Origin of the sequence: Paraburkholderia dipogonis (assembly GCF_046027395.1) — a bacterium.
In the GTDB taxonomy this organism is placed as follows: domain Bacteria; phylum Pseudomonadota; class Gammaproteobacteria; order Burkholderiales; family Burkholderiaceae; genus Paraburkholderia; species Paraburkholderia dipogonis_A.
This window is the reverse complement of the sequence record NZ_JAQQEG010000001.1, coordinates 173014-230363: the sequence shown is the minus strand read 5'-3', so window position 1 is coordinate 230363 and position 57350 is coordinate 173014. Positions and strand designations below refer to the sequence as shown.

Below are 57350 nucleotides of genomic sequence, written 5' to 3'. Positions count from 1 at the left end.
ATCGGTGGCAACGCGGCGGTGCTGATGGCGCAGCTGCATCAGTGGTTCGACGGACTCTGGCACGGTACGGCGCTCGCTTATACGGTGGCCGTGCTGGGTGCCGTGATCGCGGGTGCCTGCTTCTTAGTCGGTTATTTCTTCGCTGACGAATAACCACAACGCGAAAAGCTCCCCGTCGCCCTTCGCGTAAACCAGCGCTTACGTGGCCTCTTTCACGTGCCGGTCGGGCTTCTCCACCCCGGCGGTGCGCAGCGCCTCGTGCAAAGTGTTGAAAATGCAAGTTTCCTCGACGATCGGCGTGATGCCGTGCCGGTCCATATCCGAACGCAAATAGCGGTTCACGCGCGCGAAGAGCACCTCGATGCCTTCGCTTTTCAACGTCTGGATCAACTCGCCGATCGAGCGCGAAGCCGAATAATCGATGTCGGTGATCGCGCTCGCGTCGATCACGAAGCAGCGCACCTTGCTGGGGGCGAGGTCGATCAGGTGGCGAGCGTCGTCGACGAAAAAGTGGTCGTTCGCGTAAAACAGGTCGGCGCCGAAGCGGTAGACGATCAGGCCCGGCGCGGTCTGAATGCCGGGCACGGCGGGCACCGGAACCCAGACGCCGTCGTCGCCGGGCGCGAGAATCATCGTGTGCGGACGGTAGCTGTGGCGCACGTGCCGCAGCAGCGACAACGCCACCGCCACCAGAATGCCGTGCTCGACGCCGATCAGCACCACCGCCGCCGCGGTGAACACGGCCAGCGCGAATTCACCGGGACTTTCGCGGCGAATCGCAAACAAGGTCTTCAGATTGATCAGCCCGATGGCGATCGTGAACACGATGCTGGCGAGAATGCAGTGCGGCAGATACTGCAAAAAGCGGCTGAAAAACAGCAGCACCGCAACCACCACCGCCGCGAAGACCAGTTGCGCGAACTGGCTGCGCGTGCCCGCGAGATCGGCCATGGCGGTTTGCGTCGGGCTGCCGTTCACCACGAAGGCGCCTGAAAACGCCGCCGCCGCGTTGGCCGCGGCGATGCCCAGCAGGTCGGCGTTGGTATCGACAGGTTCGTGATGACGTTCGGCGAACACGCGGCTCGCGGCGGCGCTTTGCGCGACGATCATCACGAAGCAGGAAGCGGCCACGGGCAGCAAATCGAGCATCTGCTGCCATGTCACCGATGGCATGGAGAGCGGCGGCAAGCCGCCCGCCACCGGACCGAGCACGGCTATACCGTGGGCTGGGAAATGGTACAGATCGCTCGCGGCGATACCCGCGACGACCGCGATCAACGGCACCGGCACGCGAGGCAGAAAGCGTTTGCACGTCAGAATGGCGACGACCACCAGCAGCGAAATGGCGAACGTCGGCCGATTGATCTGTGTGGCTTCGCGCACCACCAGCACGAGCTGATCGACACTGCGCGCGGCTTGCCCGGGCAAGCCGAACATGTCGCCGAGCATCGCAATGCCGACCTGCACGCCGACCCCGGCGAGAAAGCCGACCAGCACGGTGCGCGACAGAAAGTCGGCGAGAAAGCCCAGTTTGAAAATCCGCGCGATGAACAGCAAGGCTGCGGTCAGCAAGGCGACCATTCCGGCGAGCGCGGCATATTCAGCGCTCGACGCCGGCGCCATGGTGGAGAGCCGGCTTGCGAAGATCGTCGCGGTCGCGGAGTCGGCGGCCACGACGAGGTGGCGCGAGGCGCCGAAAAACGCAAAAGCGATGAGTGGCAGAAAGACCGTGTACAGACCCGTGACGGCCGGCATGCCGGCAATACGCGCGTAGCCCAGCACCTGCGGAATATCCATCGACGCAAGCTGTACACCGGCCAGCGCATCGCGCGCCGCCGCGGCACGGTTCAGAGGAAGGATGCCTTTCAGCACGCCGGCGCGCGCCGTGATATTCGCCAGAAAATCTCGCATACGCGATACTGCCCTAATCCAGGTTATCGCGCATCGTGCCGCGCCTCGGCACTCAAAGGCAAGGCTTGTAGCGAAATCGGCTAAATAAGAGAACAACCCGGCACGCGCCCGAATGGCGCTGCGGAAAACACCCAGCCGACGGACTCAACGCTTGAACTGTCCCGTCACCGGATCCACGTGCCGCGCGAAACCAACCAACGCGGCGATGCAGATCGGACAGGCAATGAAGAACACGGCCAACATCTCGCACCCCGTAACATATTGTTACGCCCAAGTTTAAGCGATCGGCATGCGAATTGAATGCGGGAAAACAGCAAATCACTGTGTCGGTGGCTACAACAATCTCGCTTAAGTCCGCGATCGTCCGCGTCGAGATATCAGCGGAAAAGGCGGCATAAACCGTAGCGGAGCGTACGTTCCACGGCACATGCGAAACGCAGACGGTTGCGAGCTCATTCAGCCATCACGATCGAAAATCGGCGTTCCTTTTCACCGTCCAGCAATTAGACGAACGCTTCTAGCGGTTCGAGTGCGGGTTGAAATCATCAGGCGAGAAGCGATCGAGTTCACGGCCCAGGTTATGGCTGTTTCCATGGTGCACGCGGTCTCCCCGTATAATCCCGCATGACCCGAATTCCGCATCACCTGCCCTCGCAACCGGCCGCTTATCGCCGCCGCGCCGCCCACCGCCCTTCGGCGGTCGCATGAAAACCCCGAAACGTCTGCTCCCGCTGGTCGAAGAAGGCCTGATCGACGAAGTCATCTGCCAGTTGATGAGCGGCAAGGAAGCCACCGTCTATGTAGTGCGCAGCGGCGACGCCACGCGCTGCGCGAAAGTCTACAAGGACGCGAAGCAGCGCAGCTTCCGCCAGGCCGCGTCCTACCGCGAAGGCCGCAAGGTCAAGAACAGCCGCCAGCAACGCGCGATGGAAAAAGGCAGCCGCTATGGCCGCGAAGTGCAGGAACAGGCCTGGCAGAACGCCGAAGTCGACGCGCTGTTCCAGCTCGCCAACGCGGGCGTACGCGTGCCGCAGCCTTTCATCTGCACCGACGGCGTATTGCTGATGGAGTTGGTGACCGACGCCGACGGCAATGTCGCGCCGCGTCTGAACGATGTCGAGCTGACGGAAGAACGCGCGCTGGAATTGCATGCGCTGCTGGTGAATCAGGTGGTGCGCATGCTGTGCGCCGGCATGATTCACGGCGATCTGTCCGAATACAACATCCTGCTTGCCGCCGACGGCCCGGTCATCATCGACCTGCCGCAAGCGGTGGACGCCGCCGGCAATCTCGAAGCGCCCGCCATGCTCGAGCGCGATGTGAACAACCTCGCCACGTATTTCGGCCGCTTCGCGCCGGCGCTACTGGAAACCAGCTACGGCAAAGAAATCTGGGCGCTCTATGAAGCGGGCGCGTTGCATGTCGACGCCGCGTTGACCGGCCACGTCGCCTTGGATACCACGCCGATCGATCTCGAAGCCGTGCTCCAGGAACTGGAAGATACGCGGCTCGACGAAGAAGCGCGCCTGCGCTACGAGCAGTCGCTGCGCAGCGGCACCTGAGCCTGAGCCGCAAGTCGAGCTGCGAGCGGCCACCGGAGCAACGCCGCGCCACGAGCCAAAGCTACGACGTGCTGCTCAATCGCGCTGCCTTGACGACGCCGGCCGCCCCACCTTTCGCCGGCCCCACCGACTCACGCATCGTCACGCTCACCGGAAACTCGCGGAAAATCTCCCACGTGGTCCGATAGCACTGGTTGACCAGCCAGCGCACGGCGTTCTGCGTCAGTTCCGCGGTCGGAATATGCACCGAGGTGAGTCCGGGCGCGGCATACGCGGCCGAATAATCGTCGTCGTAACCGATCACCGAGACCTCGTCGGGAACCGCAATCCCCAGCTGATGAAAACGCGCGAGCACGCTCACGGCCATCGTATCGTTCGCGCAGAAAATGCCCGTGAAGCGCCGCTTCGCGTCGAGCAGCTTTTGCGCGGCAGCGTAGCCGCCTTCGGGCGAGAAGTCCGATTCGATCAGCGTGACGTCGTCGCGTGCAATACCCTCGCGCGCCAGTTCGGCGAAGAAGCCATCCAGACGCGTCTGGTTGTCCGACGCAGTGAAAGGCCCGGAAATCACCGCGATGTCGCGGTGCCCGTGATCGAGCAGTGTGCGCGCCGCCAGCTCGCCGCCACGGTGATGGTCGGCGCAAAACGACGCCTCCGGCAACTGATCGAACGCACGGTTCAGAAACACCATTTTCGGGTGCATGCGGTGCAGCATGATCAGGTCTTCGTCGTGCAGATCGTGGCTGATCACCACCACGCCGTCGCAATCGCGGCCGATCAGAAAGCGCACCGCCTCGATGGCCTGCTCGCGCGGCGAGACTTCTCCGCAGCCGGTCGCCACCACCACGTGACGGCGCACCGCGCGCAGTTCGGTATCGGTCTGCTTGAGAATCGTGCCGTAATAGGAGCCGAAGAAAGTCGGCACGAAAATGCCGACCATGCCGAGCGACTGCGTTGCCATGGCCCGGCCGATGGAAGACGGACGAAAGTTCAACTGTTCGATGGCCGCCTTCACGCGCGCGGCGGCATCGGCTGAGATGGGTCCTTTACCCGAAATGGCACGCGAGGCGGTCGACATGCCCACGCCGGCCAGTGCCGCGACATCTTTGAGTGTTGCCACGCGGATCTCCGTCAAGCATGTTGTAATTTCAGTGACGCCGCGTGCCGGCGCTACAAACGCGCGCCGCCCGCTTCGTCGAACAGAGAGACATGGGTACTGTCGAACGAGAACGCCGCGGTGTCCCCTATCGCCAACGGCGTCTTCGTCTGGTCGATCGACGCGACCTGCACTCCATGATAGTCGAGCCAGATGACGCGGTGGTTGCCCATCGGCTCCACCAGCGAAACTTTTGCGTGCTCGCTCGCACCTTCGGCCAACCGCACGTCTTCGGCCCGCACGCCAAGCACGCACGGCAACGCGTTGACCGGCGCGGTCTTGAACGGGTACGCCGACACGTCGAGCCGCCAATGCTCCGTGCAGAAGTGGAGCGCGCCGTCGCGTGTTTCGAGGGTACCCTTGAGTAGATTCATCGCGGGCGTTCCCAGAAACGTCGCGACGAACAGATTGTCGGGGCGCGCGTAGACTTCGGCGGGCGTGCCGAACTGCTGGATCACGCCGCCGCGCATCACCGCCATGCGGGTGGCGAGCGTCATCGCTTCGACCTGATCGTGCGTGACGTAGATCATCGTCGCGCCCAAACGCTGGTGCAGTTGCTTGAGTTCGCGGCGCAGTTCGGTGCGCAATTTGGCGTCGAGATTCGAGAGCGGCTCGTCGAACAGGAACACGTCGGCTTCGCGCACGATTGCCCGGCCGATCGCCACCCGCTGCCGTTGGCCGCCTGAGAGCTGCGCCGGCTTGCGCTTGAGCAGCGGCCCGAGTTGCAACATCTCGGAGGCGCGCGCCACGCGGCGCGCGATCTCCGCCTTCGGCGTGCCGTTGATGCGCAAGGCAAACGACAGGTTGCGCTCCACGCTCATGGTCGGATACAGCGCGTACGACTGGAACACCAGCGCGATACGCCGGTCTTTCGGGTCGGCCCAGGTCATGTCTTCACCGGCAATCTCGATGGTGCCGTCGGTCACGTCGATCAATCCGGCAATGCTGTGCAGCAAGGTGGACTTGCCGCAGCCGGACGGTCCGAGCAGCACGACGAATTCGCCGGCTCGCACGTCGAGATCGAGGTTCTCGATCACCGTGTTCGCCCCCAGCCGGATGGTCAGGTTGCGCACGGCCACGTTGGCCGGATTCGTGAGACCCGCCGCGTCCGCCGCGTCGGGACTGCTCGCCACGCCCGCCATGTCAACGGCGTTTGCCAGATTAGCCACGTTTGTCATTGCCCTATCCCTTGACGGCGCCGGATGCAATGCCGCGCACAAACCAGCGGCCCGAAACGAAGTACACCGCGAGCGGCACCATGGAGGTCAGAATGGTCGCCGCCATATTGACGTTATAGAGGCGCTCCCCGGTTGTCGTATTGATGATGTTGTTCAGTTGCACCGTCATCGGCAGGTTTTTGGTGCCGGCGAACACGAGGCCGAGAATGAAGTCGTTCCAGATGCCCGTGACCTGCATGATGACCGCCACCACGATGATCGGCGTGGACATGGGCAGCATCAGTTGCACGAAGATACGCCAGAAGCCGCCGCCGTCGATGCGCGCCGCCTTGAACAGCTCCTGCGGAATCGACACGTAGTAGTTGCGAAACAGCAGCGTCATCACCGGCATGCCGAAAATGGTGTGAATCACCACGATACCCGGCAGCGAACTGAACAGATGCACGCTCGCCAGCACACGCACGAGCGGATAGACCATCACCTGCACGGGAATGAACGCGCCCATCAGCAGCACGCCGAACAGCAGGCCGGCGCCGCGCGGGCGCCAGAACGACAGCGCATAGCCGTTCACCGCGCCGATCGCGATCGACAGAATCGTGCTCGGCACGACAATGCGCACCGAATTCCAGAAACCGACCTGGATGCCGTTGCAATCGAGCCCGGTGCACGCGGACTGCCACGCGGCGCTCCACGCGCTGAGCGTGAAATGCGCGGGGAACGCCAGCAGATTGCCGAGGCGGATCTCGCTCATCGGTTTGACCGAGGTGACGAGCATCACGTAAAGCGGCAGCAGGAAGAACAGCGCCGCCGTCAGCAGAAACGCGTAGACGCCAAGGCGCGCCGGTGTGAACGCACGATGGCGGCGGCGCTGATGCGCGCGGCCGGGCGTCCCGCCTTTGAGTGGCGAACTGAGCGTGTTCATCACACTTCCTTGCGCAAGACCGCGCGGCTGCGGGCGTAGAAGAACGGCGCGAGAATCGCCAGCACGGTGGCCAGCAACACGATCGACGCCGCCGACGCGAGCCCGATATTGGCGCGGCCGAACAGATAGTCCATGATGAACTTCGCCGGCACTTCGCTCGCCGTGCCGGGGCCGCCTTGCGTCATCGCGACCACGGCGTCATAGAGCTTCACGACCATCACGAACAGCAGCACGAAAGCGGTGGAGATCGACGGTCCGAGCATCGGCACGACGATGCTGGCGTAGACGCGCCAGCGCGGAATGCCGTCGATGCGCGCGGCTTTCCACAACTCGTCGTCGATGCCGCGCAAACCCGCGAGCAACAACGCCATCACCAGACCCGACGCCTGCCATACCGTCGCGATGACGATCGTGTAGATCACCCAGTCCTGATCGACGATCCAGTCGAAGCGTGCGTGCGCGAAACCGAGCTTGTGCAGCACGGCCTGCGCGCCCAGTTGCGGGTTCAGGATCCACTGCCAGACGAGCCCCGTCGCCACGAACGACATCGCATACGGATAGAGAAACACCGTGCGCAACGCGCCTTCCGCGACCACGCGCTGATCGATGAAAATCGCCAGCAACAAACCGATCACCATGCACGCCACGATAAAGCACGCGCCGTAGATCACGATGTTTTGCAGCGACAGCAGCCAGCGGTCGTTATTGAAAAGCCGCGCGTATTGCGTGAAGCCCGCGAAGTCGCCGGAAGGAAACGTGCGCGAATTGCTGAGCGACACGCGCGCGGTCCAGACCATCGTGCCGAGATACGCGAATACGACGGTCAGGACCATCGGCAGCAGTGCCAGCCACGCCGCGAGCGGAAAACGCTTTTTGAACGGCTTCTTCAGCCGCGCTTGACGTGTATTCGACCCGCCGGCCGGCAGCTTGAGCGCATGCATGCTGCGCACCTAACTCTTCAACGCACTGGCGAACGCTTTCTGCGCGTCGTCGACCGACTGGTTCTTGTTCCAGAAGTTGGTGATGACGTCGATCAACGCGCCCTGCGTGTCAGGCGAAAGTAGCATTTCCGGATTCGGCAACTGGCGCGACTTGTCCTTCATGATCGCAATGCCCTCCTTCGCGCAGATGTCGAGACTGCTTGCGTCCACATCGGGACGAATCGGAATCGAGCCTTTCTTCGCGCTGAATGCGACCTGCGCGGCGGGCGATGTCATCACCGTGGCAAGCAGATTCTGCGCCTTGATCGTGGTGGGATTGTCCGTTTTCGGGAACACGAACACGTCGCCCGCGACCAGATACGGCGAATGCGGACCGAAACCCGGGAAGCAGCCGAAGTCCTTGCCCGCGCTCTGATTGGCCGCCGAGAATTCGCCCTTGGCCCAGTCGCCCATGATCTGCACGCCAGCCTTGCCGGAAATCACGAGCGCCGTGGCGTCGTTCCAGTTGCGGCCGGGCGAACCGACATCGACGAAATCGTGCAGGCGCTTGAATGACGCCAGCACTTTCTTGAACGCGTCCGACTTCACGGCGTTCATATCGCGATCGCGGTACACCTTCAGATAAAGATCGGCACCGCCCACATCCGCCAGCACCGCGTCGAAGGTGATTTTCTCCTGCCAGGGCTGGCCGCCGAGCGCGAGCGGAATCACGCCCGCGGCTCTGAGCTTGCCGAGATCGGTGATGAACTCGTCATAGCTTTTCGGCTCGCCGGCAATGCCCGCTTTCTGGAACACCGGCTTCGAGTAGAAGAACCAGGCCGGCATATGGATATCGACGGGCGCAGCGTAGTAATGCCCCTTCACCTTGATGCTGTCGACGATCGACTGCGGAAACACAGCGTTCCAGTTCTCTTTCGCGGCGACGTCGTCGACGTTGTTCAGCAGGCCCTGGTCGATCAGGTCGTGAAACTGCTTGGACGTATTGAACTGCGCGGCCGTGGGTGGATCGCCGCCAACGATCCGGTTGATCGCCGTGGAGCGCGCCTGATCGGCGCCGGCCACCGCATTGTCGACCCATTGGCCGCCGGCCTTGTTATACGCATCGGCAAACTGGCGAATCGCGGCCGACTCGCCGCCCGAAGTCCACCAGTGAATCACGTTGGCCTTCAAAGGCTCCGCCTGCGCGACGACGCCATACAACGCCAGTGCCGCAACCACGCCTCGCAAGACCATTTTTTTGCTGTTCATTCCGTCTCCTCCAGGCTTGGCGCCCGTGTTTCAAGTCGACATGCCAACCAGCTCGCACCCGTTATTCACTGCGTGCTTTGCGCTCCTTCAAAAATTTCGACACCAGTTCCGCACTGCGTTTGATCGTACGCTTCTGGGTAGCGTAATCGACATGTACGACACCAAAGCGACGCTCGTACCCGAAGGCCCACTCGAAGTTGTCCATCAGCGACCAGAGGAAATAGCCGCGAATCTCCACGCCGGCCTTGATCGCCTGGTCGACCGCGGCGAGATGGCGCTTGAGGAACGAGATGCGCTGACTGTCCTCCACCTGGCTGTTGATCACCTTGTCGTCCGACGCCATACCGTTTTCGGTGATGTAGATCGGCGGCAGGTTTGCGTATGTGGCCTTGAATCCCGTCAACAGATCGCGCAGGCCGTCCGGATACACTTCCCAGCCCATCTGCGTGCGCTCCACGCCTTCGAGCGGCACGTCGCTGAAGCCGTGCGCGCCATCGCTTGCGACATTCGTGCGGAAATAATAGTTGATGCCGAGGAAGTCCAGCGGCGCGGCAATGGTTTGCATGTCGCCGTCGAGCACCAGCGGTTCGGTGCCCGGCCACAACTCGAACAGATCCCGCGGGTAGCTGCCCTTGAGAAGCGGATCGAGAATCCACGCGTTGTGCTGCACCTCGAACAGATGCGCCGCACGCTGGTCGGCGGCGCTCTCGCTATTGGCCGTGCCGCGTCCGATGTTGGCGACGATGCCCTTCTGCGACGCCGGATCGTTGGCGCGCAACACCGGCACCGCGAGACCGTGCGCAAGCAGCAGATGATGCATGGCCTGCGTGGCATAGCGCGCGTCGGCCAGACCCGGCGCGTGGTGGCCGTTGCCGTAGCCGAGATAGGCCGAGCACCAAGGTTCGTTGAGCGTCATCCATGCGTCGACGCTGCCGGCCAGTTCGCGGCTCATCAGGTCGGCGTAGTCGGCGAAACGGTAAGCGGTGTCGCGATTGAGCCAGCCGCCGCGATCTTCCAGATGCTGCGGCAAGTCCCAGTGATACAGCGTGACAAAGGTCGTGATGCCCTTCTCTTTCAGCCGTGCCAGCAGACGTTTGTAGAAGTCGAGCCCTTTGCGGTTCGGCGCGCCGCCCGCATCCATCACGCGTGGCCAGGCGATCGAGAGCCGGTAGCCTTCGAGGCCAAGCCCGGCCAGCAGGTCGACGTCCGCTTCCCAGCGATGATAGTGATCGCAGGCCACCGCGCCGGTGTCGCCGGCCAGCACCTTGCCAGGCGTCGCCGAGAACGTGTCCCAGATGGACGGCAGGCGGCCGTCCTCGTTCACCGCGCCTTCGATCTGATATGAAGCGGTGGCTGCGCCAAGCAGGAAGTTCTTGCGCCACAGCGACGAGTCCGCGGGCGGGGTGAAAGGATCGGCGAGTGATGAAGACTGGGGAGAGAGAGCGTCGGATACAGCGGATGCGTCGTTTGCCACGGATTTCTCCTGTCGATCAGAGTTGGCGCTTTAGCGCCTTACTCTGGTCCCATGCAAGTAGTTGCTGCGCTGAGGTCGTTGAACCGGGTATGGGCGGAAGTCCAGGCGCACCCGGGTCAGAGACTCGAGTGGAAGCGCTTCCACAAGACCAGCGAACGATAGCAGCGGCGGATTCAACGCAGCAATCAGGGTTTGTCTGGAGCGGTGGCTGGCACGCGCGGCACCGCGATGCGCCGGGCATGGCGAGAGCGCTGCAAGCGGATGCTGCGAATACTTGAGAAGCACGCCCGGCGCTATACCATGCGCCCCGCACGATGAAACGTCATGGCTTCGCCGTCAAATTGAACGCGCCGCTATCGTAGGCTTCGCAATAGGTTTTCCAGTCCGCCACCACTTGGGCCTCGCACTGCGTCGCGATATCGACCAACGGCAACTGCCAGTCCTTGCGATTGCCGAACGCGATCAACTCATCGGCGATCGACGACTTCTGCCGGCCGCCGCTGCGCAGATGCGCCCACGCACTCAACTCTGCCATGCTGCTGACCACCTCTTTGAGACGCGGCAGCTTGCCGTCCCAGTCGCTCAAGGCCACGCGATCTTCCGAAGGCTGCAGGCTGCGCAGCACATACGAACGCTGGTTGAATTCGACCGCATGCAGAAACGCCTGCGAGACCGCCTGATTGCGCCGCTGAATGTCGACGACACGCTGCGCTTCCGTCTGCCACGCGGGCTGCGGCGTACTCACGTGCGGCGTCACGGCAGAAGGCAGCGCCTCTTTCAGATCGATCAGATAGTTGCCGTCCGGCGAGCCTTTCCCTTCGACGAGGATCACGTAACGATCCACGCCAAGGCTCCCGGTGCCGGCAATCCGCCGCGCGACATCGAGAATGCGGAAGAAGTCGGGGTTGGGCTCGCCCGCGGCGAACTTCCGCATGAACTGCGTGACGGCGGCACGCTGCGCGTCGCTGACGGCCAGCGCTTTCTTGCCGTCCACTTTCAGCATGCGGGTTTTGCCTTTGAGCGTGGTGCGCCGGTCCAGATGCGCAACCCGCGTGCGGCTCGCGAGCGCGACGAACAGGTCGCGCACCATGCCGGTCGCGGTTTCCCCTTCGATCCAACGCGACTTGCCGTACGCGAGCGCCGCGCCATACGCCTCCAGCGCGGTGCGGCAAAGCGCCAGCGCCTGCGCGCGGCTCAGCTTGAGATCGCTCGCGCCGACCAGCACGCTCGTGAGCAGACGCACCAGTTCGTAGAGATTCGGCGCGAGGCAGGCTTCGTCGAAGTCGTTGTTGTCGAAGTAGATCAGCCGATTGTCGGCCTTGTAGCTGCCGAAATTTTCCAGATGCATGTCGCCGCAGATCCACACCGGCGGCGCGTCGTCGAATACTTTGTCGCGCGCTAGACGTTCGTAAAACAGGTGGCACGTGCCGCGCAAGAACACGAACGGTGATGTACGCATGGCCTTGTATTTCATCGCGAGCCGTTCGGGATCGCGACCGGCGTTAAAGCTGGCGATCGTCCTGGCGATATCGAGCATGAGTTTCCTTTGAATGTGGGGCTCAGCGCAGCCTCAACCATCGTTCAATGGGCGCGCATGGACTCCGCAAGCGCATGCAGATTGAGCGGCTTCACGCGAATCACGCCGCCGCGCGGACTGTCGATGTCGGCGATCAGCGTGAATGACAGCGACACCGTCAGCGGCACGATCAGCAGCAAGCCCGCGCCCGCTTTCAAGGCGCGCGCGCCGTAGCCGACCAGCAGATTTGCGCCCATCGCGATCAGCGTCATGAGCGCCCAGGCCGCATAAGGAATGCGATTCCGCCACGCGGCTTGCGTATAGCCCTGCGTGTTGAGCACATCGTTCATTCCCGCGACGGCGAGCGCGACCACGGGCGTGGGCTGCACGGCGGCCGACTGTTTGACGGCAGACCACATCGCGTCCTGCAAGCGTTCGGTCCCGGCATTGACCTTCGCCAGTTCCTGTTCGTCGCGCGTGGTGTAGAACAGCGTGCGTTCGTCGAGATAGGCATTCAGCAGTCTGCGTACCGCCGCCGCGTCGGCTGCGGGCAGCAGTTCCGCGCGAACGTATTCAGTGCCGATCGCGTTCGCCTCTTCTTCCTCGTAGTTCTTGCGCTGGTCGTAGCGCCCCACCGCCATCGAAAAAGTGAAACCGATGATCAGCGCCAGCAGCGTCAGCGTGGCGGCCTGAATCACGCCGAAGTCCTCGCGGGCCTCGTCCTCGATTTTTCTGAAGCGCCGTAAAAGCGCCGCGCCGATCCGCGCCGACAGCCACAGCAACACGAAGGACAGAATGAACACGAACGGCGGGTTATCGAGGATAAGTTGCATGGCGAGCGTTTTTCTCGGGGCGGGTGGACGGGAAACGCTTTCTGACACGGATAGCAGGTGCTCGACCGTTGCATGATAAACGCCGCAGCGCGGCCATGGATAGGTGAGCGGCCCCCTGTCCCCGCGCATGGCCTTCGGCTTGCGGACGGCATCGGATAGTCACGGCCGTCCACGCTCACCACGCGGGCGCGCGCCTAAGCCGTTTCCCGCGCGCCGAACTTCTTGCGATACGCACCTGGACTCGTCAATGCAATGCGCCGGAAATGCCGCCGCAACGATTCTTCGGAACCGAATCCCGCCAGTTCCGCGACGCGCGCCATCGGCAACGGCGCCTGCGCTTCGAGCAGTTCGCGCGCAATGGCCACCCGCTCGCGCACGAGCCACTCATAAGGCGCCATGCCGGTGGCATCGTGAAACTGCCGCTGCAGTGTGCGCGGGCTCATCGCCGCCCGCTCGGCGAGCGAGCGCAACGTGTGTGGCAAAGCGGGATGACCGCGCACCCAGTCCATCAGTTTGGACAGCCGCCCGCTGTCGTCCTGCGGCATGGGGCGCGGGACGAACTGCGCCTGGCCGCCCTCGCGATGCGGCGGCACTACGAGCCGCTGCGCGACCCGGTTCGCCACCGCGCTGCCGTGATCGCGCCGCACCAGATGCAGCAGCATGTCGAGCCCCGCCGCCGAACCTGCCGAGGTGATGATCCGCCCTTCGTCGACATAGAGCGCGTCCGGCTGCACGCGCAATTGCGGATAGCGCTGCTGCAATTTCTCGGCATAGCGCCAGTGCGTCGTGACGGTCTTGCCGTCGAGCACGCCCGCCGCCGCGAGCACGAACACGCCCGAGCAGATCGAACAGAGGCGCGCGCCGCGCGTGTAGGCAGCGCGGATTTTCTTCAGGAGCGGTTCGGGCGGCACTTCATCGGCATCGCGCCAGCCGGGAATGACGATGGTGTCGGCGCGCTCCAGCAGCTTGAGCGTGTAAGGCGCGGCAAGCGTGATGCCGCCCGCGGCCCGAATCGGCCCCGGCTCGCTTGCGCAGACCGCGAAGCGATACCAGTCCACGCCGAGTTCAGGGCGCTCGAGCGCGAACAATTCGGTCACGCAACCGAATTCGAAGGTGCAGAGCCGGTCGTAGGCAAGCGCGACGACAAGATGATTGTGCATGGCGCGATGTTACCGGAGATTGACGATTCCGCCACTTATCCCGCGTGGCGCGCGCCGCCACAATGAAGGCGTCTGAATCGCAACCACCAGGCAACCCACTCACACACCGCGCCCACCGGAACTCACGCCACCATGCCGACCTTGAACGCCGTTACCGCCATTCCCGCCGCCGACAGCCCCGCCGCGCAAGCCCACTTCCAGGCCTCGCTGCAGTTCGAAACCGATTGCGCCGATGTCCACGACGCGCTCGCGAGCGGCGCGCCCGGCTTCGTGCTGCTCGACGTGCGCGGCCCCGCGCTGTTCGCGCGGGGCCATGTGCCGGGCGCGCTCAATCTGCCGCACGGCAAGATCGTGGCTTCGAAGCTCGCCGGCTATCCGCCGGAGACACTCTTCGTCACGTACTGCGCGGGTCCGCATTGCAACGGCGCCGCGCGCGGCGCACTGCGCCTCGCCCAGCTGGGGCGCCCCGTCAAGCTGATGAGCGGCGGCATCAGCGGCTGGCTCGACGAAGGCTTCGCCCTCGCACACGCGGCGCGCGCCGGCGAGACGGCCGAAGCCAATGGCTAACATATTGAAAATCCATTAAATAAAAGCCTCGAACTGTCGATAACAAGTTCAGCCGCTTCCCTCCTGCGGTTGGACTAAACATGCAGAGCTCATACAACCTTTGGCTGGTCACCATCTCATTCGTCGTCGCGACGCTGGCGTCGTACACGGCGCTCGATCTGACCGGCCGCATTTTCCTGCTGGCATCGGCGCGGCTGCGGCACGCCTGGCAGCTGGGCGGCGCCGCCGCGCTCGGCGTCGGCATCTGGTCGATGCACTTCATCGCGATGCTCGCCTTTTCGCTGCCGATTCCGCTCGGCTACGACTTCGCGACGACCGCCGCGTCGCTCGGGCTCGCGATCGGCGCCTCCTATCTGGCCCTGTACGTCACGACCCGTGTGCGGCTCACGGCGGGCCGTCTGCTGGCGGGCGGCGTGGTGATGGGATTCGGCATTGCCGGCATGCACTACACCGGCATGGCGGCGATGCAGATGGCGCCGGGCATCCGCTATCAGCCGGCGTGGTTCGCGGCATCGCTTGCGATCGCGATCGGCGCGTCGACCGCCGCGCTGTGGATGGCCCGCGCGCTCAGCAACGACGACGCGCGCCATGTGGTGCGCAAGCGTCTGGCCGCGGCGCTGGTGATGGGCGTCGCGATCAGCGGCATGCATTACGCCGCCATGGCCGCCGCGGAGTTTCCGCTCGGCGCCGTCTGCGGCGCGGCCAAAGGCGTGAACGCCACGTGGCTCGCGACCTCGGTGATCCTGCTCACCTTTGCCATTCTGATCGTCACGCTGATGCTGTCGCGTTTCGATGCGCGCACAGACTTTCTGGTCGGCGCCGTGTCGAATCTGAACGGCCAGATCGTGCGGCTCGCCACGCTCGACACGCTGACCGGACTGCCGAACCGCACCACGCTGACCGAGCGCATCGAACGCGCGATCCTCAGCGCGCGCCGGCAGCGCACGCTGTTCGCCGTCCTCTTCATGGACCTCGACGGCTTCAAGACCATCAACGATTCGCTCGGCCACTCGGTCGGCGACGAGGTGCTGACGGCGTTCGCGCAGCGCCTGCTGCTATGCGTGCGCGCGAGCGACACCGTGGCGCGGCTGGGCGGTGACGAATTCGTGGTGCTGGCTGAGAACCTCGGCTCACGCGAAGACGCCAGCGCGCTGGCCGAAGGCGTGCTCGAGCGCATGCGCCTCGGCATGTGGACCGACTCGCAACCGCTTCAGGTCATGCCGAGCATCGGCATCGCCCTCTATCCGCACGACGGCGACACCGTCGAGACCCTGCTGAAGCACGCGGATGCGGCCATGTACGAAGCCAAGCGCGCGGGCCGCAGCACCTATCGTTTCTTCGAACGCAGCATGAACGAGGCCGCCCTGCGCACGCTGCAGATTCAGAACGCCTTGCACGACGCGCTCGCCGCCGGTCATTTTTCGCTGCACTTCCAGCCGAAGTTCCATGGCAGCGGCAACTCGCTGGCGGGCGCCGAAGCGCTGATCCGCCTGCATCATCCGCAGCTCGGCGCGCTGACGCCGCTCGAGTTCATTCCGATCGCCGAGCGCTCGGGGCAGATCGTGCAGATCGGCTATTGGGTCGTGCGCGAAACATGCCGGCAGATTCGCCAGTGGATCTCGCAAGGCCTGCCGTCGATCAAAGTGGCGGTCAACCTGTCGCCGCGCCAGTTGCTGCAGCCGAACCTCGTCGAGAGCATGCTCCAGATCGTCAAGGCCGAAGGCGTGGCCTGCGAGCAGATCATGTTCGAGATCACCGAAACGGTGGCCATGCATGACGCGCCCAAAACCATCGAAATGATCCGCGAATTCCAGGCGAGCGGGTTCGAGATCGCGATCGACGACTTCGGCACCGGCTATTCGAGCCTCGCCTATCTGCAGCGCTTTCGCGTCAAACAACTGAAGATCGACCGCTTCTTCACCAACGGCCTCGACGCGCACGGCCCGGAAGGCAGCGCGATCGTATCGGCGATCATCGCGCTCGCGCACTCGCTGGAAATGGATGTGGTGGCCGAGGGCGTCGAAACCGAATCGCAACTCGACATGCTCAGGACGATGATGTGCGACGAGATGCAGGGGTTCCTGCTCGGCAAGCCGCTCAGCGCCGACGACTTCGGCAACCTGCTGCGGGAAAGAATGGTGGCCGCGTGAGCCTGACGGTCGTCTGAGGCGCGCGGCGCGGCACGGCCGTGCGGCTGGTCGCGCCGCAGCCGGCGCCGGATCTCGTTGACGGGTGACCGATAACAGGCAGGCCGGGCGTTGGAGACTTCATGAAACTGGACGTAGCGACGTTTACTTCGTTGTGGTTGATCACGTTTTCGTGCTGCGCCCTGATCACGAACGCGCTGTCGCGCATGTTCACGCGCGTTGCCGCGTTCCGCTTCTGGTCGGTCGGTTTTTATCTGCTCGCCGCGTCCTCGGCCTGCTTCACCTTGCATCTCACCTGGCGTCACGACGTACTGCTGATCGCCACCGCAACGCTCGCGCTGCAAAGCCGCATGCTGATCTGGGCGGGCACACGCGAGCTGTTCGGTGTCTCGGCGCCGTGGCGCGCCTGCCTTGCCGTCACGGCCGTGTTCTGCGCGCTTTATAGCGGCGCGCTGATTTTCAAAGTGCCGACGCTGTTGCGCGCCGTCCTGCTCGCGCTGTTTTTCCTGCCGTGTCGCGCCGCCACGCTCTATGAAGTGTGCCGCCGGCACCGTCCGCACCTCGGGTCCGCACGCCTGATCGCGATGATCGGCGGCACGACCGCCACGCTCAACACCATCGTGCCGCTCGTGCTCGTGCTGCTCGACCGCACCAATCTGTCGCTCCTGCTCGGCAATCCGCAAACCACGTCGGCGCTTTACGCCGTAGTGTTCGCGGGCGACCTGCTGCTGGCGAGCGGCCTGATCGTGCTGGCTTTCAAACTGCAGATCGTCGAGCGGGACATGCTCGCCACGCTCGAGCGCGGCGCCATGGAACGGCTTGCCACGAGCCGCGAAATGCGCGCGGAACGCAATGCCCGTAGCTTGCCCGGCGACATGCTCGGTCACGACACGCCGGCGCAACGCCAGCCGCTGCCGGGAACGATCTGATTCACCACGTGGGCGTCGCGCCGCCTAGCCGGCCTTGCGCTCGTCGAATGCACTGTCGGCGACCGACACCAGATGCGGCGTCGCCGCCTGCGCCGCGTCACGCTTGGTGAGCTTGCCGTCCACCGAGGCGCCGCAATCCATCCGCAGTTGCTGGTAGTAGATGTTGCCGGTCACATGCGCATTGCTCTGCAACTCGACGAAGTGATCGGCAATCACGTCGCCGACGATTCTGCCGTTGACCACGACGTCGTAGCCGTGCACGTTGCCTTCGATCGAGCCGAGGTCGCTCAGGACCAGCAGCGTCTGGCCGTCCGGCTCACCGCTGACGTTGCCCTTCACGTGGCCGTCCATGCGCAGGCCGTCGCTGAACTGCAGGTCGCCGGTGATGCGCACGTCGTGAGCGACCAGGGTGGCGAGCTTGGTCTGCTGGATGCCCGCGGTTTTTTTCTTCTTGAACATTCTGGTTTCCTGGAAATGAAAAGGGTCGTCGCGTGATGCTCGGCGCGGCGACGAGCCGGGGAGTGGCTGGTGCGGTTGCTGGTTTGCTTGCTGTGCTGTCCTTGCTGTCCTTGCTGTCCTTGCTGTGCTTGCTGTGCTTGCTGTGCTTGCTGTGCTTGCTTTGCTTGCTTTGCTTGCTTTGCTTGCTTTGCTTGCTTTGCTCGCTTTGCTTGCTTTGCTCGCTTTGCGCTTTGCGCTTTGCGCTTTGCGGTTTGCGGTTTGCGGTTCGCGGTTCGCGGTTCGCCTTTTCGTCCGGTTAGCGGCGCGGCGCCGCGGCGGGCGCCGCCGTCCGGCCCTTGCTCTGGCCGCGCAGAAACTGCAATTCCGCGTTGAGCCGGGCGACCTCGGCAGCGGCGCTGTCCGCCGCCTTCTGCACCGCGGCGCGCGCCGCCGACTCTTGCGCCAGCGCGAGCCGCGCGCGGGTCAGCACGGCCTGCTTCGTCGTTTCGTCGACGGGCGCCGGGGTGCATTGCTCCTGCGGCGTGCCGGCGCGCCTCGCGTGCCACGCCGTGAGCGTCGCCGCGCCCGCGCAGGCGCAAAGCACGCACACCACGGTCCACACCGTCACGCGAAAAACCAGCGAGCGCGCGGGCCGAAGCGTGTAGGCGCGATGGGTCAGACTGTCCGCGTCGCGCGGAAAGCGTCGGTCAACCATGAGGCGTGGGCGAGAAAAGCGCGAGGTAGGCCACCGGGTTGACCGGCGCGCCGTCGGCGAGGACTTCGAAATGCAGATGCGGACCCGTGGAGCGGCCGGTCGAGCCGACATCGGCGATGTATTGACGCGGCAGCACCAGATCGCCGACATGCACGACGATGCGCGACGCATGGCCGTAGCGAGTCATGAGTCCGTTGCCGTGATCGATTTCGACCGCATTGCCATAGCCCGATTTCTCGCCGGCGAAGACCACGCGGCCGCCCGCCGCCGCCAGAATCGGCGTGCCGGTCCTCGCGACCAGATCGAGGCCCGGATGAAAGCTCAGACGATGCGTGAACGGATCGGTGCGATTGCCGAACGGCGAGCCGAAGCGCGCGCCGTCGGCGGGCAGGCGGCCCGGAAAGGCGGCGTACGCGATAGCGTGATCGGCGGTCTGCTGTTCGAGCGCGGACAGGGTCGCGGCAATGCAGTCCAGTTGCTGGCCGGTGCGTCCGGCATCGGCATGCCGGCCCAATGAAGACGTGAGCTCGCTACAGCGGCGCGGCGGCAAGGAAGGGCCGCCTTCGCCTTCGCTGTCGGTGGCGGAGGTGTCGGGTTCGGAGGCCGCGGACGCCGCACCCGGCGTAGCGGGTGCCGCTGGTGCGCGAGGCGCAGGCCGCGGCGTGTTCAGACGTGCTTCGAAATCGCGCAAATCGCCGACCTGCGCCGTGAGTCGCGCGATGCGCGGTTCGATCTGCGCCACCGAGGCGTTCAGCTTGCCGAGTTGGTCGATCGCGTAGTCGTGCTCGACGCGGACCGCCGCCTGATCGCCGGAACCGTTGCGCGCGGACCAGTGCGTGCCGATCGCGAAGCCCGCGGCGAGCGCCAGCACGGCCGTGCCGCCGGCCGCGCTCAAGGCGAGCGTCAGCGCGGTGCGGCGCGTGACGAAGCTGACCGAGCCGCTGGCAAGCCGGCTGCCGGCGCGAAACACGGAAGCCATCAGCGGCTCCTCGCGCGCGATAGGCTCGCGGCGCGCGCCCGCCCGCGTGCGGCACAACGCATGGTCGAAACCGGCAACGCGTTGAGCGCGCCAGCCGTGCGACGCGTGCCGGGCGATTGCAAACGGGGCAGAAGATCAGCGAACGAGGCTAACTGCATGCGGCATCGACCGGATAAGCACCGGTCGCGATAAGGAACAGAGGCGCCGATTATCCCCTGGCAGCACGAAGCATCATCTCAAATACAGGACGATGGGGCGATGTGTCACGCACGGCGCGTACGCCGTGCCGCGCATGCCCTCTGTTTCGCCATGAGCGCCCCGCTCAAACCGATTCCACGGTCTCCTGCGACTCGCTCCGCTCCCGTTCAGCCAGCGCTTCGAGCCGCTCGATCAATGCACTGCTGGCGGGCGTCATCGGCATGCGCAGTTCGTCGCGTATCAGGCCTTGCACGGCCAGCAAGGCCTTGACCGGGCCGGGATTCGGTTCGGCGAACAGCGCCTGGATGAGCGGCGCGAGCGAGTGGAAAATGCGCCGGCCCTCGGCGAGCCGCCCCGCCGCGAGCGCGCGATACATCTCGACGAAACGCTCGGGCCGCACATGCGCGGACGCCGCAATCGCCCCGCTGCCGCCCAGACACAAGGTATTGAAGATATTGATGTCCTCGCCAGTGAGCACCTGCAGGCGACCGTCGCGAATCAGCGCGAGCGTGGTGTCGAGCGAACCGGCGCAATCCTTCACTGCCTGAATCCGCGGATGCGCCGCGAGCGTGAGCAGCGTGTCGAGTTCGAGCCGCACGCCGGTGCGATACGGAATGTCGTACAGGACGACCGGCTTCTCGCTGGCATCGGCAAGCGCCATGAAATGGCCGACGATCCCCGCCTGCGACGGCCGGATGTAATACGGCGCGGCCATCAGCACGCCGGCAACCGGCAACGTGTTCAATTGCTCGATGCGCTCGCGCATGCTCGCCGTGTGATTGCCCGATACGCCGGCCAGCACCGGCAACGCTCGCCCATTCTGCGCGAGATGGGCGGCGGACTGCGCTTCGTCGAGAATCGTCGACAGCACGGCGTCCTGTTCGGCGGCGTCGAGCGCGGCGGGTTCGCCGGTCGTGCCGAGCGCGACCAGCCCGGCGATGCCCGCGCCGGTATAGCGGCGCACCAGCGTGCGCAAGGCCGCGTGATCGACGGCGCCGTCGGCGAACGGCGTGATGAGCGGAAGCCAGATACCCGAAAAAATAGACATGTCTTTACCTCGATGACGACCGTATCGATTCCGTCAGGCAGTGCGAGGGAGGAAAGACAGGAAAGTGCCCAGGCGGGCGTTGACCGGCTGTTCCGTCGCACATCTGACGGAACAGCGAGCTCCGGTCAGATGAGCGGCTGTTTTTTGGCTTTGGCGCTAACGTTCGAACGACACGCGCGTGCGGCTGCGGCGCTCGCAAAAGCGAGACATACAAAGGTCGACGGGCGGAGTCTGAGCGTTGGGCCGGAATGCATGAGACGCAGTGTAACCGCCACCGGCGCGGCTTGGCAAAGTCCATCGCGAAATTGCTTGACTTCTGCCGCAGGAAAACTAATATACGCACCGCGTACATCAGCCCGCCATCCCCTCTTCCGACAGGTGCCCCATGAGCGTCCCGCAACAAGCCTTCCTACGCGATGCGATGCGTCGCCTGAACATGACGCGCGACACGTTCGCGAGCCGCATCGGTGTGTCGCGCCGGGCGCTCGACACGTGGCTTCTGCCGGACGATTCGCAGGAATCGCGGGCCATGCCGGAGATTGTCGAGCGCTTCGTGTCGGAAATCGTGGTGCACGGCGAGCCAGGCGACAAGTATACGCAAAGCGTAGACTCACAGTCGCTTGCCAGCCAGATGCTGTTCGAGGGCAAGCCGCAGTTGCTGTCGGTGGATCAGTTCTCGCGCGACTCGGTGGAGGCGCTGTTTCGCGTGGCCGACATCATGCAGCCGATCGCCCGGCGCCGCAAAATCTCGCGCGTGCTGGAAGGCGCGGTGCTCGGCAACCTGTTCTTCGAGGCCAGCACGCGCACCCGCGTAAGCTTCGGCGCGGCGTTCTGCCGGCTGGGCGGCTCGGTGTGCGACACCACCGGCTTCACGTTTTCGTCGATGGCCAAGGGCGAGTCGATCTACGACACCAGCCGCGTGATGAGCGGCTACGTGGACGCGCTGGTGATCCGCCACCCCGAGCAAGGCTCGGTGGCCGAATTCGCGCGCGCCACCAACGTGCCGGTGATCAACGGCGGCGACGGCCCGGGCGAACACCCGAGCCAGGCGCTGCTCGATCTGTACACGATTCAGCGCGAGTTCTCGCGCCTCGGCAAGATCGTGGACGGCGCGCATATCGCGCTGGTCGGCGACCTCAAATACGGGCGCACTGTGCACTCGCTGGTCAAGCTGCTGGCGCTGTACCGAGGCATCAAATTCACGCTGATCTCGCCGCCCATGCTGGAAATGCCGAGCTACATCCTCGAGCAGATTTCGCGCAACGACCACGTGATCGAGCAGACTCACGATCTGACCACCGGGCTGCGCGGCGCCGACGTGGTGTACGCCACGCGCATCCAGAAGGAGCGCTTTACCGACGAATCGTTCGAAGGCTACACGCCGGATTTCCAGATCAATCAGGCGCTGGTGGACAGCGTGTGCGGCGCCGATACGCTGATCATGCATCCGCTGCCGCGCGACAGCCGGCCGGGCGCGAACGATCTGAGCGTGGACCTGAATCACGATTCACGGCTGGCGATTTTCCGGCAAACCGACAACGGTATTCCGGTGCGGATGGCGATTTTCGCGGTGCTGCTGGGCGTCGAAAAGCTGGTCCAGCATTCCATGCGCGACGCGGCGTGGCGCCCGCCCGCCTATCTCGGCCCGGACGATGCGGTGTTTCACGGCATCGATTGATGGATGAGTGGGCGGCTTGACACCGCCCCGCCGCGCGAGGGCACGGCCTCAAGCCGCGGCGCTTGGCGCCGTGGCTCCGTTGCGCCTGAATGCCCCGGCAAAAAACAGCACCTGATACTGCACCGCGTTGGCCCAGTACTTCCAGGTGTGGCCGCCGGGCCGCTCCGCGTAATCGTGCGGTACGCCGAGTTCGACCAGGCGCTCATGCAGCGTCCGGTTCGATTGCACTAGCGAATCGTTCACCCCGCAGTCGATCGTCAGCGCGATATGCGCATTGCCGAAACTCTGCGCATTCTCGACGATCGCCTCGTTGTTCCAGAAGTCGGCATGCCGCATCGGATCGCCGAATACCTGGTCGATGCCCGGCTCATCTTCACAACCACGCGGGTCCACCGCGCCGCTGATGCTGCCCGCGGCGCCGAATTCGTCCGGCCGGTCCAGCGCGATATGCAAGGCGCCGAAGCCGCCCATGCTCAAGCCGGTAATGGCGCGCGCCTCGCGCGTCGCGATCGTGCGGAAATGCGCGTCGACGTAGCTCACCACCTCGGTGCCCACATAGGTTTCATAACGGCTGTGCGGATCGACCGGACTGTCGATGTACCAGCTTTCGTGGCCGCCATCGGGCATCACGAGGATCACGTGATAGCGGTCGGCCAGCTTGCCGATCTGCGAATTCGAGGTCCAGTCGGTGTAGTCGCCGCCCGAGCCGTGCAGCAGATAGACGACGGGAAAGCGATCGGCCGCTTTGCCACGCGCGTATTGATCGGGCAGCACGACGGTCGCTTCGAGCGACTTATGCATGGCCGCGCTCGGAATGGTGACGATCCGGGACTGAAACGCCCAGGCAGGCGTCGTAAAAAGCAGCGTCAGAATGAGCCAGAACGCACGAGCTTTATTCATGGTTTGTCGCTCTTCCCTTTCTAGGTGTCCGAAGAACACTGTCCGGCATACGGCGGCAAAATTCTGACGACGACTCTAGCAATGGCGACTTACAACCAAATTTCAGCGAAACATACGAATCCGTCAGCTTGGGGTTGCGGTGAGAGGCGCGCCTCCTTGTATGAAGGACCTACTACGCGCGCCTCATCAGGATCCTATTCGACGTGCGCGGTGAAGCCGAATTTGTCCGGCTCAATATCGGCCCGCAGCGTCAGTTCCGGAATCGTATAGGCGCCGCTGTTCTGCGGCCGGAATGGAATCGGCGCGGTGTTCCAGAGATCGTCCAGACGCTGCCCGAGTGCATCACGCACCTCTGGATAGTTCGTTTCATCGATGCGGCTCGTGCGGTAGATCACATACGGCGGCAACACGTCGAAGCCGGGGTAATACAGAATGCCGTGCTGAATCGGGAACAGTACGTCGTCCATCGGACCATTGATGCCGCGCGGACTGTAATGCGATTCCCAGCCGCCCGTCGTGACCATCAGCATCGCGCGCTTGCCGGCGAGCTTGCCTTCGCCGTAACGCTCGCCCCAGCGCGCATCGGAATGCTCGCCGACGCCGTACGCAAAGCCATACGCATACACGCGCTCCACCCAGCCTTTGAGGATGGCCGGCATGGTGAACCACCAGAGCGGAAACTGCAGGATCACGGCATCCGCCCACATCAACTTCTCCTGCTCGAACTCGATGTCTTTGCTCTGCAGCCCATTCTCGAACGCATGCTTCGAGTCGAGCGCAGGATCAAAGCGCTCACCGGGTTGTTTCGCGAGGCTGTCGTGCGCATCGAGCGATGCTTTCCACTGCATTGCGTACAGGTCGGATACCTGAACGGTGTGTCCGGCATCTTCAAGACGTTTGACCGCAAAGTCCCTGAGCGCCCCATTCAACGACCTGGGTTCCGGGTGCGCATAAACAAGAAGAACGTTCATCACATGGCCTTCATGGCTAAAAGAAACCAAAGATAGACCTCGCTCCGGTATATTGGAAATGAATTGCCAATATGTCAGGTATAGCCATGAATAATCTCAGGAGGCTCGACCTCAACCTGCTCGTCACGCTGGACGTGCTGCTTTCGGAGCACAACGTCACGCGCGCGGCCGAGCGGCTGAACTTCTCCCAGCCGTCGGTCAGCGTGCATCTGGCCAAACTGCGTGATGTCCTCGGCGACCCGCTGTTGCTGCCCGGACCGCGCGGCATGCGGCCCACTGCGCGCGCCGAGGCGTTGCGCGAACCCTTGCGCGAAGCGCTCGAGGCACTCGAGCGCGCGGTGGCGCCGGCGCGCCCTTTCGATCCCGCCGAAGCAACGCAAAGCTGGCGCATTGCCGCGACCGACTACGTCGAATCGACGATCATCCTGCCCGCGCTGGCCGGCTTGCGCGCGGCGGCGCCGGGCACGCGCCTCGCCGTCGTCGAACTGGCTCCGCCGCGTATTGCGCGGCAAGCGGAACGGGGGGAGATCGATCTAGGATTTCATACCAGCGAAGGCGCGCCCGAGGGATTACGCCACCGCGTGCTGTTCGCCGAGCGCTATGTACTGGTGGGCCGCGCGGGTCACCCGCGTCTGAAGCGCCGGCCGACGCTCGCGCAGTTCTGCAAACTGGAGCACGTGATCGTGTCGCCGGACGGCGGCGGGTTTGTCGGCGTGACGGACGAAGTGCTCGCCAAGTCCGGCATGGCACGCCGGGTCGTGCTGTCCGTGCCGCACTTTCTGTTCATGTTGTCGGCGCTCGCGAGTACCGACCTGGTGGGCCTGCTGCCCGCGCGGCTGGTACGCGACAACAGTGCGCTGCGGGTAGTCGAGCCGCCACTGGATGTGCCGGGCTACGAGATCGCGATGCTCTGGCATGAGCGCTCGCACCGCGATCCGGCGCATCAGTGGCTGCGGGAGTACATCGCGAATTCGGTGTGAAATCGCCGTGGCTTGCAATCACGCTTCGCCGCTAGCGCCACCGATCGCATCCAGTTCCGCGCACACCTCGGCGGACAATTTCAATTGCGACGCCTGCAGATTTTCGCGCAGGTGCCCGACGCTCGACGTGCCGGGGATCAGCAGAATGTTAGGTGCCCGCTGCAACAGCCACGCGAGCGCCACTTGCATCGGCGTTGCGCCGAGTGTTTGTGCAATATCCGACAGCGCCGACGATTGAATCGGCGTGAACCCGCCAAGCGGGAAGAACGGCACATACGCGATCCCCTTCCCCGCGAGTTCGTCGATCAATGTGTCGTCTTCCCGGTGCACCAGGTTGTAGTGATTCTGCACGCAGACAATCTCGGCAATGCGCTGCGCCTCCGCTATCTGCGTCGCCGTCACGTTGCTCAAGCCGATATGGCGCACGAGCCCACGTCGCTGAAGTTCGGCAAGCGCCGTGACCTGCTTCTCGATCGAGCCTTCAGCGGGCGCATGCACGTCGCCCATGATCCGCATGTTCACGACCTCGAGCACATCGAGGCCGAGATTGCGCAGATTGTCGTGCACGGCGCGCTCGATATCGTCCGGTTCGAACGCCGGCAGCCACGCGCCGTCGCTGCCGCGCACCGCGCCCACCTTGGTGACGATAACGAGGTCGCCAGGATAAGGATGCAGCGCTTCGCGGATCAACTGGTTGGTAATGTGCGGCCCGTAAAAGTCGCTCGTATCAATGTGGTTGACGCCCGACGCCATCGCTTCGCGCAACACGGCGAGCGCTGCATCGCGATCCTTCGGCGGCCCGAACACGCCGGGGCCGGCGAGTTGCATGGCGCCGTAGCCCATGCGGCGCACCATGCGGCCGGCGAGCGGGAAAGTGTCCGTGGTGATGAGATTCGACATGACGCGCTCCTTGGTGAGTGTTGAACGGAAGTATGGACGCGGTTGCGTTGTTAAATAAAGCCGTTTAACGTGTACGGGTTGTTTAAAATTCTGCACAATCGCCATGGAATTGAACGATCTGGCCGCCTTCGTCTCGGTCGCCCGCGCGGGCGGCTTTCGCGACGCGGCGCGCATCAGCGGCGTGTCGGCGTCGAGTCTGAGCATCGCCGTGCGCCGCCTCGAGGCCAGGCTCGGCCTGCGCCTGCTCAACCGCACCACGCGCAGTGTGGCGCCGACCGAGGCCGGCTTGCGTCTCATTGAGAAGCTGACGCCGCTCTTCAGCGAGATGGAAGCGGCGCTGGACGTGCTGAACGTGTTCAGGGACAAGCCGGCCGGCACGCTCAAACTGAATGTGCCGTCGAGCGCCGCCCGAATCGTCTTGCCGGGCATCATCGCCGCGTTCCTGAAGACGTATCCCGACATCCGCGTCGAGGTCGTCGTCGAGGATGGCTTCGTCGACGTGCTGTCAATCGGCTGCGACGCCGGCATTCGCTATGACGAGCGGCTCGAGCAGGACATGATCGCGATTCCGATCGGGCCGCGCGTGCAACGCTTCGCCACGGCGGCGGCGGCGGGCTATCTGGACGCGCACGGTCGTCCCGATCATCCCAGCGAGTTGCTCTCGCATGCGTGCCTGCGCGGCCAGTTCGCCGGCGGCGCCATGCCGATCTGGTATTTCGAGCGCGACGGCGAAGTGTTGCAGTTGAATCCATCGGGGCCGCTGCTGGTGCGGCCCGGCGCGGCGATCGATCTTGCCGTCAGTGCGGCCGTCGCGGGCGTGGGTGTCATTCACCTGTTCGAAGACATGCTGCGCCCGCATCTCGACAGCGGCGCGTTGGAGCCGATTCTGGAGCCGTGGTGGCAACGTTTTTCAGGCCCGTTTCTTTATTATCCGGGGCGTCGTCATTTGCCGGCGCCGTTGCGCGCATTCGTCGATTTTTTGAAGGTGCTCAATGCGGACTGATGCGAGGTGGAGAAAAATGCGCGGGGCAATATTGCCGGTCATCAACGAGGCGACACGCGCGATTCGGAAGAAACTGCCCGTTGCACGCGAATCCATCAATCGCTAATACCGTTACTTGCACAGTTGCGCGACCGTCGTCAGAAAAAGCTCCGCGCCCACCGGCTTTCTCAGGCAGACATCCCAGTTCCTGGCCGCGCTCTCGGGCGGCGGAACAGCGGTATGCATGAGAATCGGCACGTTGGCGAGTTCCGGTATCGCCTTTAGTCGACGGCACAATTCAGCGCCGTCCATAAGCGGCATCATCCAGTCGGTGATGATCAGGGCGGGAACACGAGTTGCGGCGCGCGCAACCGCCTCCGCGCCGTTGCTCGCGCAACCGACTTCGTAACCTTCGTTCTCGAGTATCAGGCGCCACGCCGCCAGGATTTCCGGCTCGTCGTCCACCAGCAAGATTAAGTGCATCAGGGGCCGCCGGGTTAAACGTTCGAGTTAGCGTTATTGTCGTCTGCCGACAGCGCCGCAAGAGGTGTTCCACAATCCCCGATTGCGGTGTTAATGTTGCGAATAATCGGCTGCAGCGACGCTTTTGAAACACGCGAGGGCGCAGAGCTTGCCAGCCAGGCCTTCAATTGATTCCAGCCGAAAGTACCTGTCCTGTGAGGCACGCCACGCGCCTCCAGTCCGACGCGCCTGGGTGGTTCAAGCCTCTGTACGTTGTAGAAACTTCACCCCAATGCGCCATCATGACCGACACACGCGTTAGCCCGCTACGCAATTTTGCTGACTTCGTTCGCGCGGAACGGACCCGACTCACCGAGCAATGGATGAATGCCGTATTCGGCGACTCCGATCTCGTTGAAGCGGACAAACTCACTTATCAGCAACTCGCGGATCATCTGCCGGAAATTCTCGAAGGACTATGCGCGGCGCTCGATGTCGAAGATCTCGATCGGGTCGAAACGGCCATCGAGCGCGATGCGAGAAAACATGGCAAGGTGCGCTGGCGCCAGGGCTATCGTATCGAGGAGCTCGTGCGCGAACTCGATCTCTTCGATCAGGTTCTGGCCGAAGCGCTCGAGGAATTCGCCAGTCTCGACAGCACGTTCACGCGCCGCCATGAGAGCCGGGCACGGCGCCTGATCGCCGAAACCTTCAGCATGGTCACGCTCACGTCGATCAAGGAAGTGGTGAGTGAACGGGACCGCAAGATCGACGACTACACCGGCCGGCTCGAGCGTGCCAATTACGAGCTGATGCTGAAGCAGCGCCTGGTGAGCGACCTGTATGAGTCGCGCATGCAGATTACACGCAGCGTGGTCCACGATCTGCGCAATTTTCTGAACACGTTTTCCATCGCGCTGCAATTGATCTCGCGCGCGCCTGCAAAAGCCGAAACGGCGTTGACGCTGGCGAACCGCCAGGCCGCCGATATGAAACAACTCGTCGATCAGATGGTCGAGTACTCCGTGGTGCTCGGCGACGGCGCCCCGTTCGCACTCGAACAGGTTGAACTGCGCGAGCTGTACGATGAACTCGTCACCTCGTCGCGTCCTTCGATCGAGGCAAAAGGACTCACGTTGCGCGCGGCATTCGATCCTGCGTTGACGGGCGTCACATCCAATCGTCTCAAGCTCAAACAGGTTGCCGTCAATCTGCTCTCCAACGCGACCAAGTACACGAAGTCGGGGGAAATCGAATTGAACTTCGCGATGGCCGATGCGGAACACTGGTCGATTCGCATCGCGGATACCGGCGTGGGCATCGCGCCATCGGATGCGGACCGCGTGTTCGACGAATTCGAGCGCGCCGCGGGCGAAGATATTCCCGGCACGGGCCTCGGTCTCGCCATCGTCAAGGAACTGTGCCGCGTGTTGAACGGACACATCGATTTCGTCTCGCGCGAAGGTGTGGGGACGACGTTCGAGATCCGTTTCCCGCTGGTGCTAATGGAACCGCAATAGGACCGCACGACCGACGAACACCCATGATCCAGATCACGACCGCCCAATTTCCGCAGCAACTGGAAGCGGTCCGGGCCATCTTCCGCGAATACGCCGAGAGTCTGGGTATCGATCTCAGCTTCCAGAACTTCGAATCCGAACTCGCCGACTTGCCCGGCAAATTCGCTGCACCGCGAGGCCGCGTGCTTCTCGCGCACAACAATGAAGAACTCGTTGGCTGCGTCGCCATGCGGCCTCTCGACGCCACGACGTGCGAAATGAAACGGCTCTATGTCAGCCCAGCGGGACGTGGTCTGCAGACCGGCAGGCAATTGGCGACGCGCATTTGCGATATCGCGAGAGACGCGGGGTATCACCGCATTCGTCTCGACTCGCTGCCGACCATGCGGGCCGCGCTCGATCTTTATGCGTCGCTGGGTTTCGAACGGATTCCGGCTTATGTGTTCAATCCGATTGCCGGCGCGGTATTTCTGGAACGCAATCTGATTCGCCCGGAAAATCAACCGGCATAACCGGACAATCCGCACAGATTAATCATTACGTTTAGCAAACAACAATTTCTATTTTGTAATAAATAATCAGCGAATTATGCGACGTAAAGTCCGAACGCACTCGCTCCCGCACGAAGCCACGTGCAGCTTTCCGAAGCCGTCATTACGGAAATTCGTCGCGTCCTTGACAAAGGACTACGGCGTCACCTATTTTTTATCTGCCGCCAATATACGAATATTCGATTGCGGAAAAACATGCCGGAGATAACCGGATATTCAATCACAATATTTAGTTATTCTACGCATCCTGCATAGCAGGGAAGCGGCTATGCGTATTTAGGCAAGTTGGTCTCCACCGCTGTATTGCGGCGATGCATCCAGAATATTTCGAACTCCGATGCATCTTCATCCGCCATAGCGGCCTTTGTAAAAAGGTATCTGAATCCACCACCGAGGATAGAGATGAAACGAGACGAGCGTCTTCGAGGCGATAGCCCTTTTCGTCAGCGCAAGCTGCCGGCTCCAGGGACTCTGGCAGTGGCAATGGCAGCGGCAGTCCTGCTGCTCGGCGGATGCGGCGGCGGGGACGGCAGTTCGTCCTCCGGCACGGCCGTGAGCATGCAGCAGACCGCTGCGAATCAGCAACTCAGCGCCCAGGCCGCCTCTCAGCCGCAGGCGCCAACCGCCAATCAAACCTATATCGACCCGGTCGCCTATTCGGCCAAGGCCAACGACGGTCTCGCGCCCGCCCAGGCCTCGGAGAAAGCGGCGGTCATGCACTACCAGTGGACGCTCGGCAAGACGCCGATCAACTACACCACCACCACCGGCCATCTGACGGCGGCCGACGCGAACGGCAACCCCGAAGCCACCATGTCGTATGTGGCGTACACCGCGCCGGGCACGAACGGTGCAACACGCCCTGTCACGTTCGTCTACAACGGCGGCCCCGGCTCTTCCTCGATCTGGCTGCGGCTCGGCTCATTCGCGCCGACGCGCGTGGCCACGCCCGACCCGGTGTTCGGCAACTGGCCGAACTATCCGCTCGTGGATAACAAGGAGAGCCTGATCGACACCACGGACATGGTCTTCATCGACCCGCCTGGAACCGGGCTTTCCGAAGCGATTCTGCCGAACACGAACAAGAAGTACTGGACGACCGACGCGGACGTCAACATCATGCGCGACTTTATCCAGCGCTATCTGGCGGTCAACAATCGCAGCAGCTCGCCGATCTATCTGTATGGCGAGTCGTACGGCACGCCGCGTACCGACATGCTGGCGCTGGCGCTCGAATCCGCCGGCGTGCATCTGACCGGCATCGTGCTGCAATCGGCAATCCTGAACTATTTCGCCGATGCGATCGAAGCGGTCGCCATCACGGAGTCGTCGGAAGAGCTGGCGCTCGATACGGATACGCTGGCGGGCTATTTCCCCGGCTATGCGGAGGTCGCGGCGTACTACAACCAGGCGTCGCCGGCGCCGCTCAATCAGGATCTTTACGCGTTGCAGACCACGCTGTTCGTGACGGCGGAATATAAGAAGTTCAGGCGTTACTCGCAGTCATGGGTGCTTAGCCAGCTCGGCATACCCGGCGCGTTGGGCAAGCCCGTCTTCCCCAATGCGAAAACGCTCGAGTCGTGGACCTTGCCATCGGGTTTGACCGTGCAGGCATTGCAAGGCTATTTCAACCGCGATCCGTTCTCGACGAGCCTGCTGCCCGGCACGACGATCGGCCGCTATGACGGGCGCGTGTCGTTGCCGAATTCGGATCCGCGTCTGCAAAGCGATTCCGATCCGTCCGACATCCTGATCTCGCAGCCGTTCACCACGGCGCTCGCCACCCAGATGCCGGACTATCTCGGCTACACGGCGCCGAACGCGACCTATATGCCGTTGAACGACGACATCATCGAGGTGTGGGATTTCTCGCACGACGGGCAGGCCTTGCCCGACACGATCCCCGACCTGCTCGGTGCGTTGACGCTCAATCCGCAGCTCAGGGTGCTCTCGGAAAACGGCTTCCACGATCTCGCCACGCCGTTCCTCAATACCGAGAAACAGTTGGCGCGGTTGCAGACCGTGCCTGGCCTGAATCCTGACTTGCAGGTCAATTTCTTCCAGGGTGGCCACATGATCTATCTCGACGACGTCGCCCGTCCGCTGATGAAGCGCGACCTCGTGTGCTTCTATCGCGGCACGCCGCTGCCCGATGCGCTCGCGCTCTGGACGCTGCCGGCGCCGTGGCGCGACGAAAGTCCCGCCAGCGAGCCGACCGCCACCGCCACGGCACAAGTGACGGCGCCCTGACGGAGCCTTCATGGAACCTCGTTCGCGATACCCTATTCACTCAATCCATGCGAGTCATCATGTCTCTTATCGATAAGTTACGGCGTGTCTCCCCGTTGATTGCTCTCGGCTGCGTGGTCGGCAGTGCGTATGCGTTGCCGCCGCAAGCAGTAGCGCCCGCGACGCCGCCCAACGGCGCACGCGGCGTCGACGGTCCGTTCTTCCCGCAAAACCGGGCGGCGCCGATCGCGCCGTCGACCGGCACGGCATTGCAGCAGCAAGCGCAACAACGGCTCGAGGCGCGTCTCGGGGCGAACTCGGCGCTCAGCAATGGCGCGTCGGTCACGAAGGCGCAGGCGCAAACCCAGGGTCTCGGTTTTGTGGCGAAGCACTTCGATCAGATCGACTCGAGCCATAAAGGCAGCGTGACACTGAGCGACGTCAGGCAGTATTTGCAGCAGCAAGGGCGGTAGCGCAGAAGGCCACTACACCGCGCATGGCAAAAAGCGCTCCCGCTTCTGGGACCGGGAGCGCTTTTTTCGTGGCGTAAGTGGCGCGAGTGGCAACCACAACTCTAATCCGCCTTAACGCTGCCGCCCATCGACAAACATCCGCTCATCGCGCCGCCTCTGTCACTCAGCCCGCGCACGACCACCTCGGATGATTTGCCGTCGCGTCTCGCCAATTCCGCAAGATCGAGCAAGGCGGCGTAGCGAGCGGAGCATTCTTGCGACGATCCACTCGTGCCGCGCGTATCAGCTGGTACCACGAAGCGGCTCATTGCAATCGCCACTCCCACTGCCACCGCCATCGCTGCCAACGTGCCTGCTTGATAAAACCGCCGGGTCGATGAACCATCGAAAGACGATCGGCACACCATGTCCCCACCTTGCGCAACTGTCACGCGGGATTTGACTCGCATGGCCGCGCCCATCAGGCCCAGTGCGCCGGCACCCAGACACGCCCGACCCAGTGGCCCGGCACCCACACGACCGGACGCGGCGCCGGCGCGACATACACGACGCGCGGAGCGACATACACGGCAGGCGGCGGGGGCGGCGGTGCGTAGACAACCGGCGGTGCGACCACGACAGGCTTCGGCGCGACCACCACCGGAGCAGGCGTCACGACAACCGGCGCAGGCGTCACCACGACCGGAGGCGGCGGCACATACACAACCGGCGGCGCAACCACGACCGGCTTCGGCGCGACCACCACCGTGGTGCCGCCCGTCGCGACGACACCCGTGGTCGCCACGACCGTTCCGCTCGACGTCACCGTATTGCCGTGCGTGCCTGTCACGCTCGTCGAAGTCGTCACGACGCCCGGTGCCACACGCGTGGCCGAACCGGAGTGGTTGACGGTCCCGCCATCCGAACCGGTGACGGTGCCCGAACGCGAGCACGTCGAGCCGGCGCAATTCGTCGACGCCGAATGGTTGACCGTGTTGCCGTTAGAACCCGTCACCGATCCCGACGACGAATATTGCCCCGTGCCGGTCTTCGTGACGTCGCCCGAAGTGGTGGCCGTCTTGCCGTCCGGTCCCGTGAGCGTGCCGGTGTGCGAGCACGTGCCGCCGGCGCAGTTGGTGTCGCCTGCATGCTGGACGGAGTTGCCGTAGCGTCCCGTCGCGGTGCCCGCATTCGAGAACTGGCCCGGCGCATTGCGCGTCACCGTGCCGGTGTTGGTCGCGAGGCCGCCGTAAGGGCCGGCGACGCCGCCCGCATGCGAACAGCTGCCGCCGCCACACGAGCCGTAACGCGCGCCGTTATAGGTGCCACGCGAGGTGTACGCCGTGCCGTGTTGCGACCAGGCGAATGCCGATGCGCTGCCGAGCGCGAGCACGGCGACCGTGGCGGAGAGGACGAGCTTGCGCAGCGCGCCGCGGGCGGATGAAGCGGTCGTCACTGAGTCGGTTGCAGAGGCAAAGGCAGAGGCGGCGGCCGGGACGACGAACGAACGATTTTTCACGGTATGTCCTTCTTGAATTCGGGCCACTTCTGTCACTGCTGCGTGGCGACGAAACGGACTATAGAAGGACGCGCCGACATAATCGACAAGGAAGATATGTCACGCTGTTTCACCACGAGGAAGGCCCGTGCGACAAGCGTTCGCGGGCGTTTTCCGCGCTGCGTGACATATTCCGACATAGATTGTTGCAAGCGAAATGGCGGGCCGCACCTGCTTTTAAACGGCGACGGTGCCGCTCCTCGCTGTCGTTTACAACAACGCGCGAGAGCGGCAACCGTTCCTCATATCATTGCGTTGCGCGTGCCATGGCCATATCGGCAATCTGGTCCGCCTGATACGACGAACGCACCAGCGGCCCCGCCACCACTTCGCGAAAGCCCATTTCCAAGCCCGCCTCTCGCCAGGCGTCGAACTGTCGCGGCGTCACATACCGCCGCACCGGCATATGAAAACGTGACGGCGCGAGATACTGCCCGATCGTCAGGATGTCCACGCTATGCGCGCGCAGATCGCGCATCGCGTCGAGCAGTTCTGCATCGGATTCCCCCAATCCGGCCATCAACCCCGATTTGGTCAACATCGCCTCGTTCGCCTCTTTGACACGCGCGAGCAGTTGCAGCGAGCCCTGATAGTCCGAGCCCGCACGCGCGGCACGATAGAGAGCGGGCACCGTCTCGAGGTTGTGATTGAAGACATCCGGCCACGCGACCGAAAGCGCCTGCAACGCCCGCTCGACACGTCCACGAAAATCCGGCGTCAGCACTTCGACCCGAATGCCCGGCACGCGCTCGCGCAGCAACGCGACGCAGCGGGCAAAATGCGCCGCGCCGCCGTCGCGCAGATCATCCCGATCCACCGACGTCACGACGACATAGCGCAAGCCTAGCGCCGCCACGGCATCGGCTAACCGCGCGGGCTCGGCCGCGTCCAGTGGCGCCGGGCGGCCGTGCGCGACGTCGCAGAACGCACAGCGCCGCGTACAGATGCCACCCATGATCATGAACGTCGCGGTGCGCCGCGCAAAACATTCGCCGATGTTCGGACACATCGCCTCCTCACACACTGAATGCAAACGGTGCTCGCGCAGGATCGCCGCAATGCCGGCGACCGTCTCGCTCATCATCGGCTTCGCGCGCAGCCACGGCGGCTTCGGCAAGACCTCGCCGTCCGTGGCCGGCACGATCTTCACCGGAATCCGCGCGAGCTTGTCAGCGCTGCGCTTGCCGTGCTGACCGAGCGCGGTGACGCTGTCGCCATGCAATGCGGCGTCCATCTCAGCCCCCCAGAAAATCGTTGAGCAGACGATTCACTTCGGAGGCCGCCTCCATCTGCACCATATGTCCGTTGCCATCGAGCACATGAACGCGGATGTCGCCTGGCAGACCCTGCGCATGCGCGGCCGGGATGATCTGATCGCCGGCGCCCCAGATCACCAGACTGCGTGGCGCGAGTTCCGCCAGCCGGTCCCGATAGCTCGCGCGTTGCACGTTGCCGTCGAAGGCCGACGCCGCGATCTTGCGCAGCGCCTCGGGCACGCCTTCGAGCCGCTTGTACTTGACGATGTCCTCCACCAGTTGACGTGTCACGAGACTCGGGTCGGCGAAGAGTTTCGCCAACTGCGGCTTGAGCGCATTGCGATTGCTGCCCTCAGTGAAAGCCTGGATGTAGTCGCCGTTGATCTCCGTGCCCAGACCCGCGCCTGAAATCAACGCCAGCGACGCTACACGCCCCGACGCTTTTGCAGCAACGGTCATCGCGATCAGTGCGCCCATCGAGTGTCCGACCAGATGCACTTTGTCGATGCCGCGATCGTCCATGAACGCGATGACGCTGTCCGCGAGTTCGTCGGCACTGCCGGTGTCGAGCGTCTTGCCCGATTCGCCGTGACCCGGCAGGTCCAGCGCCCACACGGCGCGATGCGCGGCAAGGTCGGCGTGATTGAACAACCAGTTGTTCAGATCGCCGCCAAAGCCGTGAATCAGCAGCGCGGGCGTGCCGCCTTCGCCGAGTTTCAGATAGCGCACAGTGCGTCCGCCGATCTGCGTTTTCTCCGGTTGCGGGCCACTGTCGCCATCCGCCGACGTGGCCGGCACGAAGTCGCGCTGGAACGCTTCGACCTCGGCGTCGATCTGGGCATCCGGCGTCTCCGCGTCCGCCACCACTGCCAGCAATGCGCCGATCGGCAGCGTGTCGCCTTCCTGGGCGATCTGCCGGCGCAGGATGCCCTCGAACGCACACTCGACGCCTGACGAGATCTTGTCCGTTTCCACGTCGAGAATCTCGTCGCCTTTCACGACTTTGTCGCCGATGGCCTTGAGCCACCCGTTGACTTGTCCCTGCTCCATCGACAAGCCCCATTTGGGCATCGTGATCATATGGATCGGCATCGCTCAAGCCCTCACTTTCAGTACGGCCGCGGCGATTTGCGCGGCCGACGGGATATACATGTCTTCGAGCACGCCGGCAAACGGCGTGGGCGTATGCGGCGCGGTCACCATTTCGATCGGCGCCTTCAGCGAGTGGAACGCGCGCTGCGCGATCAGCGCGGAAATGTCGGTGGCGATCGAGCAGCGCGGATTCGCTTCGTCGACCACGACCACACGTCCGGTGCGGTTCGCGCTCTCCAGGATCGCTTCCTCGTCCAGTGGCGAGGTCGTCCGCAAGTCGATCACTTCGACCTGGATGCCGTCCTTGGCGAGTTTTTCGGCGGCTTCGGTGGCGTAATGCACCATGCGTCCGTAGGTGATGATCGTCGCGTCGTCGCCGTCGCGCACCACGTTCGCCTCGCCGAACGGAATCGCATACGACTCTTCGGGCACGTCGCCCTCGCGGCTGTACAGCAACTTGTGCTCGCAGAAAATCACCGGATCGTTGTCGCGGATCGCCTGGATCAGTAGTCCCTTGGCGTCATACGGCGTCGACGGGCAGACCACTTTCAGTCCGGGGATGTGCGTGAACAACGAGGTCAGCATCTGCGAATGCTGGGCCGCCGCACGCAAGCCCGCGCCCTGCATCGCGCGAATCACGACCGGCGTGACGGCCTTGCCGCCGAACATGTAGCGGAACTTGGCGGCCTGGTTGAAGATCTGGTCGAAACACACGCCCATGAAATCGATGAACATCAACTCCGCGACCGGGCGCATGCCGCAGGCCGCCGCGCCGACTGCCGCGCCGATATAGCCGCCTTCGGAGAGCGGCGTGTCGAGTACACGGCCCGGATACTTGTGAAACAGTCCCTTCGTAACACCGAGAACGCCGCCCCACGCGTCCTGTTCACCGGGCGATCCGGCGCCGCCCGCGTTGTCCTCACCCATCACGATGACGGTTTCGTCACGGGCCATTTCCTGACTCAGAGCTTCGTTGATTGCCTGAGAGAATGTGATCTTGCGTGCCATGTCTGCCTCCAATCGTTTAGGTATGCAACGCGTTCGTTACGGATAAGACACGTAGACGTCGCTCAACAAATCTTCAGCAGTCGGCAACGGCGCAGCCTTGGCTTCCGTCACCGCACTGTCGATCAGACTCTTGACCTCGGCATCCACACCGCGCAACTGATCCGCGCTCAGCATTTCGGCGCGCACCACGCGCTCTTCGAAACGCTTCAGGCAATCCTTCTCGTCGCGCAGTTTCTGCACTTCGCCGGGCGCGCGATAGGTCTGCGCGTCACCTTCGAAATGGCCGAAATAGCGCGAGAACTTCACTTCGACGAGCGTCGGTCCGCCGCCTTTGCGCGCGCGTTCGATCGCTTCACCGAGGGCTTCATGCACGGCGAAGAAATCGAACCCGTCCACGATCACGCCCGGCATACCGAAGCCGCTCGCGCGGTCCGCGATGTTGTCGGTCGCCACCGACCACGTCGAAGATGTCGCTTCCGCGTAGCCGTTGTTCTCCGCCACGAAAATCGCCGGCAGCCGCCATACCGAGGCGAGGTTCAACGATTCGAAAATCACGCCCTGATTCGACGCGCCGTCGCCGAAGAAGCACACGCCCACGCCACCCGACTTCCTGTACTTCGCCGCCAGCGCCGCGCCGCAAATCAACGGCCCGCCCGCGCCGACGATGCCGTTCGCACCTAACATCCCTTTCGACAGGTCGGCGATATGCATCGAGCCGCCTTTGCCGTGGCACACGCCGGTCTTGCGTCCGTAGATCTCGGCCATCATGCCGCGCACGTCCACGCCCTTGGCGATGCAATGGCCGTGACCGCGGTGCGTGGTCGCTACATAGTCGGCGTCGTTCAGATGCAGCATCGTGCCGACCGCCGACGCTTCTTCGCCCGCGTACAGATGCACGAAGCCGGGAATTTCGCCGGTCGCGAATTCCACGTGCAGACGCTCCTCGAACTCGCGGATCGTGCGCATCATGCGATACGCCTTCAGTAGCGCTTCCTTGCTCAACTCAGTTGAAACCGACATGGTGTGTCTCCTTGGAATGAATGCACTGCCTGCCCACAACCTACTTTTGATGCGCAACCACGTTTGCCACTTCCCGCACCAGTTGACGCGACGCCGCGAAACGCAGCGTGCGTTCGACGTCGACGGTCAGCGGCCCTTCCCAATCCAGCGCGATCTCATAGCGGTCGCCGCGCTCCAGTTCGATTTCGCGCTCGCCGTCGAAGGCGAGCGTGCCGTGTTCGGTTTCGAGCGGCCGCCACACGCCGACTTCGAAGCGTTCGCACGTGCGCATCAGTACGCGCTCGACGCGGCCCGGCGCAATGGGCGCCACCAGCGGCACGCCGGATTCGCCGGGTGCTGCAAAGCGCAGATGCAAACCGTGCGATGCGGTGCGCTCCACGGGCGCCCACGCTCCGCCGATCGACGAAAGTCCGATGCCGTCGGGCGCGGCGAACGTGAGGAAGAGTTCTTCGATATCGGCCGGATCGGAGACGGCCCGCGCGCCGACAAAGCGCTGGCGGCTCACGCAGACATCGACCAGCGCGATCTCCTCGCGGCCGCGATTCGGTCCGGCCGTGCAGCGCACGACGAGCCGCTTGTTGCGCATCAGCGCCACATCCGGCGGCACCGCGCCCGACGCGACGAGCGCGCCGGCAAGGCCGGCCACGGTGGCTTCGCGCAAATCCGGAAAGGCGTTGTTGGTGCCGGTGGACAAGGTCAGCAGCGGCACTCTTGCGCAATGCGCGGCCACCGCGCGGTGCGTGCCGTCGCCGCCCAGCACGGCGATCAGTTCGACGCCTGCCCGCAGCATCGCGGCGACCCCCGCGTGAGTATCGGCGACGCTGTCGGTGATCGGCTGTTCGATGAACTCGACTTCGGGCCAGCGCTGTTGCGCGGCGACGGCATCATGGGTGTCGAGCGCGCGCAGCAGCAGCGCCGCCACGCCGGTTCGGTCGCGCAGACACAGCACGCGTGTTACTCCAAGCATGCCGAGCCCGGCCAGCAAGCGCACCACCATGTTGGCTTTTTCGGAGGTCGGAAACACCGACGCATAGGAAGTGAGACGGCGAATGTCGCGACCCGACGCCGGGTTCGCGATCACGCCGACGGTGATGGGCGATGGCACTGTGCTTGTCTCCTTTCTACGCCGTCGTTGAACGGTGGCGCTTTGTCATGCGCAGGACACTGCAAAGGGTGTGCCAATTTGCTGAAAAATCGCGCCACCTCGCGAAAGTGCCGTGTTTAAAGGCCTTTTCGCATCGACATGCAAGCTGGGATGGTGAGCCGGCCCCACGCGACGCAGCGTTCCAGGCGTCTCACGCTTGCCTCGTGCAACATTCGCAGCCCGGCCGAGCAGTTCGGAGACGCGTCGCAAACCCTTTACCCGCCTCGATCTGCGCCGTTGGGCCAAGCCGTCTCACCTGAGACTGAGACAAACGTCTCACGCGTCTCGCGTGCTGCATTGCAGTGTGATTCATCAACCGGGATGTGATACAAGAACACCCTGATCTCACTGTGTGTCGCTCGCCTGGAGCCGACCATGCCTTACGTCTCGCAGACCCAGCACATCGACCGCGTGCGTGGCGCCATTGAAGGACGCCTGCCCGCGCCCGCCGATTCTCCGCGGCTCGTCTCGTCGTGGCAGCGTTCGTTCGAACAGTACCGGCTCGACCCGGGCGCCGTGATCGGACCGCGCGTGCTGACGTCGGCGGAATTGCGCGAAGTGCAGGGCAAGGAAGAAGCCTTTCTGCGTGCGTCGGGACAATGTCTGACGCGTCTGCACGACATGATTCGCGTCGCCGACTATTGCGTGATGCTCACCGACGCGCACGGCGTCACCATCGACTACCGGATCGATCGCGAACGCCGCAGCGATTTCAAGCATGCGGGCCTGTATATCGGTTCGTGCTGGTCCGAGCGCGAGGAAGGCACGTGCGGTGTGGCGAACGTGTTGACCGATCTCGCGCCGATCATCGTGCACAAGACCGATCATTTCCGCGCGGCGTTCACCACGCTTACCTGCAGTGCGGCGCCGATTTTCGCGCCGACCGGCGAAATGATCGGCGTGCTCGATGCCTCCGCCGTGCAGTCGCCGGATAACCGCGACAGTCAGCGGCTCGTATTTCAACTCGTGCGGCAAAGCGCCGGCCTGATCGAAGACGGTTACTTTCTCAATCAAACGACCCAGCACTGGATTCTGTTCGGTCATTCGAGCCGCAACTTTGTCGAGGCGCAGCCCGAAGTGCTGATCGCCTTCGACGAATGCGGCAATCTCGTCGCCGCCAATCGCAAGGCGCGCGAGTGCATTCCGGCGCTGAACGGTCCGCGTCACATCGACGACGTATTCGACACATCGGGCTCGCACCTGCACGACGTCGCGCGCACGGATGCGATTGTCGGCTTGCGCCTGCGCGCGACCGGGACGACGTTGTATGCGCGCATTCGCGCGCCGCTCAGGCGCGTCTCGCGCTCGGCGTCCACGATGCACGACGGCGCCGCGAGATCGGCGCAAACCGCGTCGCAAAACGATCTGCAACTCGGTGCGCTCGGACGTTTTCTGCACAGCGCGGATCCGCAGATCGCGCACAACGCCGCCGTCGCGTTGCGCGTGATGGGCAAACGTCTGCCGATTCTGATTCTCGGCGAGACTGGCGTCGGCAAGGAAGTGTTCGCGCACGCGGTGCATGATTCGGGCGCGCGGCGCGCGCGACCGTTTATCGCGGTGAATTGCGGTGCGATTCCCGAATCGCTGATCGAAAGCGAATTGTTCGGCTACGCGCCCGGCGCCTTCACCGGCGCACGCAGCCGCGGCGCACGCGGCAAGATTGCGCAGGCGCATACAGGCACGCTGTTTCTCGATGAAATCGGCGACATGCCGCTCGATCTGCAAACACGGCTGCTGCGCGTACTGGCCGAAGGCGAAGTGACGCCGCTCGGCGGCGATGCACCCGTGCGGGTGGACATCGACGTCATTTGCGCCACGCACCGCGATCTCGGGCAGATGGTCGCGGCCGGCACGTTCCGCGAAGACCTGTATTACCGGTTGAGTGGTGCGTCTTTGCCGATACCGCCGCTGCGCGAGCGCGCCGATATCCGCGACGTGATCGACGCGGTCTTCGACGACGAAGCGCAAATGGCCGGCCACGTGCTCACGCTGGACCCACAACTTGCCGAGCGTCTGGTGGGCTTCGCATGGCCGGGCAACATTCGCCAGTTGCGCAATGTGCTGCGCTACGCCTGCGCGATCTGTGACGGCGCACGCGTGGAATTGCGCCATGTTGCTCCGGATATAGCGGCGCTGCTCGCGCCTGAGACCGCGCACAAACCGGCGCTGTTGCGGATCGCTCCGCATGGCGGCCGGCAGCGGGACGCACAGCAGGACCCGCGCGAGGAGCGCGCACGCATCATCGACGCGCTCACACGCCATCAATGGCGGCCGAACGCAGCGGCGCAAGCGCTCGGCATATCACGCGCCACTTTGTATCGACGCATTGCGTCGCTGGGCATCGTCGCGCCGCATCGACGTTGAAGCGCCGGCTGTCAGCGTGATGCGCGACCACGCGCAAAACGCGATGGTCGTCACCAGCACTACGCGTTTTCGTATTCCATCTGGCGTCCCCGTTCGAATGGATTACGATCTTTTCGATTGACAAGACCTGCGGCAAAACGGCACACTCGATCTCATGTTGACGCACATCTCCATCGCGAATGCGATTACACACCCGAAGCGAGCCATCATCGGCTGGCCATTGGGAGTGCGTGCGCGTTAGCAGTCTGAATCTGCGTAACACATCCCCAAGGCCCCGCCGGTAACGGAAGGGGCCTTTTGTTTTGTGGGCGCCTCCGTCAGCCGGCTTGATGACGGAGAATGAGATGGATCAGGCAAGCCCGCAGTGCATGGATGACGAATCGAGTCTGGTGGCGTATCGGCAAGACGAGCGTCTGCCGAAGTTGGTGCTGCATTTTTCAGTCATGCCAGGCGCGACGCTGACCTGGCGCGTCGAAGCCGATAGCACGCTCGCTGTGCAAGGCGCGCGCCTGTGGCTCACACGCGTCAGTTCACCTTACGATCATTGGCTCGATCCGGGCCACACATTCCAGTTGCAACGCGGCGAGCGTGTGTGGCTCAGTACGGATGGCGAATGCGTCGCGCGCGTGTCGTTGAGCTACGCACTACCGGCGCGAGGCGGTCTGCTCAGACGCTGGCTGGGACGGCTCGCGTGGTTGAGTCTGGGGCCGCCTGCGCCGCGTTAGCCGCGCACGTGACAGCACTCGACGCGCGACGCTTTGCGCGCGGCCGTGCCGCGAAAAGCAAACACCCCTGCGGTGAGGGGTGTTTGTGTGGCCTGCCGGCTTGCATGAGGGCGTGATCATGCAAGCCGGCTCGGCTGTGCTCAACGTTGCTTCGGCGTCACCTGCACGGCCGCCGCCGACACGAATACCGCGTGGATCGTATCGCCGATCTTGACGTCCTTCAGATCGACGTCGGGACCGGCTTCGAGCGTTTGCGTCTGATACGCGCCGCGCAGCGTGACCAGACGCTTCTTGCGGTCGATCTTCTGCACGGTGGCGAGCACTTCGATCTGGCGCGCCGATTCGAAGCCGCCCGAGGCCGGAGCATACACCTGCGTGTCGACACGCGCGCGAATGCCCTTATCTTTGCCGGTGACCTTCTCGGCCTTCACGAGGAGCGCATTCTTGTAGAGCACGTCCACCTGATCACCCACTTGCAGGTTGTCGAATCCCTCCACCTGCTGGCTCACGAGCACGACCACCACGTTGCCGCCCGGCCCCTTGAGCGTGAGCGTGCGGCTGCCCGGATCGATACCGACGATCTGCGCCTTCACATGCACCGGCTCCACCGCGCTGACGACGCCTTGCGCGGCACTGGCCATGGCATCTTGCGCCCATGCCGGCTGCGCTGCGGCAAACGCCGCGACCATCAACGCTGCTCCAATCGTCGCTGCCTTCATTTGCATGCTCCTTGAAAAATTGTTTGATCCGGCGTGCCGACGATCTGAAACGGCGGAATGCCGGCTCTTAACGCCATGAGCGCCTGCGTATCTTCAGGATGATAGTTTTCAAAAGGTACGACGCAAACGATTTTACATGCCTTACGACAACCTGCAATTGATTGAATTGTGATTTTCAAATGAATTCGCACAGCATATAGAGCAGCGCGACGTAGCGTCACAGCGGCGTTCCGTCAGTCGGCTGTGTCGGAATAGTTTCGTCGCCACTGATAACGAGCAACGTATTTTAAATGCAGGCTGCATTGAAGGCGTACAGCTTGGCAGTTGAATCGGCAATCGATGTTTTACGTCTTCCGTGGTAATCAGGGACGTCTTTAGACCGGATTATCACCGTACCGATTTGCTGGAACAGCGGCGACCGTTGATGAACTCATGGGCGCGGCATGTTCCTGGCGCTTGATCGTTTGACGAATCGGCCCGCGAGGTTCGCGGATCAAATACGGCGTTTAACGGCGCGACGCCTTGACGCCGCCAGCAACGGAAGCCACCAGAACTAATGCAAACCATAAAGCAAAGAACCGGTTGGCAGCGTCAGGGTTGGTATCGAACAAACTACCTGAAGCTCGAACGATTCCAAACAGGTACAGACCGCCCCACGCAACTGCCGTCACTCCGACAGCGCCCAGTGCGCCCCCAATGATGATTCGGATCAGCTTCATTCGATCGGGAAAAATAGAATCGTCTTCGAATCCCGGAAGTCCGACCAGATTCCAGGAATCACGATGTTCCAACTCACACGCACACCCGTACCAAAGCCCGTCAACTTTCCTCCGTTCCATAAGTCGATATGTCCACCACTGGGATTGTCGTATGGGTTGCCGCTCGGATAGTTATCTCACAGTTCCTGAAAGGACACTGCCGTTAACTGCACTAACTTGATAGAGCCGGGCGTTGAGTCTGTTCTAACCACTGTTTTTGGGTTCGGCATGTGTCAGACTCCTTGGCTTACAAGAGCTTCTTCGCCCCAATGCACGGTGTAAGCGTCGACCCCATCCGTGGTGATACGGGATAGCAGGCCGCTTACCCCGATCCGACCTGAAAAGGTTCGTCCGTCTGCTGTCTCGACAAGGTACGGGTAGCCTTCGAGCGAACCGCTCGGCGCGGCGGCGCAGATCTGTTCGTCATAGGTTGCGACAGATGTGCCGGTCACCACGACGGATTACGCCGCACTCGACGCGTTGCTCGCGCCCGCCGAGCCCTGGTCCGAGTTGAGAAGGTATCCCGGATTGCTACCGGCGATTACCTGATTCTTTCCGCACGGACAGAGTACTGAATCACCGTCGACAACAACCTTGCGCCCCTTGTCGGAGATTCCCTTGCCCGTTCCGAATATACTGTGGGCTCCCTTGCAGTTGCCGCATGTCGCCACGTCGCCGTCCAGCGCGAGTTTTTTGCCGTGATCGAAACATCCCGTTGAAGAACCCATGACACGACCGCCCGTTGTCGTTGGGTCGTCGTCCCTTATCGCCGCCTTACGCATGGTCAGCCTCACTGTCTGCGTCAGTACTCAGGGGCGGCATGTAGGCCGGCTTGAACATTTCGCCCTTCTGCTTTTTTAGCATTCCAAAGTCTCCTTCTAATCGGGGCCGCTCGCACGGGCGCTCGCAGCGTCCAACGGACGGGCGGGCGCCGCGGCTTGGGATACGCCACCCAGGCACGTACCTTTCCCATTATTGTTATGCGTGGGTATCCGAGCAGTCCGAAAAGCAAAGTGGCACTTCAAAACGTTTGAAGGCTCTCAAGCCAACCGCACGACAAGTGCGATCGCTATTGCGCCATCGGCGCATGCAGTTCCCTTCATTCCAACCAGACTCGTGGCGTTTACGCCAGCCGGAAGTACGCCTTCCAACCCAGCACATAAGGCCGTAATCGCATCAAAAAAAACAGCCTCGTCGCGCGAGCGACGAGGCTGTTTCATCTCGCTTCAACCGAAGCGCGGTCCAGGCAGCTAAACCATCACACCCGTTCAATCGCGATCGCAATGCCCTGGCCGACGCCGATACACATCGTGCACAACGCAAAACGGCCTTGCGTGCGATGCAGTTGATACATCGCCGTGGTCACCAGACGCGCGCCGCTCATGCCGAGCGGATGGCCCAGTGCGATCGCGCCGCCGTTCGGATTGACGCGGGCGTCGTCGTCGGCCACGCCGAGTGCGCGCAGCACCGCGATGCCTTGCGAAGCGAAGGCCTCGTTCAGTTCGATCACGTCGAATTGATCGATGGTCATGTTCAGACGCGCCAGCAGTTTTTGCGTGGCGGGCGCCGGGCCAATGCCCATCACGCGCGGCGCGACGCCGGCCGTGGCGATACCCAGCACGCGGGCGCGCGGCGTGAGGCCGAAGCGCTTTGCAGTCTCTTCATTCGCGAGCAGCAGCGCCGCCGCGCCGTCGTTCACGCCCGACGCATTGCCTGCCGTGACCGTGCCGTCCGGACGCACCACGCCCTTGAGCTTGGCGAGCGTTTCGAGGCTCGTCTCACGCGGATGCTCGTCTTGCAGCACCGTGATCGGATCACCCTTCTTCTGCGCGATCGTCACGCCGACGATTTCCTGCGCGAGCGTACCGTCGCGTTGCGCGCGCGCCGCTTTCTGCTGGCTGCGCACGGCGAAAGCGTCCTGATCGGCGCGGCTGATGTTGTAGTCGGTGGCGACGTTCTCGCCCGTTTCCGGCATTGAATCGACGCCGTACATTTTCTTCATCAGCGGGTTGACGAAACGCCAGCCGATGGTCGTGTCGTAGATATCGGCCTGGCGCGAAAACGCGGTGGGCGCCTTGCCCATGACGAACGGCGCGCGGCTCATGCTTTCCACGCCGCCCGCCACCATCAACGCGGCCTCGCCCGATTTGATCGCGCGCGCCGCGATGCCGACCGCGTCCATGCCCGAACCGCACAGGCGATTCACCGTCGTGCCCGGCACGCCCTGCGGCAAGCCGGCCAGCAACAGCGACATGCGCGCGACGTTGCGGTTGTCCTCGCCGGCCTGGTTCGCGCATCCGTAGATCACGTCATCGATCGCGTTCCAGTCGACGTCCTTATTGCGCTCCATCAGCGCCTTGAGCGGCACGGCGCCCAGATCGTCGGCGCGCACCGACGACAGCGAACCCGCATAGCGGCCGATGGGGGTGCGAATCGCGTCGCACAGGAATGCTTCGGTCATGTGATGTCTCCAGTTGATGTGCTGCGTGCGCTGCGCCGCGGCCGGATTGCCGGCGTGGCGCGGACCGCACGCACCGGCAAGCGCGACGGGAAGCGGCTGCAAGGCGGCTGTCGCGTCAGTTCAGCTTAGCGCAGGATGATGAACGATGGGCCCGAGAATGCCGCAATTTGTTCTTGATACGAACATACGGTCATATATCGAACAACTAGACACGATAATAGGCGCGTGGCCGAAACCATGTCAAGCGCGGCCAGGCCTGCACCAGGGAATACGTGCAGGCCACAGCCGTTCTTGCAAAGGATCAGACGAATGACGCGCCCGTGCCCGCGGCCCTGTTTTCAAGGCGCCGGCACGGGGCCAAAGACTGCGTGGGGGTGTTTCTAGCGCAGCTGGATATGCTCGTCCTCGATATAGCTGCGGATCACGTCGGCAAAATTGCGCTCACCGCTCAACCCCAACCCTTCGGCGCGCGACGTATCCCACCGCCCCGGCCAGCTACCCACGATCTTCTCGACTCGCGCATCCGGTTCCCACACGATCCGCCCGGCAACCGCGTCGCCCGCGACCTCGCGCAGCGCGGCGACCATCTCGTCGACGCTCACCGAAATGCCCGGCAAATTCAGCACCCGCTGGTTACCGAGCGCGGCGGAATCGAGTTCGAGTCCGGCGATCAGGCTCCCGATCGCCTTGCGCGGCGACAGCAACCACAAGCGCGTCGAGCCCGCGACCGGGCACACCGCCGCTTCGCCGTTCAACGGCTCGCGAATGATGCCGCTCGCGAACGACGACGCCGCCGCATTCGGCTTGCCCGGCCGCACGCTGATGGTGGGCAGCCGCAGCACGCGGCCGTCGACGAAACCGCGCCGTGCGTAATCGTTGAGCAGCAACTCCGCGATCGCCTTCTGGGCGCCATACGACGATTGCGGATTCAACGCGGTGTCGTTCTGCACGACCGCGGGCAACTCGCCGCCGTAGACCGCCACGGAACTCGTGAACAACACGCGCGGCCGGTGGCCACGCTGCCGGCAAGTCTCCAGCAGCAGCCGCGACGCATCCAGATTGATGCGCATGCCGAGATCGAAATCCGCTTCGGCCTGGCCGCTCACGATCGCGGCCAGATGGAAGATCGCCGAGGTCTGGTCGTCGATCACGCGCTCGAGCACGCTGCGCTCGGCAATGTCGCCCACTTCCGTGCGCACGCGGCTGTCGCCGAAATCGTTGGCTTGCACCACGTCGAGAAGGACCAGTTCGGTGATCGCTTGCGGTGTGCCTTGCGTGTCTTTCAGGGAACCCCGCGCGAGCAGTTCACGCGCGAGACGCTGGCCGAGAAAACCCGCACCGCCGGTAATCAATACTTTCATGATGAGTTTCGTCCTTGTTAGCGGGTCGCGTTCAGATACGGTTTGAACCAGCCGAGGCCGGCCGAGGTGCTCGCACGCGGCCGGTATTCGCAGCCGATGTAGCCGTCGTAGCCGAGCGAGTCGATCAGTTCGAGCAGATAGGGATAGTTCAGCTCGCCCGTGTCGGGTTCATGCCGTTCCGGCACGCCGGCGATCTGGATATGGCCGATGCCGGCCATATCGCGTTTGAGTTTCACCGCGAGGTCGCCTTCGACGATCTGACAGTGGTAGCAATCGAACTGCACCTTGAGGTTCGGCGCGCCGACTTCCGCGCAGATCGCTTGCGCCTCGTCCTGACGGGTCAGAAAGAAGCCCGGCATGTCGCGCGTATTGATCGGCTCGATCACGACGGTGATGCCTTCGGCCTGCGCGGCCTTGGCGGCATGCGCGAGATTGCTCAGGTACACCTCGCGATGTTTGGCGCGCGGCTGATCCGCGCCGATCAGGCCGGCCATCACATGCAGCTTGCGATTGCCGATCACGCGCGTGTAGTCGAGCGCGGTGTCGATGCCGCGACGGAATTCGTCTTCGCGGCCGGGCAGCGAGGCAATGCCGCGCTCGCCGCCGGCCCAGTCGCCGGGCGGCGCATTGAAGAGCGCTTGCGTCAGACCGCTCGCGTCAAGCCGCGCCTTGATCTCGTCGGCGCGGAAATCGTAGGGGAACAGAAACTCGACCGCTTCGAAGCCGTCTTGTGCCGCGGCGGCGAAACGGTCGAGGAAAGCGTGCTCGTTGTACATCATCGTGAGGTTGGCGGCGAAGCGAGGCATGGCAGCGACTCCTTGAAAACGGTTTGATGCGGTGCGCGGCAGCGACCCATGCCGCGCTTGAGTGTCAATTTATCGGTTGACCAGTTTGGGCGGCGTGAGCCATGTGGCGATCGCGCCGATCACCAGCATGCCGGCCAGCACATACATCCCGGTCTGCGTGCTATGCGTGAGGTCCTTCAGATAGCCGATCATGTAAGGGCTCGCGAAACCCGCGAGATTGCCGATCGAATTGATGATCGCGATGCCAGCCGCGGCCGTCGCGCCCGACATGAACGCAGTGGGCAGCGACCAGAAGAGTGGCGCGCAGGTCAGCACACCGGCGGCGGCCAGCGAGAGAAACGCGATCGACACCACCGTGTTGTCCGCGAACGAAGCCGCCACCGCGAAGCCGACCGCGCCGAACAGCGCCGGCACGATCAGATGCCAGCGGCGTTCACGGCGCTTGTCGGCGCTATGCCCCATCAGATTCATCACGACGACCGCGCACAGAAACGGGATCGCGCTCAGCAGGCCGATATTGAATGCACCCGTTACACCCGTCGATTTGACGAGCGTCGGCATCCAGAACGTCAGGCCGTATTGCCCGGTGACGAACGCGAAATAGATCAGCGACATCCACCACGTGCGCGGATCGCGAAACACCGCGCGGAGCGAATGCTTCTGGGTTTTCTCCTGCGGCTGCGCGGCGGCGATTTCATCGGTGAGCAGGCGCTTTTCGCGTTCGCTCAACCACTTCGCGGCGGCGATACCGTTGTCGAGATACAGGATCGTGGCGATGCCGATCGCGATGGCGGGGATCGCTTCGATCAGGAACATCCATTGCCAGCCCGCGAAACCCGAGCTGTTGTGGAACGTCTGCATGATCCAGCCGGACAGCGGATTGCCGAAGATGCCCGACACCGGTATCGCCGACATGAACACCGCGATGATCTTCGCGCGCCGATGCGACGGGAACCAGTAAGTCAGGTACAGGATCACGCCGGGATAGAAACCGGCTTCGGCGAGGCCGAGCAGGAAGCGCAAGATATAGAACTGCATCGGCGTATTCACGAACACGAACACGGCCGACAGCAAGCCCCACGTGATCATGATCCGCGCGATCCAGATGCGCGCGCCGAGCTTGTGCATCAGAATGTTGCTCGGCAATTCGAACAGAAAATAACCGATGAAGAACACGCCGGCGCCGAGACCGAACACCGTTTCGCTGAACGCCAGGTCCTGCGACATTTGCAGTTTCGCGAAGCCGACATTCACGCGGTCCAGATAGGCGACCACATAGCACAGCATCAGAAACGGGACGATGCGCCAGAACACTTTCTTATACGTGCGCTCGACTTCGGCGGCGCCGGGTTGTCCCGCGGCGTCTGCTGCAATGGGGCGGCTGGATGCGGTCTGATACGAACTCATGCATTGTCTCCTTGAATGGATGGCCCGGCGCGGCGCATCGAGCGCAGCCTGGCTTTGTTATGTCGGTTTCCCCTACCAGCGCGCGCCGAACACGGTGCGCAGTTCTTCGAGTGCGGCTTCGTCGAGCGGTGCGGGCCGCGGATTCGTCATCAACCATAAACGCGCGGTCTCTTCGAGTTCTTCGAGCGCATACGCGGCTTGCGCCACTGAACGCTCCCACACCACCGGACCGAGACGTTCGAGCAGCACGGCGCGAACGCTGTCGGCGAGCGCGGCGATCTGTTCGGCGACTTGCGGGTCGCCTGGCCGCTTGTAACGAATCAGGGGGACGTGGCCCACTTTCATCACGTAGTACGGCGTGATGGGCGGCAGCACGTCGGTTTCGCGCCAGACGCCCGCGAGCGTCAGCGCGACCAGATGGGTCGAATGGGTGTGGACGATGCCGCGGGCTTCGCCGCTGCGCGCATAGATGCCGCGATGCAGCGCCAGCGTTTTCGACGGCCGCCCGCCGGACACCGCGTTGCCGTCGAGATCGACCTTGGCGATATCGGCGGGATCGAGCCGGCCGAGGCAGGCATCGGTCGGCGTGATCAGCCAGCCGTCGTCGAGACGCGCGCTGATGTTGCCGGCGGTGCCCACCGTGTAGCCGCGTTGATAGAGACTCGCGCCGGTCACGCAGATTTCCTCGCGGACACGCGCTTCGTCCGTCGTATGGAGTGCGGGCGCGCCGGTCATTGCGCGGCTCCGTTCAGATGACGCAGCGCCTTCTCGAAGAAGTCGGTCGTGCCGAAGTTGCCGGATTTCAGTGCGAGCGCGAGCGGCTCGGCGCCGGTCGTGGCGGTGGCCGGTACGCCGGGATCGATCTGCGCGCCGATGCGCAGCGTGTGCACGTCGAGCGCCTGCACAACCGCGCCCGAGGTCTCGCCGCCCGCCACCACGAACTTGCGCACGCCGCGCTCGCGCAGACCGCGAGCGATCGACGCCAACGTGTTTTCAACCAGGTGCCCTGCTTCATTCACCCCGAGCTGACGTTGTACCGCCTTGACTTCGTCGGGCGTGGCGGTGGCATAGATCAGCATGGGCTCGGCTTTGTCGAGGTGCGGCTGGGCGAAAGCCAGCGCCTGCTCGACGACGTTCTCGCCACGCGCAGCCGCGAGCGGATCGACACGGAACGCGGGCCGTGTCGAGCGCCACTCCGCGACCTGGGCGTTGGTCGCTTTGGACGCGCTGCCGGCCAGCACCGCCGACAATCCGTTCACCTGAGGCAATTGCGCGGCATCGCCCTGCTCCTTCAGCAAACCCGCGCGGCGGAAGTTGGCCGGCAAACCCAGCGCGACGCCGGAACCGCCGGTAATCAGCGTGAGATCGGCGCAGGCTTCGCCGAGTATGTAGAGGTCAGCATCGGACACTGCATCGGCAATCGCCATGCGCACGCCTTCGTTACGCAACGTATCGAAAGAGTCGCGCACAGCCGACACGCCTTGCGCCACGGCGTCATAACGCACGAGCCCGACCTTCGATCGGGTCTGACGTTGCAGCACGCTCACGAGGTTCGCGTCGCGCATCGGCGTAAGCGGATGGTTTTCCATGCCCGACGCGTTGAGCAACGTGTCGCCGACGAACAGATGGCCGCGAAAGATCGTGCGGCCGTTCTCGGGAAAGGCCGGACAGGCTATCGTGAACACGCTGGCGTTGCCGTCCGCGGATAACGCGTCGAGCAATGCATCCGTCACCGGGCCGATATTGCCCGCGTCGGTCGAATCGAAGGTCGAGCAGTATTTGAAGAAGAACTGCCGGCAGCCTTGCGCGCGCAACCAGTCGAGCGCGGCGAGCGATTGCGCGACCGCGTCGTCAGCGGGAATGGTGCGCGATTTCAACGCAACCACTAGCGCGTCAGCCTCGAGCGTTTCGTTCGATGCGGGCACGCCGATAGTCTGCACCGTGCGCATGCCGCCGCGCACCAGCATGTTGGCGAGATCGGTGGCGCCGGTGAAGTCGTCGGCGATGCAGCCGAGCAGCGCGCGTTTCGTGTTTGCCGTCATGGTGCTCTCCTGCTTACTTTGCCGCCGGCACGTCGATGCCGGGGAAAATCTTGATCACCGCGGAATCGTCTTCACCACCGTGACCGGCCGTGGACGCCATCATGAACATCTGATGCGCCGCCGCCGACAGCGGCAGCGGGAATTTCGAGCGACGCGCGGTGTCGAGCACGAGGCCGAGATCCTTGACGAAAATATCGACGGCCGAAAGCGGCGTGTAGTCGCCGTTCAGAATGTGCGGCACGCGGTTTTCGAACATCCACGAATTGCCCGCGCTGTGTGTGATGACCTCATACAGCGCGTCCGGATCCACGCCTTCGCGCAGGCCGAGCGCCATCGCCTCGGCGGCCACCGCGATATGCACGCCGGCCAGCAGCTGATTGATGATTTTCACTTTCGACCCTGCACCATGCTCGGCACCGAGGCGGTACACCTTGCCGGCCATCGCGGCCAGCACGTCCTCGCACGCGGCATAGGCGGCCGCGGGACCGGACGTCATCATGGTCATCTCGCCGGAGGCCGCGCGCGCCGCGCCGCCCGAGACCGGTGCGTCGAGCATCTGCAAACCGGCGGCCTCGATGCGCTTGCCGAGTTCGATCGCGAAGTCCGGCGCCACGGTCGCGCTGGCGATTACCACGCCGCCCTTCTTCATCGCCGCGACCGCGCCCTGCTCGCCGAACAGCACCGCTTCGGTTTGCGCGGCATTCACGACCAGCGTGACGACCACCTCGCACTGCGCGCCGAGTTCGGCTGGCGTCGCGCAACCCACGCCGCCTTCCGCGACGAACGCGTTCAGGACGTCGCTCCGCAGATCGCACGCATGGACCCGCAGGCCCGCGCGCAGCAGCGAGCGCGCGACACCCAGGCCCATTGCACCAAGACCGATGACACCGACATTTCTGGACATGCTTGACCTCTATGAATTCGTTGGGCGCTCGCGCCTGAAGCTGAGCACCGACGCTCAGCAGTAAAGCTCAGCAAATCCCCGCTTCCGCGAGACGCCGTGCCGCGTTGTACATATGAGTTCGCGCCGCATTGCGCGCCGCCATCGGATCGCCTGCGCGAATCGCCGCTGCGATCGCCGCATGCTCTTCGCGCACCTGCCGCGAGAAGTCCTCGCGCAACGCTTCGTTGCGGCGCGTGACGACCGTGCCGGCTTCGAGGTACTGATTCAGAAATGTGAGGGTTTTCAGGAAATACGGATTGCCGGTGGCCGCCGCGATCGCGCGATGGAACGCGACGTCTTCAGCCACGCCGTCCTCGCCTTCGGCCACCGCCTCGTCGATCTTCGCGAGCGCTGCGTCGATCGACATCATGTCGGCGTCGCTGCGGCGCATGGCGGCCTCCGACGCGACTTCCGCTTCAATCGCCCGCCGCAACGCGAGAATCTGCACCACCGAGCCGGGCTCGACCGCTTCCGCGTAGTCGATACGCAGCGGCCGGAACGTGCCGTGCGCGGCGACGAACACGCCGCTGCCCTGACGCGGCTCGACCACGCCTTCGTTCTTCAGCCGCGAGATCGCCTCGCGGATCACCGTGCGGCTCACGCCGAACTGCTGCGCGAGCACAGCCTCGGTCGGCAGCTTGCCGCCGCGCTCGAAGGTGCCTTTGTCGATCTGCTTGAGCAGCTGCTGTGCGACGGTGTCGCTCAACGCTCTCGCAGGAATCTTGTCGAACATCGATGCCTCGATTGATCATGTTATCGGGTCATCATACAAATTTCGGATACCGCCTGCATCCATGCAAACCCTGGGATTTTTGTGCATCCGGCGGCAAAGTTGGCGAAACAGAAGGCTTAAGCTATCGTCACGCCTTTAGCGCGCCGCGCGGGAATTCAAGCGCGGCGCGGTCCGCACCTCCTCGAACGCATCCTTCAAGGCCCATGAGCAAAGCCCTGCCGCCGTCTTCCGCCGTTCCCGTCAGCGCCGAACCGGCCCCGGACAAACCGGGCGACTCATATGTGCAGTCGTTCGCGCGCGGCCTCGCCGTGATCCGCGCGTTCGACGCCACGCGCCCCGAACAGACGCTCACCGACGTCGCCGCCGCCGCCGGCCTGACGCGCGCCGGCGCGCGCCGCATCTTGCTCACCCTGCAGACGCTCGGCTACGTGGAGGCCGAAGGGCGCCTGTTCCGCCTCACGCCGAAAATTCTCGACCTCGGCTTCGCGTATCTGACCTCCATGCCGTTCTGGAATCTCGCCGAGCCGGTCATGGAGCAACTGTCGGCGCAGGTTCACGAGAGCTGCTCGGCGGCCGTGCTCGACCGCACCGAGATCGTCTACGTGCTGCGCGTGCCGACTCACAAGATCATGACCATCAACCTGTCGATCGGCAGCCGCCTGCCGGCCTATTGCACGTCGATGGGCCGCGTGCTGCTCGCCGCGCTCGACGACGAAACGCTCGAGGCGACCTTGAGTTCGACGCCGCTCTACGCGCACACGCCGCGCACGGTCACCGACAAGGAAGAGTTGAAGAAGCTGATCGCGCAGGTGCGCCGCCAGGGCTGGGCGATCGTCGATCAGGAGCTGGAAGGCGGGCTGATTTCGCTGTCCGCGCCGATCCGCAATCGTCAGGGACGCGTGATCGCCGCGATGAACATCAGCGGCAATGCGCAGCGCAATTCGGCCAGGCAGATGGTGAAGGCGTTTCTGGAACCGCTGCAACACGCCGCGCAAACCGTCTCGGAGATGGTGGCACGGCGCGGCTAATCCCGGCGGCGGGCGCCGCGCAATGATGGCGCCCCGTTCGAGCAATCAATCGATCGGCTGATCGGCTGTTTCCTTCAGCATCGAGACCGCGATCAACGACACCACGACGCACGCCGCCACATAACCGGCCGGCGCGAGCTTGCTGCCGGTCAGCTTGATCAGCCACGTCGCGACGAGCTGCGCGGTGCCGCCGAATACACACACGCTCAACGCATACGCGATCGAAATGCCGGTAGCGCGCACGCGCCGCGGAAACGACTCGCACATCAAGGCAAATTCCGACGCCGAGCCCATCGAGTAGAACAGCAGCATCAGCGCGGTCAGCGACATGATGACGGGCAACTGCGGAAAACGGTTGATCAGCATGAAGGCCGGGAACAGCAGCAGCACCAGCACGCCGCGTCCGAACAGGATCGGCCGCTTGCGGCTGCCGATGCGATCCGACAGCATGCCGAACAGCGGGCACGTGATCAGCATCACGAAGCCCGAGGCGACGCCGACCAGCATCGACAGCGACATCGGCAGGCCGAGCGTATGGATCGCGTAGGTCGGCATGTAGAAGGTCAGGATGTAGGTCGAGACCGTGCCGCCCATCACCGTCAGCGTGATCAATATGAGCGGGCGCAAATGGCTAGTGAAGAGTTCGTGCAGCACGCCGCGTTCGATGGCGTGGCTGTGCGCGCTGGCCGCGTCGTCCGCCAGACGGCGGCGCAGATACATGCCGACCGGCGCGATCAGCACGCCGAGCAGGAACGGAATACGCCAACCCCAGCTTTCCAGCGAGTCTTTCGGCAACGCGCCCGACAACGCCGCCGCGATGCCCGAGCCCATCAGCGCCGCGCCGCCTTGCGTGGCGAGTTGCCAGCTCGCGCGAAAGCCGCGCCGCGTGCCGCCGCCCTGTTCGAGCAGCGTGGACGTGGCCGCGCCGAACTCGCCGCCTTGCGAGAAGCCTTGCACGAGACGCGCCAGCACGATCAGCAAAGGCGCGGCGAGACCGATTTGCGCATAGGTCGGCGCGATCGCGATCAGGCCGGTGCTCACCGCCATCAGCATGATGGTCAGGTTGAGCGCGGCTTTGCGGCCCTTGCGGTCCGCGTACACACCGAGCATGACGCTGCCCAGCGGCCGCGTGATGAAGCCCGCCGCGAACGTCGCCACCGACAACAGCAACGAGGTGGTCGGATCCGCCGACGGGAAATACAGCTTGCCGATGATCACGGCAAAAAAGCCGTACACGGTGAAGTCGAAGAACTCGAGCCAGTTGCCGATCACCGCGGCGGCGATCGCGCCGCGGCTGGCGGGCCGGCTCGCCTGAACGGCGTGGCTCGCATTGGTCGTGGTACTCATCGCGTGGTCTTCCTCGTCGTTATGGTTGTGGGGGCTGGCTGACTGCGGCGTGGCTTGCAGGCTCGATCACTGGCCCAGATAGCGCTCCACCAGCCGCGTCCAGAACGCCGCGCCGACTGGCAGATTGCGGTCGTTGAAGTCGTAGTGCGGGTTGTGCACCATGCAGCCGTCTTCGCCCGCCCCGTTGCCGATCCGCAGGAACGTGCCCGGCCGTTTCTGCAGCATGAACGCAAAGTCTTCGCTGCCCATCAGGATGTCGGTCTGCGCGACCACCTTGTCGTCGCCGACCAGTTCGCGGGCCACCTCCACCGCGAAATCCGTTTCGGCATCCGAATTGACCACGACCGGATAGCCTTCGATGTACTCCACCACCGCCTTGCCGCCATAGCTCGCGGCCTGCGATTCGGCGAGCTCGGTAATGCGTTTCTTGAGCAACGCGCGCACTTCGGGGCTGAACGAACGCACGCTCAGCTCCAGCTTCGCGCTGCTCGAAATCACGTTGTTCGCGGTGCCCGCATGCATCGAGCCGACCGTCACCACCGCCGGTTGCGACGGATCGACATTGCGCGCGACGATCGTCTGCAATGCCATCACGATGCTCGCCGCCACCACGACCGGATCGACCGTCAGATGCGGACGCGCCGCGTGGCCGCCGACGCCCTCGATCGTGATGATCGCCTTGTCGCCCGCCGACATGAACGGCCCTTTGCGGAACAGCAGCACGCCCGGCTCTTCACCGGGATGGTTGTGCACGCCGAACACGGCGTCGCAGGGGAAGCGCTCGAACAGGCCGTCGTTGATCATCTTCAGCGCGCCGCTGTCGATGCCGCTCTCCTCGGCCGGCTGGAAGTACAGATGCACCGTGCCCGAAAAATTGCGCGTGGCCGCGAGCCGTTGCGCGGCCCCGAGCAGCATCGTCGTATGGCCGTCGTGGCCGCATGCGTGCATCTTGCCGTGCGTGCCGCTCGCATACGGCAGGCCGGTTTGTTCGATGATCGGCAGCGCGTCCATGTCGGCGCGAATGCCGATGCTGC

At 63.7% G+C, this 57350-nt stretch carries 53 protein-coding genes (2 of these 53 only partly in view); 15 read left to right on the top strand and 38 right to left on the bottom strand.

Going from position 1 to position 57350, the window contains the following annotated elements; all coding sequences use genetic code 11:
* Positions 1-153 carry the 3' end of a hypothetical protein gene (locus tag PQR32_RS01030; RefSeq protein ID WP_408221727.1) on the top strand. The gene continues 195 nt to the left of window position 1, outside the view, so only the last 153 of its 348 coding nucleotides appear in the window; the start codon falls outside the window, past its left edge; its stop codon occupies positions 151-153.
* Positions 154-198: 45 nt separating this feature from the next.
* Here PQR32_RS01030 and PQR32_RS01025 read toward each other — a convergent pair whose 3' ends face one another.
* The gene (locus PQR32_RS01025) at positions 199-1911 is read right to left on the bottom strand and encodes a SulP family inorganic anion transporter (RefSeq protein ID WP_408221726.1); all 1713 of its coding nucleotides are present in this window, start codon (positions 1909-1911) and stop codon (positions 199-201) included.
* Positions 1912-2615: 704 nt separating this feature from the next.
* Between PQR32_RS01025 and PQR32_RS01020 the strand changes: the two genes are divergently transcribed.
* Positions 2616-3473 (top strand): PA4780 family RIO1-like protein kinase, encoded by an 858-nt coding sequence (locus tag PQR32_RS01020; RefSeq protein ID WP_408221725.1) that lies wholly within the window; start codon positions 2616-2618, stop codon positions 3471-3473.
* Positions 3474-3534: 61 nt separating this feature from the next.
* Here PQR32_RS01020 and PQR32_RS01015 read toward each other — a convergent pair whose 3' ends face one another.
* From PQR32_RS01015 to ftrA, 9 genes are all read right to left on the bottom strand, one after another.
* Positions 3535-4590: a LacI family DNA-binding transcriptional regulator gene (locus PQR32_RS01015; protein WP_408221724.1), complete on the bottom strand. Its 1056-nt coding sequence runs from the start codon at positions 4588-4590 to the stop codon at positions 3535-3537.
* A gap of 50 nt (positions 4591-4640) precedes the next feature.
* Positions 4641-5804, bottom strand: coding sequence for an ABC transporter ATP-binding protein (locus PQR32_RS01010; protein ID WP_408221723.1), 1164 nt, complete (start codon positions 5802-5804; stop codon positions 4641-4643).
* 4 nt (positions 5805-5808) lie between these two features.
* Positions 5809-6726, bottom strand: coding sequence for a carbohydrate ABC transporter permease (locus PQR32_RS01005; protein WP_408221722.1), 918 nt, complete (start codon positions 6724-6726; stop codon positions 5809-5811).
* Positions 6726-7667, bottom strand: coding sequence for a carbohydrate ABC transporter permease (locus tag PQR32_RS01000; protein ID WP_408221721.1), 942 nt, complete (start codon positions 7665-7667; stop codon positions 6726-6728). The genes PQR32_RS01005 and PQR32_RS01000 overlap by 1 nt, the downstream gene beginning before the upstream one ends.
* A 9-nt stretch (positions 7668-7676) precedes the next feature.
* Complete coding sequence (locus tag PQR32_RS00995; RefSeq protein ID WP_408221720.1) at positions 7677-8915, bottom strand: ABC transporter substrate-binding protein; 1239 nt, start codon at positions 8913-8915, stop codon at positions 7677-7679.
* Between the two features lie 61 nt (positions 8916-8976).
* Positions 8977-10389, bottom strand: a complete 1413-nt coding sequence (locus PQR32_RS00990) for a GH1 family beta-glucosidase (RefSeq protein WP_408221719.1) — start codon at positions 10387-10389, stop codon at positions 8977-8979.
* 322 nt (positions 10390-10711) lie between these two features.
* A complete protein-coding gene (locus tag PQR32_RS00985) occupies positions 10712-11926 on the bottom strand; it encodes a DUF2252 domain-containing protein (protein WP_408221718.1) in 1215 nt (404 codons plus the stop codon).
* A 44-nt stretch (positions 11927-11970) separates the two neighbouring features.
* Positions 11971-12738 carry a bestrophin-like domain gene (locus PQR32_RS00980; protein ID WP_408221717.1) on the bottom strand — a complete coding sequence of 256 codons (768 nt, stop codon included), beginning with the start codon at positions 12736-12738 and terminating at the stop codon, positions 11971-11973.
* Between the two features lie 194 nt (positions 12739-12932).
* Positions 12933-13898 (bottom strand): transcriptional regulator FtrA, encoded by a 966-nt coding sequence (gene ftrA, locus PQR32_RS00975; RefSeq protein ID WP_408221716.1) that lies wholly within the window; start codon positions 13896-13898, stop codon positions 12933-12935.
* A gap of 132 nt (positions 13899-14030) precedes the next feature.
* Between ftrA and PQR32_RS00970 the strand changes: the two genes are divergently transcribed.
* The 3 genes from PQR32_RS00970 to PQR32_RS00960 all read left to right on the top strand — a co-directional run bounded on the left by PQR32_RS00970 (position 14031) and on the right by PQR32_RS00960 (position 17541).
* Positions 14031-14465 (top strand): rhodanese-like domain-containing protein, encoded by a 435-nt coding sequence (locus PQR32_RS00970; protein WP_408221715.1) that lies wholly within the window; start codon positions 14031-14033, stop codon positions 14463-14465.
* A gap of 80 nt (positions 14466-14545) precedes the next feature.
* Positions 14546-16615 carry a putative bifunctional diguanylate cyclase/phosphodiesterase gene (locus PQR32_RS00965; RefSeq protein WP_408221714.1) on the top strand — a complete coding sequence of 690 codons (2070 nt, stop codon included), beginning with the start codon at positions 14546-14548 and terminating at the stop codon, positions 16613-16615.
* A gap of 119 nt (positions 16616-16734) precedes the next feature.
* Complete coding sequence (locus PQR32_RS00960; protein WP_408221713.1) at positions 16735-17541, top strand: hypothetical protein; 807 nt, start codon at positions 16735-16737, stop codon at positions 17539-17541.
* A gap of 24 nt (positions 17542-17565) precedes the next feature.
* Here the strand turns inward: PQR32_RS00960 and PQR32_RS00955 are convergent, their stop codons facing one another.
* The 4 genes from PQR32_RS00955 to dapA all read right to left on the bottom strand — a co-directional run bounded on the left by PQR32_RS00955 (position 17566) and on the right by dapA (position 20919).
* The gene (locus PQR32_RS00955; protein WP_408221712.1) at positions 17566-18000 is read right to left on the bottom strand and encodes a bactofilin family protein; all 435 of its coding nucleotides are present in this window, start codon (positions 17998-18000) and stop codon (positions 17566-17568) included.
* 295 nt (positions 18001-18295) lie between these two features.
* Entirely contained in the window at positions 18296-18694 is a 399-nt protein-coding gene (locus tag PQR32_RS00950) for a hypothetical protein (RefSeq protein ID WP_408221711.1), read from the bottom strand.
* The gene (locus PQR32_RS00945) at positions 18687-19673 is read right to left on the bottom strand and encodes a M23 family metallopeptidase (protein ID WP_408221710.1); all 987 of its coding nucleotides are present in this window, start codon (positions 19671-19673) and stop codon (positions 18687-18689) included. Before PQR32_RS00945 ends, PQR32_RS00950 begins: the two co-directional genes overlap by 8 nt.
* Positions 19674-19995: 322 nt before the next feature.
* Positions 19996-20919: a 4-hydroxy-tetrahydrodipicolinate synthase gene (gene dapA, locus PQR32_RS00940; RefSeq protein ID WP_408221709.1), complete on the bottom strand. Its 924-nt coding sequence runs from the start codon at positions 20917-20919 to the stop codon at positions 19996-19998.
* 385 nt (positions 20920-21304) lie between these two features.
* On the opposite strand from dapA, the gene PQR32_RS00935 reads away from it, so the two are divergent.
* Positions 21305-22597 carry an aspartate carbamoyltransferase gene (locus tag PQR32_RS00935; protein WP_408221708.1) on the top strand — a complete coding sequence of 431 codons (1293 nt, stop codon included), beginning with the start codon at positions 21305-21307 and terminating at the stop codon, positions 22595-22597.
* A 48-nt stretch (positions 22598-22645) separates the two neighbouring features.
* Here the strand turns inward: PQR32_RS00935 and PQR32_RS00930 are convergent, their stop codons facing one another.
* Both PQR32_RS00930 and PQR32_RS00925 read right to left on the bottom strand, forming a co-directional pair.
* Positions 22646-23497, bottom strand: a complete 852-nt coding sequence (locus tag PQR32_RS00930) for an alpha/beta hydrolase (RefSeq protein WP_408221707.1) — start codon at positions 23495-23497, stop codon at positions 22646-22648.
* 194 nt (positions 23498-23691) lie between these two features.
* On the bottom strand, positions 23692-24468 hold the full coding sequence (locus tag PQR32_RS00925; protein ID WP_408221706.1) for an NAD(P)H-dependent oxidoreductase: 777 nt from the start codon (positions 24466-24468) through the stop codon (positions 23692-23694).
* 71 nt (positions 24469-24539) lie between these two features.
* Between PQR32_RS00925 and PQR32_RS00920 the strand changes: the two genes are divergently transcribed.
* Positions 24540-25448, top strand: coding sequence for a LysR family transcriptional regulator (locus tag PQR32_RS00920; RefSeq protein ID WP_408221705.1), 909 nt, complete (start codon positions 24540-24542; stop codon positions 25446-25448).
* Positions 25449-25466: 18 nt separating this feature from the next.
* Here PQR32_RS00920 and PQR32_RS00915 read toward each other — a convergent pair whose 3' ends face one another.
* The gene (locus PQR32_RS00915; RefSeq protein WP_408221704.1) at positions 25467-26348 is read right to left on the bottom strand and encodes an aldo/keto reductase family oxidoreductase; all 882 of its coding nucleotides are present in this window, start codon (positions 26346-26348) and stop codon (positions 25467-25469) included.
* Between the two features lie 103 nt (positions 26349-26451).
* Between PQR32_RS00915 and PQR32_RS00910 the strand changes: the two genes are divergently transcribed.
* Complete coding sequence (locus tag PQR32_RS00910) at positions 26452-27351, top strand: LysR family transcriptional regulator (RefSeq protein WP_408221703.1); 900 nt, start codon at positions 26452-26454, stop codon at positions 27349-27351.
* A gap of 111 nt (positions 27352-27462) precedes the next feature.
* Here the strand turns inward: PQR32_RS00910 and PQR32_RS00905 are convergent, their stop codons facing one another.
* Positions 27463-27813 carry a response regulator gene (locus tag PQR32_RS00905; RefSeq protein WP_408221702.1) on the bottom strand — a complete coding sequence of 117 codons (351 nt, stop codon included), beginning with the start codon at positions 27811-27813 and terminating at the stop codon, positions 27463-27465.
* A gap of 281 nt (positions 27814-28094) precedes the next feature.
* Between PQR32_RS00905 and PQR32_RS00900 the strand changes: the two genes are divergently transcribed.
* The 4 genes from PQR32_RS00900 to PQR32_RS00885 all read left to right on the top strand — a co-directional run bounded on the left by PQR32_RS00900 (position 28095) and on the right by PQR32_RS00885 (position 32565).
* Positions 28095-29312 carry a sensor histidine kinase gene (locus PQR32_RS00900; protein WP_408221701.1) on the top strand — a complete coding sequence of 406 codons (1218 nt, stop codon included), beginning with the start codon at positions 28095-28097 and terminating at the stop codon, positions 29310-29312.
* Between the two features lie 23 nt (positions 29313-29335).
* Positions 29336-29824 (top strand): GNAT family N-acetyltransferase, encoded by a 489-nt coding sequence (locus tag PQR32_RS00895; RefSeq protein WP_408221700.1) that lies wholly within the window; start codon positions 29336-29338, stop codon positions 29822-29824.
* 441 nt (positions 29825-30265) lie between these two features.
* Complete coding sequence (locus tag PQR32_RS00890) at positions 30266-32113, top strand: S10 family serine carboxypeptidase-like protein (RefSeq protein ID WP_408221699.1); 1848 nt, start codon at positions 30266-30268, stop codon at positions 32111-32113.
* 59 nt (positions 32114-32172) lie between these two features.
* Positions 32173-32565 carry a 2-oxoglutarate dehydrogenase gene (locus tag PQR32_RS00885; protein ID WP_408221698.1) on the top strand — a complete coding sequence of 131 codons (393 nt, stop codon included), beginning with the start codon at positions 32173-32175 and terminating at the stop codon, positions 32563-32565.
* Between the two features lie 460 nt (positions 32566-33025).
* Here the strand turns inward: PQR32_RS00885 and PQR32_RS00880 are convergent, their stop codons facing one another.
* The 6 genes from PQR32_RS00880 to PQR32_RS00855 form a co-directional block, all read right to left on the bottom strand.
* Positions 33026-34063, bottom strand: a complete 1038-nt coding sequence (locus tag PQR32_RS00880; protein WP_408221697.1) for a hypothetical protein — start codon at positions 34061-34063, stop codon at positions 33026-33028.
* A gap of 286 nt (positions 34064-34349) precedes the next feature.
* A complete protein-coding gene (gene lipA / locus PQR32_RS00875; protein WP_408221696.1) occupies positions 34350-35336 on the bottom strand; it encodes a lipoyl synthase in 987 nt (328 codons plus the stop codon).
* Between the two features lies 1 nt (position 35337).
* A complete protein-coding gene (locus PQR32_RS00870) occupies positions 35338-36450 on the bottom strand; it encodes an acetoin dehydrogenase dihydrolipoyllysine-residue acetyltransferase subunit (protein WP_408221695.1) in 1113 nt (370 codons plus the stop codon).
* A 3-nt stretch (positions 36451-36453) separates the two neighbouring features.
* Positions 36454-37458, bottom strand: a complete 1005-nt coding sequence (locus PQR32_RS00865; protein ID WP_408221694.1) for an alpha-ketoacid dehydrogenase subunit beta — start codon at positions 37456-37458, stop codon at positions 36454-36456.
* Between the two features lie 36 nt (positions 37459-37494).
* The gene (locus PQR32_RS00860) at positions 37495-38478 is read right to left on the bottom strand and encodes a thiamine pyrophosphate-dependent dehydrogenase E1 component subunit alpha (protein ID WP_408221693.1); all 984 of its coding nucleotides are present in this window, start codon (positions 38476-38478) and stop codon (positions 37495-37497) included.
* A gap of 40 nt (positions 38479-38518) precedes the next feature.
* Positions 38519-39583: an ATP-NAD kinase family protein gene (locus PQR32_RS00855; protein WP_408221692.1), complete on the bottom strand. Its 1065-nt coding sequence runs from the start codon at positions 39581-39583 to the stop codon at positions 38519-38521.
* Positions 39584-39997: 414 nt separating this feature from the next.
* Here PQR32_RS00855 and PQR32_RS00850 point away from each other — a divergent pair, with 414 nt between their 5' ends.
* Together PQR32_RS00850 and PQR32_RS00845 are read left to right on the top strand one after the other, a co-directional pair.
* A complete protein-coding gene (locus PQR32_RS00850) occupies positions 39998-41986 on the top strand; it encodes a sigma-54-dependent Fis family transcriptional regulator (protein WP_408221691.1) in 1989 nt (662 codons plus the stop codon).
* Positions 41987-42330: 344 nt separating this feature from the next.
* Positions 42331-42711 (top strand): DUF2917 domain-containing protein, encoded by a 381-nt coding sequence (locus PQR32_RS00845; protein ID WP_408221690.1) that lies wholly within the window; start codon positions 42331-42333, stop codon positions 42709-42711.
* A 140-nt stretch (positions 42712-42851) separates the two neighbouring features.
* Here the strand turns inward: PQR32_RS00845 and PQR32_RS00840 are convergent, their stop codons facing one another.
* The 12 genes from PQR32_RS00840 to PQR32_RS00785 all read right to left on the bottom strand — a co-directional run bounded on the left by PQR32_RS00840 (position 42852) and on the right by PQR32_RS00785 (position 53941).
* Positions 42852-43430, bottom strand: coding sequence for a hypothetical protein (locus PQR32_RS00840; RefSeq protein WP_408221689.1), 579 nt, complete (start codon positions 43428-43430; stop codon positions 42852-42854).
* On the bottom strand, positions 43427-43651 hold the full coding sequence (locus PQR32_RS00835; RefSeq protein WP_408221688.1) for a hypothetical protein: 225 nt from the start codon (positions 43649-43651) through the stop codon (positions 43427-43429). Before PQR32_RS00835 ends, PQR32_RS00840 begins: the two co-directional genes overlap by 4 nt.
* A gap of 494 nt (positions 43652-44145) precedes the next feature.
* Positions 44146-44277 (bottom strand): hypothetical protein, encoded by a 132-nt coding sequence (locus PQR32_RS42295; protein WP_494471414.1) that lies wholly within the window; start codon positions 44275-44277, stop codon positions 44146-44148.
* A gap of 372 nt (positions 44278-44649) precedes the next feature.
* Positions 44650-44970 carry a PAAR domain-containing protein gene (locus tag PQR32_RS00825; RefSeq protein ID WP_408221686.1) on the bottom strand — a complete coding sequence of 107 codons (321 nt, stop codon included), beginning with the start codon at positions 44968-44970 and terminating at the stop codon, positions 44650-44652.
* A gap of 476 nt (positions 44971-45446) precedes the next feature.
* Positions 45447-46649, bottom strand: a complete 1203-nt coding sequence (gene pcaF, locus PQR32_RS00820) for a 3-oxoadipyl-CoA thiolase (protein WP_408221685.1) — start codon at positions 46647-46649, stop codon at positions 45447-45449.
* 380 nt (positions 46650-47029) lie between these two features.
* Positions 47030-48010: a D-erythronate dehydrogenase gene (gene denD, locus PQR32_RS00815; protein WP_408221684.1), complete on the bottom strand. Its 981-nt coding sequence runs from the start codon at positions 48008-48010 to the stop codon at positions 47030-47032.
* 17 nt (positions 48011-48027) lie between these two features.
* Positions 48028-48816, bottom strand: coding sequence for a 2-oxo-tetronate isomerase (otnI, locus tag PQR32_RS00810; protein ID WP_408221683.1), 789 nt, complete (start codon positions 48814-48816; stop codon positions 48028-48030).
* Between the two features lie 69 nt (positions 48817-48885).
* Positions 48886-50223, bottom strand: a complete 1338-nt coding sequence (locus PQR32_RS00805; protein ID WP_408221682.1) for an MFS transporter — start codon at positions 50221-50223, stop codon at positions 48886-48888.
* A gap of 72 nt (positions 50224-50295) precedes the next feature.
* Complete coding sequence (gene otnC / locus PQR32_RS00800; RefSeq protein WP_408221681.1) at positions 50296-50958, bottom strand: 3-oxo-tetronate 4-phosphate decarboxylase; 663 nt, start codon at positions 50956-50958, stop codon at positions 50296-50298.
* On the bottom strand, positions 50955-52265 hold the full coding sequence (gene otnK / locus PQR32_RS00795; RefSeq protein ID WP_408221680.1) for a 3-oxo-tetronate kinase: 1311 nt from the start codon (positions 52263-52265) through the stop codon (positions 50955-50957). Before otnK ends, otnC begins: the two co-directional genes overlap by 4 nt.
* 13 nt (positions 52266-52278) lie before the next feature.
* Positions 52279-53169 (bottom strand): L-threonate dehydrogenase, encoded by an 891-nt coding sequence (gene ltnD / locus PQR32_RS00790; RefSeq protein ID WP_408221679.1) that lies wholly within the window; start codon positions 53167-53169, stop codon positions 52279-52281.
* Positions 53170-53236: 67 nt separating this feature from the next.
* The gene (locus PQR32_RS00785; RefSeq protein WP_408221678.1) at positions 53237-53941 is read right to left on the bottom strand and encodes a FadR/GntR family transcriptional regulator; all 705 of its coding nucleotides are present in this window, start codon (positions 53939-53941) and stop codon (positions 53237-53239) included.
* A gap of 203 nt (positions 53942-54144) precedes the next feature.
* Here PQR32_RS00785 and PQR32_RS00780 point away from each other — a divergent pair, with 203 nt between their 5' ends.
* On the top strand, positions 54145-54969 hold the full coding sequence (locus PQR32_RS00780; RefSeq protein ID WP_408221677.1) for an IclR family transcriptional regulator: 825 nt from the start codon (positions 54145-54147) through the stop codon (positions 54967-54969).
* 45 nt (positions 54970-55014) lie between these two features.
* Here the strand turns inward: PQR32_RS00780 and PQR32_RS00775 are convergent, their stop codons facing one another.
* Both PQR32_RS00775 and PQR32_RS00770 read right to left on the bottom strand, forming a co-directional pair.
* A complete protein-coding gene (locus tag PQR32_RS00775) occupies positions 55015-56316 on the bottom strand; it encodes an MFS transporter (protein WP_408221676.1) in 1302 nt (433 codons plus the stop codon).
* A gap of 66 nt (positions 56317-56382) precedes the next feature.
* On the bottom strand, positions 56383-57350 hold the 3' portion of the coding sequence (locus tag PQR32_RS00770) for a M20 aminoacylase family protein (RefSeq protein ID WP_408221675.1). 223 nt of this gene lie beyond the right edge of the window; only the last 968 of its 1191 coding nucleotides appear in the window; the start codon falls outside the window, past its right edge — the gene reads right to left on this strand; its stop codon occupies positions 56383-56385.

Excerpts from the sequence above, each read along its gene's own strand:
- PQR32_RS00785 (WP_408221678.1), bottom strand. The coding sequence starts at position 53,941 with ATGTTCGACAAGATTCCTGCGAGAGCGTTGAGCGACACCGTCGCACAG.
- PQR32_RS00805 (WP_408221682.1), bottom strand. The coding sequence starts at position 50,223 with ATGAGTTCGTATCAGACCGCATCCAGCCGCCCCATTGCAGCAGACGCC.
- otnC (WP_408221681.1), bottom strand. The coding sequence starts at position 50,958 with ATGACCGGCGCGCCCGCACTCCATACGACGGACGAAGCGCGTGTCCGC.
- PQR32_RS00900 (WP_408221701.1), top strand. The coding sequence starts at position 28,095 with ATGACCGACACACGCGTTAGCCCGCTACGCAATTTTGCTGACTTCGTT.
- PQR32_RS00980 (WP_408221717.1), bottom strand. The coding sequence starts at position 12,738 with ATGCAACTTATCCTCGATAACCCGCCGTTCGTGTTCATTCTGTCCTTC.
- PQR32_RS01025 (WP_408221726.1), bottom strand. The coding sequence starts at position 1,911 with ATGCGAGATTTTCTGGCGAATATCACGGCGCGCGCCGGCGTGCTGAAA.
- denD (WP_408221684.1), bottom strand. The coding sequence starts at position 48,010 with ATGAAAGTATTGATTACCGGCGGTGCGGGTTTTCTCGGCCAGCGTCTC.
- ftrA (WP_408221716.1), bottom strand. The coding sequence starts at position 13,898 with ATGCACAATCATCTTGTCGTCGCGCTTGCCTACGACCGGCTCTGCACC.
- PQR32_RS00920 (WP_408221705.1), top strand. The coding sequence starts at position 24,540 with ATGTCAGGTATAGCCATGAATAATCTCAGGAGGCTCGACCTCAACCTG.
- pcaF (WP_408221685.1), bottom strand. The coding sequence starts at position 46,649 with ATGACCGAAGCATTCCTGTGCGACGCGATTCGCACCCCCATCGGCCGC.
- PQR32_RS00850 (WP_408221691.1), top strand. The coding sequence starts at position 39,998 with ATGCCTTACGTCTCGCAGACCCAGCACATCGACCGCGTGCGTGGCGCC.
- PQR32_RS00890 (WP_408221699.1), top strand. The coding sequence starts at position 30,266 with ATGAAACGAGACGAGCGTCTTCGAGGCGATAGCCCTTTTCGTCAGCGC.
- PQR32_RS00955 (WP_408221712.1), bottom strand. The coding sequence starts at position 18,000 with ATGTTCAAGAAGAAAAAAACCGCGGGCATCCAGCAGACCAAGCTCGCC.
- dapA (WP_408221709.1), bottom strand. The coding sequence starts at position 20,919 with ATGTCTATTTTTTCGGGTATCTGGCTTCCGCTCATCACGCCGTTCGCC.
- PQR32_RS00905 (WP_408221702.1), bottom strand. The coding sequence starts at position 27,813 with ATGCACTTAATCTTGCTGGTGGACGACGAGCCGGAAATCCTGGCGGCG.
- PQR32_RS00825 (WP_408221686.1), bottom strand. The coding sequence starts at position 44,970 with ATGCGTAAGGCGGCGATAAGGGACGACGACCCAACGACAACGGGCGGT.
- PQR32_RS00870 (WP_408221695.1), bottom strand. The coding sequence starts at position 36,450 with ATGCCGATCCATATGATCACGATGCCCAAATGGGGCTTGTCGATGGAG.
- PQR32_RS00950 (WP_408221711.1), bottom strand. The coding sequence starts at position 18,694 with ATGGTTGACCGACGCTTTCCGCGCGACGCGGACAGTCTGACCCATCGC.
- PQR32_RS00965 (WP_408221714.1), top strand. The coding sequence starts at position 14,546 with ATGCAGAGCTCATACAACCTTTGGCTGGTCACCATCTCATTCGTCGTC.
- PQR32_RS00775 (WP_408221676.1), bottom strand. The coding sequence starts at position 56,316 with ATGAGTACCACGACCAATGCGAGCCACGCCGTTCAGGCGAGCCGGCCC.
- PQR32_RS00845 (WP_408221690.1), top strand. The coding sequence starts at position 42,331 with ATGGATCAGGCAAGCCCGCAGTGCATGGATGACGAATCGAGTCTGGTG.
- PQR32_RS00995 (WP_408221720.1), bottom strand. The coding sequence starts at position 8,915 with ATGAACAGCAAAAAAATGGTCTTGCGAGGCGTGGTTGCGGCACTGGCG.
- lipA (WP_408221696.1), bottom strand. The coding sequence starts at position 35,336 with ATGGACGCCGCATTGCATGGCGACAGCGTCACCGCGCTCGGTCAGCAC.
- PQR32_RS00915 (WP_408221704.1), bottom strand. The coding sequence starts at position 26,348 with ATGTCGAATCTCATCACCACGGACACTTTCCCGCTCGCCGGCCGCATG.
- PQR32_RS00885 (WP_408221698.1), top strand. The coding sequence starts at position 32,173 with ATGTCTCTTATCGATAAGTTACGGCGTGTCTCCCCGTTGATTGCTCTC.
- PQR32_RS01010 (WP_408221723.1), bottom strand. The coding sequence starts at position 5,804 with ATGACAAACGTGGCTAATCTGGCAAACGCCGTTGACATGGCGGGCGTG.
- otnI (WP_408221683.1), bottom strand. The coding sequence starts at position 48,816 with ATGCCTCGCTTCGCCGCCAACCTCACGATGATGTACAACGAGCACGCT.
- PQR32_RS00860 (WP_408221693.1), bottom strand. The coding sequence starts at position 38,478 with ATGTCGGTTTCAACTGAGTTGAGCAAGGAAGCGCTACTGAAGGCGTAT.
- PQR32_RS00945 (WP_408221710.1), bottom strand. The coding sequence starts at position 19,673 with ATGGCTTCCGTGTTTCGCGCCGGCAGCCGGCTTGCCAGCGGCTCGGTC.
- otnK (WP_408221680.1), bottom strand. The coding sequence starts at position 52,265 with ATGACGGCAAACACGAAACGCGCGCTGCTCGGCTGCATCGCCGACGAC.
- PQR32_RS00910 (WP_408221703.1), top strand. The coding sequence starts at position 26,452 with ATGGAATTGAACGATCTGGCCGCCTTCGTCTCGGTCGCCCGCGCGGGC.
- PQR32_RS00935 (WP_408221708.1), top strand. The coding sequence starts at position 21,305 with ATGAGCGTCCCGCAACAAGCCTTCCTACGCGATGCGATGCGTCGCCTG.
- ltnD (WP_408221679.1), bottom strand. The coding sequence starts at position 53,169 with ATGTCCAGAAATGTCGGTGTCATCGGTCTTGGTGCAATGGGCCTGGGT.
- PQR32_RS00840 (WP_408221689.1), bottom strand. The coding sequence starts at position 43,430 with ATGAAGGCAGCGACGATTGGAGCAGCGTTGATGGTCGCGGCGTTTGCC.
- PQR32_RS00970 (WP_408221715.1), top strand. The coding sequence starts at position 14,031 with ATGCCGACCTTGAACGCCGTTACCGCCATTCCCGCCGCCGACAGCCCC.
- PQR32_RS00985 (WP_408221718.1), bottom strand. The coding sequence starts at position 11,926 with ATGCTCGATATCGCCAGGACGATCGCCAGCTTTAACGCCGGTCGCGAT.
- PQR32_RS01000 (WP_408221721.1), bottom strand. The coding sequence starts at position 7,667 with ATGCATGCGCTCAAGCTGCCGGCCGGCGGGTCGAATACACGTCAAGCG.
- PQR32_RS00925 (WP_408221706.1), bottom strand. The coding sequence starts at position 24,468 with ATGAACGTTCTTCTTGTTTATGCGCACCCGGAACCCAGGTCGTTGAAT.
- PQR32_RS01005 (WP_408221722.1), bottom strand. The coding sequence starts at position 6,726 with ATGAACACGCTCAGTTCGCCACTCAAAGGCGGGACGCCCGGCCGCGCG.
- PQR32_RS00780 (WP_408221677.1), top strand. The coding sequence starts at position 54,145 with ATGAGCAAAGCCCTGCCGCCGTCTTCCGCCGTTCCCGTCAGCGCCGAA.
- PQR32_RS00930 (WP_408221707.1), bottom strand. The coding sequence starts at position 23,497 with ATGAATAAAGCTCGTGCGTTCTGGCTCATTCTGACGCTGCTTTTTACG.
- PQR32_RS00960 (WP_408221713.1), top strand. The coding sequence starts at position 16,735 with ATGAAACTGGACGTAGCGACGTTTACTTCGTTGTGGTTGATCACGTTT.
- PQR32_RS00895 (WP_408221700.1), top strand. The coding sequence starts at position 29,336 with ATGATCCAGATCACGACCGCCCAATTTCCGCAGCAACTGGAAGCGGTC.
- PQR32_RS01020 (WP_408221725.1), top strand. The coding sequence starts at position 2,616 with ATGAAAACCCCGAAACGTCTGCTCCCGCTGGTCGAAGAAGGCCTGATC.
- PQR32_RS00865 (WP_408221694.1), bottom strand. The coding sequence starts at position 37,458 with ATGGCACGCAAGATCACATTCTCTCAGGCAATCAACGAAGCTCTGAGT.